This window comes from Peptoniphilus sp. HCN-40583 (assembly GCF_037892835.1).
Lineage (GTDB): Bacteria > Bacillota > Clostridia > Tissierellales > Peptoniphilaceae > Aedoeadaptatus > Aedoeadaptatus rachelemmaiella.
In genome coordinates, this window is sequence record NZ_JBBKBU010000004.1 from 1 (window position 1) to 57,671 (window position 57,671).

Annotated in this window: 57 protein-coding genes, 1 tRNA gene, 1 other RNA gene and 3 pseudogenes (1 of these 62 running past the window's edge); 53 read left to right on the plus strand and 9 right to left on the minus strand. The window is 40.7% G+C overall.

Going from position 1 to position 57,671, the window contains the following annotated elements; genetic code table 11:
• The 4 genes from WKT05_RS02160 to WKT05_RS02175 form a co-directional block, all read left to right on the plus strand.
• The coding region (locus tag WKT05_RS02160; RefSeq protein WP_340412729.1) for a FecCD family ABC transporter permease at window positions 1–506 on the plus strand (506 nt) is incomplete at its 5' end.
• On the plus strand, window positions 493–1,296 hold the full coding sequence (locus tag WKT05_RS02165; RefSeq protein ID WP_215508897.1) for an ABC transporter ATP-binding protein: 804 nt from the start codon (window positions 493–495) through the stop codon (window positions 1,294–1,296). The genes WKT05_RS02160 and WKT05_RS02165, both read left to right, overlap by 14 nt.
• 1 nt (window position 1,297) lies before the next feature.
• Window positions 1,298–1,945 carry a cupin domain-containing protein gene (locus WKT05_RS02170; protein ID WP_340412730.1) on the plus strand — a complete coding sequence of 216 codons (648 nt, stop codon included), beginning with the start codon at window positions 1,298–1,300 and terminating at the stop codon, window positions 1,943–1,945.
• Between the two features lie 264 nt (window positions 1,946–2,209).
• Window positions 2,210–2,464 (plus strand): hypothetical protein, encoded by a 255-nt coding sequence (locus WKT05_RS02175; RefSeq protein ID WP_340412731.1) that lies wholly within the window; start codon window positions 2,210–2,212, stop codon window positions 2,462–2,464.
• Between the two features lie 422 nt (window positions 2,465–2,886).
• Here WKT05_RS02175 and WKT05_RS02180 read toward each other — a convergent pair whose 3' ends face one another.
• The 4 genes from WKT05_RS02180 to WKT05_RS02195 form a co-directional block, all read right to left on the minus strand.
• Window positions 2,887–5,442 (minus strand): S8 family peptidase, encoded by a 2,556-nt coding sequence (locus tag WKT05_RS02180; RefSeq protein ID WP_340412732.1) that lies wholly within the window; start codon window positions 5,440–5,442, stop codon window positions 2,887–2,889.
• Window positions 5,424–6,449: an AAA family ATPase gene (locus tag WKT05_RS02185; protein WP_215508702.1), complete on the minus strand. Its 1,026-nt coding sequence runs from the start codon at window positions 6,447–6,449 to the stop codon at window positions 5,424–5,426. Before WKT05_RS02185 ends, WKT05_RS02180 begins: the two co-directional genes overlap by 19 nt.
• A 44-nt stretch (window positions 6,450–6,493) precedes the next feature.
• Window positions 6,494–6,694, minus strand: a complete 201-nt coding sequence (locus WKT05_RS02190) for a helix-turn-helix transcriptional regulator (RefSeq protein WP_008522391.1) — start codon at window positions 6,692–6,694, stop codon at window positions 6,494–6,496.
• Window positions 6,695–6,788: 94 nt separating this feature from the next.
• On the minus strand, window positions 6,789–6,959 hold the full coding sequence (locus WKT05_RS02195; RefSeq protein ID WP_432765680.1) for a plasmid mobilization protein: 171 nt from the start codon (window positions 6,957–6,959) through the stop codon (window positions 6,789–6,791).
• A 438-nt stretch (window positions 6,960–7,397) separates the two neighbouring features.
• Between WKT05_RS02195 and WKT05_RS02200 the strand changes: the two genes are divergently transcribed.
• The 12 genes from WKT05_RS02200 (at window position 7,398) to WKT05_RS02255 (ending at window position 17,755) form a co-directional block, all read left to right on the plus strand.
• Window positions 7,398–8,003, plus strand: coding sequence for a TetR/AcrR family transcriptional regulator (locus WKT05_RS02200; protein ID WP_009644426.1), 606 nt, complete (start codon window positions 7,398–7,400; stop codon window positions 8,001–8,003).
• Between the two features lie 52 nt (window positions 8,004–8,055).
• The gene (locus WKT05_RS02205; protein ID WP_009644439.1) at window positions 8,056–8,652 is read left to right on the plus strand and encodes an MptD family putative ECF transporter S component; all 597 of its coding nucleotides are present in this window, start codon (window positions 8,056–8,058) and stop codon (window positions 8,650–8,652) included.
• Window positions 8,652–9,365 (plus strand): energy-coupling factor transporter transmembrane component T, encoded by a 714-nt coding sequence (locus tag WKT05_RS02210; protein ID WP_215508704.1) that lies wholly within the window; start codon window positions 8,652–8,654, stop codon window positions 9,363–9,365. The genes WKT05_RS02205 and WKT05_RS02210 overlap by 1 nt, the downstream gene beginning before the upstream one ends.
• Window positions 9,358–10,740 (plus strand): ABC transporter ATP-binding protein, encoded by a 1,383-nt coding sequence (locus WKT05_RS02215; protein ID WP_215508705.1) that lies wholly within the window; start codon window positions 9,358–9,360, stop codon window positions 10,738–10,740. The genes WKT05_RS02210 and WKT05_RS02215 overlap by 8 nt, the downstream gene beginning before the upstream one ends.
• A gap of 158 nt (window positions 10,741–10,898) precedes the next feature.
• Entirely contained in the window at window positions 10,899–11,051 is a 153-nt protein-coding gene (locus tag WKT05_RS02220; RefSeq protein ID WP_340412733.1) for a hypothetical protein, read from the plus strand.
• Window positions 11,052–11,085: 34 nt separating this feature from the next.
• On the plus strand, window positions 11,086–12,447 hold the full coding sequence (locus WKT05_RS02225; RefSeq protein ID WP_215508707.1) for an MATE family efflux transporter: 1,362 nt from the start codon (window positions 11,086–11,088) through the stop codon (window positions 12,445–12,447).
• Window positions 12,448–12,456: 9 nt separating this feature from the next.
• Entirely contained in the window at window positions 12,457–12,657 is a 201-nt protein-coding gene (locus tag WKT05_RS02230) for a cysteine-rich KTR domain-containing protein (protein WP_215508708.1), read from the plus strand.
• 456 nt (window positions 12,658–13,113) lie between these two features.
• Window positions 13,114–14,259: an integrase DNA-binding domain-containing protein gene (locus tag WKT05_RS02235; protein ID WP_445323173.1), complete on the plus strand. Its 1,146-nt coding sequence runs from the start codon at window positions 13,114–13,116 to the stop codon at window positions 14,257–14,259.
• Window positions 14,260–14,551: 292 nt separating this feature from the next.
• Window positions 14,552–15,865, plus strand: coding sequence for a DUF2254 family protein (locus tag WKT05_RS02240; RefSeq protein ID WP_340412734.1), 1,314 nt, complete (start codon window positions 14,552–14,554; stop codon window positions 15,863–15,865).
• A gap of 111 nt (window positions 15,866–15,976) precedes the next feature.
• Entirely contained in the window at window positions 15,977–16,105 is a 129-nt protein-coding gene (locus WKT05_RS02245) for an LDCC motif putative metal-binding protein (protein ID WP_340412735.1), read from the plus strand.
• 127 nt (window positions 16,106–16,232) lie between these two features.
• Window positions 16,233–17,390, plus strand: a complete 1,158-nt coding sequence (locus tag WKT05_RS02250) for an MFS transporter (protein ID WP_340412736.1) — start codon at window positions 16,233–16,235, stop codon at window positions 17,388–17,390.
• A gap of 17 nt (window positions 17,391–17,407) precedes the next feature.
• Window positions 17,408–17,755 carry an arsenate reductase family protein gene (locus WKT05_RS02255; RefSeq protein ID WP_340412737.1) on the plus strand — a complete coding sequence of 116 codons (348 nt, stop codon included), beginning with the start codon at window positions 17,408–17,410 and terminating at the stop codon, window positions 17,753–17,755.
• 863 nt (window positions 17,756–18,618) lie between these two features.
• Here the strand turns inward: WKT05_RS02255 and WKT05_RS02260 are convergent.
• Window positions 18,619–20,064 (minus strand): nicotinate phosphoribosyltransferase, encoded by a 1,446-nt coding sequence (locus tag WKT05_RS02260; protein WP_340412738.1) that lies wholly within the window; start codon window positions 20,062–20,064, stop codon window positions 18,619–18,621.
• Between the two features lie 171 nt (window positions 20,065–20,235).
• Between WKT05_RS02260 and WKT05_RS02265 the strand changes: the two genes are divergently transcribed.
• The 6 genes from WKT05_RS02265 to WKT05_RS02290 all read left to right on the plus strand — a co-directional run bounded on the left by WKT05_RS02265 (window position 20,236) and on the right by WKT05_RS02290 (window position 27,333).
• Window positions 20,236–21,846, plus strand: coding sequence for an ABC-F family ATP-binding cassette domain-containing protein (locus WKT05_RS02265; protein ID WP_340412770.1), 1,611 nt, complete (start codon window positions 20,236–20,238; stop codon window positions 21,844–21,846).
• A 47-nt stretch (window positions 21,847–21,893) separates the two neighbouring features.
• Complete coding sequence (locus WKT05_RS02270) at window positions 21,894–22,799, plus strand: Ppx/GppA phosphatase family protein (protein ID WP_340412739.1); 906 nt, start codon at window positions 21,894–21,896, stop codon at window positions 22,797–22,799.
• A gap of 2 nt (window positions 22,800–22,801) precedes the next feature.
• Complete coding sequence (ppk1, locus tag WKT05_RS02275) at window positions 22,802–24,949, plus strand: polyphosphate kinase 1 (protein WP_340412740.1); 2,148 nt, start codon at window positions 22,802–22,804, stop codon at window positions 24,947–24,949.
• A gap of 119 nt (window positions 24,950–25,068) precedes the next feature.
• A complete protein-coding gene (locus tag WKT05_RS02280) occupies window positions 25,069–25,542 on the plus strand; it encodes a methylated-DNA--[protein]-cysteine S-methyltransferase (RefSeq protein WP_340412741.1) in 474 nt (157 codons plus the stop codon).
• Complete coding sequence (locus WKT05_RS02285) at window positions 25,539–27,182, plus strand: potassium/proton antiporter (protein ID WP_340412742.1); 1,644 nt, start codon at window positions 25,539–25,541, stop codon at window positions 27,180–27,182. The genes WKT05_RS02280 and WKT05_RS02285 overlap by 4 nt, the downstream gene beginning before the upstream one ends.
• Window positions 27,183–27,257: 75 nt before the next feature.
• Window positions 27,258–27,333 (plus strand) — tRNA-Thr (locus WKT05_RS02290).
• Window positions 27,334–27,431: 98 nt separating this feature from the next.
• Here the strand turns inward: WKT05_RS02290 and WKT05_RS02295 are convergent.
• On the minus strand, window positions 27,432–28,202 hold the full coding sequence (locus WKT05_RS02295) for an RDD family protein (RefSeq protein WP_340412743.1): 771 nt from the start codon (window positions 28,200–28,202) through the stop codon (window positions 27,432–27,434).
• The gene (sppA, locus tag WKT05_RS02300; protein ID WP_340412744.1) at window positions 28,202–29,215 is read right to left on the minus strand and encodes a signal peptide peptidase SppA; all 1,014 of its coding nucleotides are present in this window, start codon (window positions 29,213–29,215) and stop codon (window positions 28,202–28,204) included. The genes WKT05_RS02295 and sppA overlap by 1 nt, the downstream gene beginning before the upstream one ends.
• A 93-nt stretch (window positions 29,216–29,308) precedes the next feature.
• Here sppA and WKT05_RS02305 point away from each other — a divergent pair, with 93 nt between their 5' ends.
• The 6 genes from WKT05_RS02305 to ssrA all read left to right on the plus strand — a co-directional run bounded on the left by WKT05_RS02305 (window position 29,309) and on the right by ssrA (window position 35,327).
• The gene (locus tag WKT05_RS02305; protein ID WP_340412745.1) at window positions 29,309–29,866 is read left to right on the plus strand and encodes a DUF2140 family protein; all 558 of its coding nucleotides are present in this window, start codon (window positions 29,309–29,311) and stop codon (window positions 29,864–29,866) included.
• Window positions 29,867–31,126: a hemolysin family protein gene (locus WKT05_RS02310; protein WP_340412746.1), complete on the plus strand. Its 1,260-nt coding sequence runs from the start codon at window positions 29,867–29,869 to the stop codon at window positions 31,124–31,126.
• Window positions 31,127–31,138: 12 nt separating this feature from the next.
• Entirely contained in the window at window positions 31,139–32,320 is a 1,182-nt protein-coding gene (locus tag WKT05_RS02315) for a cation diffusion facilitator family transporter (RefSeq protein WP_340412747.1), read from the plus strand.
• Complete coding sequence (locus WKT05_RS02320) at window positions 32,313–33,107, plus strand: TraX family protein (protein WP_340412748.1); 795 nt, start codon at window positions 32,313–32,315, stop codon at window positions 33,105–33,107. Before WKT05_RS02315 ends, WKT05_RS02320 begins: the two co-directional genes overlap by 8 nt.
• A gap of 20 nt (window positions 33,108–33,127) precedes the next feature.
• Window positions 33,128–34,894: an ABC transporter ATP-binding protein gene (locus WKT05_RS02325; protein WP_340412749.1), complete on the plus strand. Its 1,767-nt coding sequence runs from the start codon at window positions 33,128–33,130 to the stop codon at window positions 34,892–34,894.
• A gap of 82 nt (window positions 34,895–34,976) precedes the next feature.
• Window positions 34,977–35,327, plus strand: a transfer-messenger RNA (tmRNA) gene (ssrA, locus tag WKT05_RS02330).
• 139 nt (window positions 35,328–35,466) lie between these two features.
• On the opposite strand, the gene WKT05_RS02335 is transcribed toward ssrA, so the two are convergent.
• A complete protein-coding gene (locus WKT05_RS02335; RefSeq protein WP_340412750.1) occupies window positions 35,467–36,633 on the minus strand; it encodes a tyrosine-type recombinase/integrase in 1,167 nt (388 codons plus the stop codon).
• 153 nt (window positions 36,634–36,786) lie between these two features.
• Window positions 36,787–37,419 (minus strand): LexA family protein, encoded by a 633-nt coding sequence (locus WKT05_RS02340; protein WP_340412751.1) that lies wholly within the window; start codon window positions 37,417–37,419, stop codon window positions 36,787–36,789.
• 163 nt (window positions 37,420–37,582) lie between these two features.
• On the opposite strand from WKT05_RS02340, the gene WKT05_RS02345 reads away from it, so the two are divergent.
• The 25 genes and pseudogenes from WKT05_RS02345 to WKT05_RS02465 form a co-directional block, all read left to right on the plus strand.
• Window positions 37,583–37,798 (plus strand): helix-turn-helix domain-containing protein, encoded by a 216-nt coding sequence (locus tag WKT05_RS02345; protein ID WP_159082042.1) that lies wholly within the window; start codon window positions 37,583–37,585, stop codon window positions 37,796–37,798.
• A 119-nt stretch (window positions 37,799–37,917) separates the two neighbouring features.
• Window positions 37,918–38,163 (plus strand): helix-turn-helix domain-containing protein, encoded by a 246-nt coding sequence (locus WKT05_RS02350; RefSeq protein WP_108831232.1) that lies wholly within the window; start codon window positions 37,918–37,920, stop codon window positions 38,161–38,163.
• 191 nt (window positions 38,164–38,354) lie between these two features.
• A complete protein-coding gene (locus WKT05_RS02355; RefSeq protein WP_108831233.1) occupies window positions 38,355–38,675 on the plus strand; it encodes a hypothetical protein in 321 nt (106 codons plus the stop codon).
• A gap of 14 nt (window positions 38,676–38,689) precedes the next feature.
• Window positions 38,690–39,682: a hypothetical protein gene (locus WKT05_RS02360; RefSeq protein ID WP_108831234.1), complete on the plus strand. Its 993-nt coding sequence runs from the start codon at window positions 38,690–38,692 to the stop codon at window positions 39,680–39,682.
• The gene (locus WKT05_RS02365; RefSeq protein WP_159082043.1) at window positions 39,679–40,260 is read left to right on the plus strand and encodes a replicative helicase loader/inhibitor; all 582 of its coding nucleotides are present in this window, start codon (window positions 39,679–39,681) and stop codon (window positions 40,258–40,260) included. The genes WKT05_RS02360 and WKT05_RS02365 overlap by 4 nt, the downstream gene beginning before the upstream one ends.
• A gap of 466 nt (window positions 40,261–40,726) precedes the next feature.
• Window positions 40,727–41,038, plus strand: a complete 312-nt coding sequence (locus WKT05_RS02370; protein ID WP_108831236.1) for a hypothetical protein — start codon at window positions 40,727–40,729, stop codon at window positions 41,036–41,038.
• 8 nt (window positions 41,039–41,046) lie between these two features.
• Window positions 41,047–41,544 (plus strand): hypothetical protein, encoded by a 498-nt coding sequence (locus tag WKT05_RS02375; RefSeq protein WP_108831237.1) that lies wholly within the window; start codon window positions 41,047–41,049, stop codon window positions 41,542–41,544.
• A gap of 59 nt (window positions 41,545–41,603) precedes the next feature.
• On the plus strand, window positions 41,604–45,080 hold the full coding sequence (locus WKT05_RS02380) for a stalk domain-containing protein (RefSeq protein ID WP_108831238.1): 3,477 nt from the start codon (window positions 41,604–41,606) through the stop codon (window positions 45,078–45,080).
• A 65-nt stretch (window positions 45,081–45,145) separates the two neighbouring features.
• Window positions 45,146–46,984, plus strand: a pseudogene (locus WKT05_RS02385) (VirD4-like conjugal transfer protein, CD1115 family); the annotation flags it as partial.
• 52 nt (window positions 46,985–47,036) lie between these two features.
• Window positions 47,037–47,285, plus strand: coding sequence for a hypothetical protein (locus WKT05_RS02390; protein WP_340412752.1), 249 nt, complete (start codon window positions 47,037–47,039; stop codon window positions 47,283–47,285).
• A gap of 15 nt (window positions 47,286–47,300) precedes the next feature.
• Window positions 47,301–47,459, plus strand: coding sequence for a Maff2 family mobile element protein (locus WKT05_RS02395; RefSeq protein ID WP_445323174.1), 159 nt, complete (start codon window positions 47,301–47,303; stop codon window positions 47,457–47,459).
• A 117-nt stretch (window positions 47,460–47,576) separates the two neighbouring features.
• Window positions 47,577–47,795 (plus strand): helix-turn-helix domain-containing protein, encoded by a 219-nt coding sequence (locus WKT05_RS02400; RefSeq protein ID WP_340412753.1) that lies wholly within the window; start codon window positions 47,577–47,579, stop codon window positions 47,793–47,795.
• Window positions 47,796–47,798: 3 nt separating this feature from the next.
• Window positions 47,799–48,179 (plus strand): helix-turn-helix domain-containing protein, encoded by a 381-nt coding sequence (locus WKT05_RS02405; protein ID WP_340412754.1) that lies wholly within the window; start codon window positions 47,799–47,801, stop codon window positions 48,177–48,179.
• Between the two features lie 54 nt (window positions 48,180–48,233).
• A pseudogene (locus tag WKT05_RS02410) lies at window positions 48,234–48,353 on the plus strand (adenine-specific methyltransferase EcoRI family protein); the annotation flags it as partial.
• 228 nt (window positions 48,354–48,581) lie between these two features.
• Window positions 48,582–49,292, plus strand: a complete 711-nt coding sequence (locus tag WKT05_RS02415) for a lantibiotic protection ABC transporter ATP-binding protein (RefSeq protein ID WP_072469671.1) — start codon at window positions 48,582–48,584, stop codon at window positions 49,290–49,292.
• A complete protein-coding gene (locus tag WKT05_RS02420) occupies window positions 49,285–50,034 on the plus strand; it encodes a lantibiotic immunity ABC transporter MutE/EpiE family permease subunit (RefSeq protein ID WP_340412755.1) in 750 nt (249 codons plus the stop codon). The genes WKT05_RS02415 and WKT05_RS02420 overlap by 8 nt, the downstream gene beginning before the upstream one ends.
• A gap of 5 nt (window positions 50,035–50,039) precedes the next feature.
• Window positions 50,040–50,780, plus strand: coding sequence for a lantibiotic immunity ABC transporter MutG family permease subunit (locus WKT05_RS02425; protein WP_016648566.1), 741 nt, complete (start codon window positions 50,040–50,042; stop codon window positions 50,778–50,780).
• 124 nt (window positions 50,781–50,904) lie between these two features.
• Entirely contained in the window at window positions 50,905–51,567 is a 663-nt protein-coding gene (locus tag WKT05_RS02430) for a response regulator transcription factor (protein ID WP_340412756.1), read from the plus strand.
• Complete coding sequence (locus tag WKT05_RS02435) at window positions 51,558–52,988, plus strand: HAMP domain-containing sensor histidine kinase (protein ID WP_340412757.1); 1,431 nt, start codon at window positions 51,558–51,560, stop codon at window positions 52,986–52,988. Before WKT05_RS02430 ends, WKT05_RS02435 begins: the two co-directional genes overlap by 10 nt.
• A gap of 331 nt (window positions 52,989–53,319) precedes the next feature.
• Window positions 53,320–53,610 carry a DUF3847 domain-containing protein gene (locus tag WKT05_RS02440; protein ID WP_340412758.1) on the plus strand — a complete coding sequence of 97 codons (291 nt, stop codon included), beginning with the start codon at window positions 53,320–53,322 and terminating at the stop codon, window positions 53,608–53,610.
• 332 nt (window positions 53,611–53,942) lie between these two features.
• The gene (gene mobQ, locus WKT05_RS02445) at window positions 53,943–55,583 is read left to right on the plus strand and encodes a MobQ family relaxase (protein WP_340412759.1); all 1,641 of its coding nucleotides are present in this window, start codon (window positions 53,943–53,945) and stop codon (window positions 55,581–55,583) included.
• 73 nt (window positions 55,584–55,656) lie between these two features.
• Complete coding sequence (locus WKT05_RS02450; protein WP_340412760.1) at window positions 55,657–55,830, plus strand: hypothetical protein; 174 nt, start codon at window positions 55,657–55,659, stop codon at window positions 55,828–55,830.
• A 185-nt stretch (window positions 55,831–56,015) separates the two neighbouring features.
• Window positions 56,016–56,543, plus strand: coding sequence for a PcfB family protein (locus WKT05_RS02455; RefSeq protein WP_340412761.1), 528 nt, complete (start codon window positions 56,016–56,018; stop codon window positions 56,541–56,543).
• A gap of 102 nt (window positions 56,544–56,645) precedes the next feature.
• Window positions 56,646–56,985: pseudogene (locus WKT05_RS02460) on the plus strand (phage replisome organizer N-terminal domain-containing protein); the annotation flags it as partial.
• Window positions 56,986–57,257: 272 nt separating this feature from the next.
• Window positions 57,258–57,671: the beginning of an ORF6N domain-containing protein gene (locus WKT05_RS02465; RefSeq protein WP_340412762.1), read on the plus strand. The gene runs 582 nt beyond the window's last position; only the first 414 of its 996 coding nucleotides appear in the window; the start codon lies at window positions 57,258–57,260; the stop codon falls past the right edge of the window.

Sequence of the window (57,671 nt, forward strand, 5' to 3'; positions counted from 1 at the left end):
TAAAATATACAGCAGACCCGACAGATAAGTTGCCAGCCATCAGTTATTGGCTTATGGGCTCTTTTGCAAGATCATCTTATAAAAATTTGATGCTTTCAGCACCCCTAATAATTTTGGGAATCATCATAATAAGACTCTTGATATTTAGGCTAAATATTATGAGCCTATCAGAAGATGAAGCAAAAAGTCTCGGGGTTAATGTCAAAAAAACCAGACTTATTTTTATATTTGCATCAACACTTATCACAGCTTCATCTATATCAATGTGTGGTCAAGTCGGATGGATTGGCTTGATAATTCCTCACATGGCAAGGATGATGGTAGGAGCCAACAACACTCATACCCTACCTTTTAGCATATCTTTAGGATCAAGTCTTATGGTATTAATAGAAGCTTTATCAAGAACAGTTTCTGTAATAGAACTACCAATATCAGTTCTTACAGCAATAATAGGAGCTCCAATTTTTATAAGTCTAATTAGAAAAACTGGGGGTGGTTTCAATTAAATTAGAAATAAAAGATGCAGGATTTTATTATGATAAAAATCATGTATTATTTAAGAATTTATCTTTTTGTCTGGATCAAGGTCAGGTTTTATCTATTTTAGGACCCAATGGAGTTGGTAAGACTAGCCTTATAAGATGTATATGTGATTTTGAAAAATGGAAACTAGGAAATAGTTTTATGGATGGAAAAGATATTTCAAGTTTTAACAGAAGAGACTTATGGTCTAACATATCCTATGTTCCACAAAAAAGGTCATTTTCTTTTGAATATTCTGGAATTGACATGGTAGTGTTAGGGCTTTCTAGTAAAATTGGACCATTTGCAAAACCAAGCGCAAGAGAATATAAGAAGGCAAATAATATTATGAAAAGTTTAGCTATAGAGAATCTTAAAGATAAGTCGTGTTCTGTGATGAGTGGGGGAGAACTTCAGATGGTTCTAATAGCTAGAGCTTTAATATCAGATCCAAGTTTAATCATATTAGATGAGCCAGAAAGTGGTCTTGATTTTAAAAATCAACTTAAAATAATTTCATTAATCAAAAAACTATCCAAGATAGATAATATTAGTGTTATTATAAATACTCATTACCCAGCCCATGCTCTTGAAATAGCGGATAAATGCTTGATGTTAATGGAAAATGCTAGACATAAAATAGGCAAAACATCTGATATTATCTGTAAGGAAAATATGAAAGATGCCTTTGGGGTAGAGGTTATACTCGAAAAAATAAAAAAATATGAAAAAGAATATGAGGCTGTAATACCAATTAGAATTGTAGGAGATTAAAATGAAAAATATTAGCAAGGGAAAAATATTGACACCAGAAGAGGTCATACCTATAAAAGACCAGCAAACCATAAGTAAGAAATTTGTAGACTTATCTGAGCTTCACATCCTACTTATGAGTCTGGACCAAGATACCAGCATTTCCCCTGAATTTTATGAAGAAGAAAGAATATATCTCGTCTTAAAAGGGGACCTTAAATTTAATAATGAAAGACTTACCAGCCAGGACCTAATACTTTTTGAAAAAGACAAGCTTTTTGGCATAGGAGCAAGGAAAAAAAGTATATTTTTAGAAATCGCTATTGACTTAAAGGAGGAAGAAATGAAAAACATTGACAAGGGAAAGAAAATTAAATTAGTTGACTATTTAGATTATGTAGAAGGAGGAATCGCAAACATTGACCTTGTATCAAAAGATGGGTTTAGGCTTGTTTTAATGGCCTTTGATGCAGGTGAGGGGCTAAAACCACACAAGGCTCCTGGAGATGCTCTGGTCCTAGCACTTGAGGGTAAGGCAAGGCTTCTTGTTGGAGACAAGGAAGTGGAGATAGAATCTGGAGACCAAATAGTATTTCCAGCAAATGTAACTCACAATGTAACTGCAATTAAAAGATTTAAAATGTTATTAATCTTATCTGTAGATAAATAAAAAAGATCTTGAATGATTTTTCAATCATAAATCTGAAATCTAAAAATTAGACCAATACCAGAGTTGAAATTAAAGCTTACTCTGGTATTTATTTGTTATAAACATGGGTTTGTTTGCACATTAGATTCTTGAAAGTATTTGAAAATGTAACTTGCAAGTACAACTTTTGATTTTAATAAAGAAAACAATGTTTATTACCATGATACTGGCAGAGGCTATAGCCCATATGCTTATTTAGGACTTTATAAACAAAAGAGCTTAAGATTGATAGGCAAGGTGTGTGCAATAATTGCCGCTGTAGAAAAAGATGGAGAAATTGAATATGAGGCTGAATTAGGTGATGTAACAAACGAACATAAGGATACTATTGTTAAAGCAATGGAAGATGCTCTTTCCTATGGTTATGCTTTAAAAAACTACAAGCATAAATATTTCTTCGTTGATAAATTTTATGAAACAGACTTTAGAAAGGTGTCAAAGAGAGCACCAATGGGAGTAAAGATATTTGATTTAAAATAAATTTAATAACTAACCCTCAAACCCCTTAAAATACAAGGATATTTGCAAGAGTACAAGTTGAATTTACTACCAATTTACTACTTTTGAGGGAAGAGCCTTGATGTGCTGTAAAAACTCTTGCAGATAGAAACGTTTTACCACAGATAACACAAGGTATAAAGAAAGTGCAAAATTAAATAGGAAATCATAAAAGCGGTGATCTTTCGTTTCTGTTAAAGGAAACATAGGAATACCACTTTTTTCATGTCCATGTTACGAGGTAGAAGTAAGCAAGGGCTTGAAATATAAGGCTTTCAAAGGGCGATTTTGAGAAAGTAAGGGTAATATACATTTTCTTTCAAAATCGCCTTTTACTGCGTAACAAATAAAAATAAAAGGAGTATCAGTATGGCAGTTTTTGGAACAGAAAAAGACAAAACTTTTTAGTTGCTTGAAATCTGGACATGATGGCGAATTCTTATTGAAACATCAGCATATAAATCCACATCAAACCCCTCTGCCACTTCAAAACTTACAAATATACAATATGGTATTTCATCTTTTTTAAGTTTAATTGCTTCCTCTCTACAATTTACTTTTATAATAAGATCATCATCATTCCAGACGATTGGGTTTTCTCCAGTAAAAATCTCATGTTGTAATGACCCCTTACGAACTGCCTGCCATTCTGTATTTTGCCTCTCTGGAACAAGACCCTTTCCACCATCATCAATATTAAACCATAGTTGTGCACCTCGATATGTTTGCTTATTTGGTACAACAGGAGAAAGATAAGCTAAGGTAACAGTTAGCTTCCGTTTCATTAGGCGAGACGAAAAGTCTACAGGAAGCGGGAGTCTAAAGATATCCCCTTCATCTTTCTTTAATGCTCCAAGTCCAATAAGAGTTATGCGTTCTTTAGTGCACTCTATAACACGACTTATATTAGGAATACCGTTTCCAAGCCATTTACTTAATTTTTTTGGGGAAGTTTCCATTGATGAAGCAATTTTATCAGCAATAGATTCCCATGATGCACCATGTGTGAGCATAGCCTTCAAAAGGATTGCCGTAGAATCTGCTGGCATCTTGGTACCTGTTTCGTCAAGAAATATCTGATTAAGTACATCATGGCATTTTGCTGCTTCATGTGTTATTTGTGCGGCAGCATCGCTAGTTCCAAAAGAAAAAGCACATCCATCTGTGGCGCCCGTTCCATATGGAGCAGCAGATAAGCATCCTGGCTCATGCGAAGATTCTACCCAATTGATTTTACCATCAAATCTTCCTCTGACAAATTCTCTACCACCATAATAAAACAAGTCCGGAGTAATGATAGAACGATACCCTTTTCCAATTGCAGATATAGGGGATGGTAGTCCCCTGTCAACGGCCCAAATAAAACGATCGGTTTCATTTACATTAGTGAAATCATCATACAAAGCGCCGATTGTAAGTCCATTCAAACTTTCTGCGGGTGACAATATTTTAAGATTGCGTTGATTATCTTTTATGATCTCAGCAAAAATGTTATTTCTCTGTGTTATGTCAAGAGATTTTAGTTCGTCGAACGGTTTATCTATAAAGTTTACAATCTCTGGGTGGTTGCCGGCACTTATGATAAACAAAATCTTATATTTATAGGCAAGAAAATCGAGCAGTCGCGCGGTCGGGCTCATTGTGACAGCCAACTGTCGCACAGGGTCTCCAATAGACAAATTAATTACTTTAGTATTGGGGGCCGTTGCGCTCTCTTGACCCTCTCCCTCCATCATTCTCTTTACAGCTCGGTGAAGAACATCAATAAACATACTGTCATCCGGAACACCTTCTGTAATCTTATCGAAGCCGCTTTGTTTCGGTCGTAAAATAGGTCTCACATATACGGGACTACTAATAGGAGAGTCATTCCTTTTAATATCACCATAAATTGCAAGGGAGACCATCGAAGTACCATGAACACGATATTTGCTTTCATATCCCGTAGCATAGTCATCAGGATCATCAATGATAACTCGTCCACGAAGCAGACGGTGATTTTGCATTGGCATACCGTCAAAAACGGCAACCACAGCATCACCTGTCGGTAATGATGCTTCTTCAGTAGAAGTGTATACTTCTGAGTCCGTTGTAGAAACAAATGCAGATTGACAAACAGGACGGAAGAACATGATATCGTCAACTTGCGATAATTCAATTTCTTCATATTGATTAACTAATCTCTCAATAGAAGTTCTTGGTAGTTCAACTAACATACCATGGTAAAATATTTCATCTATTATACATTCCTGAATTACATGTCCTTCTAACAATTGAATTTCGCGGTGAATCGTTTCAGCAGAATTACTTCTTTTTGCCGCATCACTTCTAAAGAACAGTTCGATTTCAAACGGAACGGGAGAATCCCCATCAAATTCCAGCGATTCACGCCAATATTCTAAAGCGTGTGTTTCTTCAATTCTATCTCTTGCGTCCCACTTCCTTAAGTCTTTTATTTGGGTAAAAACATCACGGAGTCCTGCAAATCCCCGTTTGAATACATCTGTTTCTCCATTTTGATATCTTTGCCACAATGATAATAATTGCGACATCGCCTGTTGATTAGACATTACACAATATAGTTTCCCGTTTAGTGAATTTTCAATCTTTTCACCAGATTTACTGTCTACTTGGTAAAAATCATCATCCGGATCAAATGGTCCAGTCTCGCTGTCAAATATCCATTCAAGACCATCTGTATTTTTCACTGCCGTATAGAAACTATCAACAGTTCCAATTATTTCAAAAACCAAAGCAAATTCAGGGTTAATCCCAGTGGGAGATTGCTGAATTTTTAATGCCTTCTGTTCAAAAGCAGTTTTTAGTAAAGTAAAAGATGGTTGTAGCCGAGTGAACTGCTTTCCAAAAGACGGACTTACTGTCTTTGTAAATACGGGAGGTTTGTGTTCACGATCTGCTCTTTCTGGAGACGGAAATAATATTAAAGGTCTGTCTGGCATATTTCCAATCCTCCTTTATTTTTATTTGCAATAATTACCTGAGACTGCCAACTACGAATGGCCTTCTCGGTAATTTCCTTCACATTATCATTCGGCAGACTTAAAATATACTGTCTATAAACTGATAATGCAAATTCCTCCGCTTCTGCATAGCTTATGCCTAATGTTTTTTTCGCAAGTGTGCTGGGCTGCAAACCGAACTTAAAATCTTTTTCTTTTTCAAAAAAAAGATAGTATTCCTCCAAATTATTTCGGGTTGGTTTTGGTATTTCTAGCCGGACTTGAAACCTACGCCATGCTGCTTTATCAAGTAAAGTATCATGATTTGTAGCAGCAATAACAATGACATAACTTGGAAGTGCATCAATTTGCATCAATAAAGAGCTTACTACACGTTTAATTTCACCAGTTTCATGCGTGTCCCCACGTTCTTTCCCTAGTGTTTCAAACTCGTCAAAAAACAAAACACACTCTCTGGTTTTCACATAATCAAATAGTCTTGATAATCGAGATGCGGTTTCACCGAGATAGGAACCTATAATATTTTCATACCTAACTGTAAGAAGTGGTATCATCAATGCTTCGGATATTGCTTCTGCCAATGAAGTTTTTCCGTTTCCGGGAGGACCAATTAAAAGAATTTTATTTCGTGGTTCTATGCCGTATGACTGCAGTAAATCGGAACGGTTTTGTTCTGTTATTAAATCTTGACAGGTTAATTTAATATGATTTGGAAGAATCAAATGATCTAGTCTTTTTTTAGGAATCTTTTCCAAGAAAAGATTTTGTTCATTTGTCCCACCACGGATAGTCGTTGGTGAAAACAATTTATCTTTCGCGGTATCTTTTTTTGATTTTTTTAATAATTCATCAATTTTTGCTGCAAGTACTGTATGCTGCTTTGAACGTTCTTCGGCGCATAACGCCTCAGTAGCTTTCCTAAAGTTTGTATAGTCATTTATTAAACCATATTTTATTAACTCACATATCAAATCTGCTCTTGCCATAATTTTTTACCTCCTAAATTTTCAACGATAAATGGCAAGCGATTCTATAATAACCCATCCGGAATATCGATGAAATTATTCTCACAAAAATCAAAAAAACTTTTCACTGCTAGATTGCTTGGTGTAACATGACAGTTCTCCCAGCGGTTAATAGTCGAATAACTTACATTTATTGCACTAGCAAGCTGCTCTTGGCTTAAATCAAGGTTCTTTCGCACAAAAATAACAAACTCTGAAAATGTCATTATCATACCTCTTTCTTAATATAGCATATGCCATTATTTTTTTATTTTATTATAGCATATGCCATATTTTTTCCAAGAAGTCTCTTAAATAATCTTATTCTATATCGCTGTGATCGATCTGAATAATATATCCGTCTATTGCCATTTTCCGAAGGTACGCTTCCATGTTGCTTGTAGGCACCTGTTTCATCTTTTCTTCTATCAAAGTGCGTTCTTCTTCCGTAACACGAAATTTAATCTGCACATTTCTTTTTCTGTTATTCATAGGTGAATTTCCTTTCTGCTTTTATAGAGGGTTTGGGACACTTCCCAAGAGTCTACCCCAGCAGACTTTAGCCTGCGAGGGTACAAGCAAAATCTCTATCGCCGAAACTGCGGAAAATAGAGATTTTTTACGGAAAGGGTACCCCTTTCCTATGCTTGCTATTCTTCTTATCCCTTAATCTCTATAACAACGGTAATTTGCCTTTTGCCAAAGCACAGAAAGAAAAAACGCTACAATTTTTTATAACTGCAACGTTTATTTCATATAACCTTTTCAATTGGTTTTTGACACACTATGCGTTTGATTCTTCTGGTTTCTTTGCAATAAATAATATATATATTAGCAATAATATTTGTTAGTTGACTCTAACTGTACATGGTGTTATAATAAAAACCGACACGATGTCGGAATTGGTAGAAATGAAACGGGGTCTTTATTTTGAAAGAAGAGAAACAAAAAGTTGGACAAATCAGAAAGAAAGAAATTCGGGAAGTCGCAAAGAAAATTTTTTTAACGAAAGGCTTTCAAAGTACAACTATGGAAGATGTCATTACAGAGATAGGGATGAGTAGAGGAGGTGTATATTATCATTACAGAAGCAAGGTAGAGATATTACATGATTTAATGAGAGAAGGCATGGCTTATCGTATGGCTAAAATGAATAGTTTTATGGCGGATTATTCTAGTGAGCTTGGTAAAGAAGCTATCGCAGAAATGCTTGTCGACAGGATGCTTGATGAAAATGAGTTAATGAGTATATATGTAATGTATCTACAAGCTATAAAAGACAATGATGAATTAAAAGAATTGTATTCCATATTGAAAGAAGAAACACTCCATTCGGCTTATGGCGGAGATATAAATGGTGTAAAACTGGGTGATTTTAGATGGAATACTACAGATTTTATACTTTATTTTATGAATGCAATTATTTTAGGTTGCGAGATTCTTGAGGCAAGAAATAATTTCCGGAAAAATAGAGACTTTTTAATTAAAGTGATGATGCTTTATTTTGACTACTACGATGAAGGGAAAATAAAGTAAGAATCAGCACAGAGGCAATAATAAAGTAAAAGAATTAAATTAGGAGGGAAAAATGGATAAGAAAGAAAACAAATTACAGGTCAAGGATTTAATAATGATTGGTGTATTTTCTGCATTATATTTTGTGCTTAATATGGTTGGAGGAATGCCTTTTGCCATGAATCCTATATTAACATTCTATCAACCAATTGGAAGTGCATTTTTATCAGGAATTATATTTATGTTTTTAATTGCAAAGTCGCCTAAAAGAGGAACTATTACTATTTTGGCAGTTATCATGTGTATTTTAAGATTTGCTACTGGTATGCATTGGGCTATGGGAGTAGGAACTTTGATAGCCGGAATAATTGCTGAAATTATAGCAGGAAGCAAGAACTATAAAAACAAAACAATGAATATGCTATCTTTTGGAATATTTGCACTTGGTGACATTGGTACATTTTTAGTATACTTCATCAATCCAGAATCTTGGTCAAACGCAATGATTAAAAAAGGTACAGATATTTCATATATTGAATCCATGAATGCTGCAGCTGCTAATTGGATGATTTATGTAATCGTAATCGGGACTTTCTTGGTTGCTTTGCTTAGTGCTTGGATTGGCATGAAACTTTTGAAAAAGCAATTTGAGAAGGCCGGGATAGTGTAATGAAGAAAAAATCAAATTTACACTTTAACCCATGCACAAAAATAGTTTTACTATTTTTGTGCATAGTTATCTCTAGCCTATTGCCTTCGATAGAATATGAATTGATTTTTGTGTCTATAATTGCACTTTTTAGCGTTATTAACAAAAAAATCAAATTTGCTTGTGGAGGCATACTCATATATTTAGTAGTGTTTATTGTTAGCGTTTTAACTGTTAAGTATGGGAGTAACACTGTCAGGAGTTTGCTAATGCCATTTTTAGGTTTGGTTCACAAGGTTTATCCAGTGTGTATGCTTTCTACGCTTATACTAAGTACTACAAAAGTAGGAGAGTTTTTATCTGCCATGAGTTATGCGAGAATTTCTAAAAAAATAACTATCCCTCTGGCAGTAATGCTTCGATATATACCTACTGTACGAGAAGATTGGATGTATATAAAAGATTCAATGTGTTTAAGAGGTATTACACCATCTTTTTTTGGATTTATAAAAAATCCGGCTTTGACGATAGAATGTATTTATTCACCCATGATAATCATGGCTTCAAAGGCAGCGGATGAATTAACTATTGCATCTATAACAAGAGGGATAGAATCTCCTAAAAAGAGAACATCCATTATTGAAATTCGTTTTGATATTCAGGATGTTATTGCTTTAATAATCGGTGTTGTAATTACTGCCTTTATAATTTATAGGAGTATTTTTTATGATTGAATTAACAGGAATTAGCTTTAACTATAAGAGTACCCCAAGCAACAGCTTGAGTAATATAGATTTAAAAATAAAAAAAGGAGAATTTATCCTCGTTTGTGGAGCTTCAGGTTCAGGGAAAACATCTATTACAAGAGTAATAAATAAGCTAATTCCAGACTATTATGAAGGGCAGATAGAAGGTAATGCAAAAATAAATAATGATTTATTATCGAACTATCAAATGTTTGAAATTTCAGAAATAGTTGGTAGTGTTTTTCAAAATCCAAGAACTCAGTTTTTTAATGTGGACACAAATAGCGAAATAGTGTTTGGTTTAGAAAATCAAGGTATAGAAAGAGATATTTTAGAAAAAAGATTAACTGAAACTTGCCAGACATTAGATATAAGAAAATTGCAGAATAGAAATATTTTTCATTTATCCGGAGGAGAAAAACAAAAAATTGCTTTTGCATCAGTTTATGCGATGAATCCGGACATTTATTTGTTGGATGAACCATCTTCCAATTTGGATATACCGACGATAGAGGTGTTAAAAAGGCACTTATCTGTTTTGAAAAATAGCGGTAAAACAGTTATTATTTCCGAACATCGAATTTACTATTTGATGGATTTGGTTGACAAAATCATATATATGGAAAATGGACAAATTCAAAAGAGTTATTCAAAAAAAGATTTTTTGAATTTACCCGAACAAGAAATTAAAGCGATGGGGTTAAGATCCAGAAGTGAAACAGGACTTGATATAAAAGAAGATATGAGTACTGCAGAACAAGCATATTTACAAGTTGAAAATCTTTCTATACATAGAAAAGATAAGTGTATTATAAGCAATCTTAACTTTTTTGCAAAAAAAGGAGATATTGTTGCGGTGTTAGGTTCTAATGGTATTGGCAAAACCACTTTTTTAAGAACTCTTTGTGGTTTGCATAACGATTACGAGGGAGACATTCTATTTGATTCTAAAAAGATAAATGTTAAAAAGAGAAAGCAAAAAACCTATATGGTTATGCAGGATGTGAATTATCAATTATTTGCTGAAAGTGTATTTTCTGAATGCAAATTAGGAATAAAAAATTCAAACGATGATCTTATTGATGAAATCCTAACTGATTTTGACTTATATAAATACAAAAGCAACCATCCGAATACCTTATCTGGAGGTCAAAAACAGAGATTGGCTATAGCTGTAGGGTTAATATGTAATAAAGAAATTTTAATTTTAGATGAACCGACAAGTGGACTTGATTATAGAAATATGCTTAAGACTGCAGAATTATTAAAGCGTTATTCCAAAGAAAAAGTTATTTTTATTGCTACGCATGATAATGAATTTGCTAATCTAATTTGCAATCGTGTATTGAATTTAGAGAAATAAATGGAGATGTATAAATTTGGGATATTTTAAGAAGGCTATATAAGTATGCACCTGAAAAAAGAGGGTATTCCTATGCTTCGATGATTTTATTGGCGATAACAACTATTCTTTCAGTGATTCCATATCTTTATTTATGGAAGTTTTTGAATGAGCTTTTAGTGGTTAAATCCATTGAAAATACAAATAAAATTGTGGTTGTTGAAAATGACAAAATAGAAAGTGCCGGAGAGCATAAGTATTTATTAAAAAATTCCACAAGATATAGAACTTTAGTACAGTATCCCCAATTAACAAGTGAGGATGAATACTAATGTGGTTCAAAAAACAAGATAAGGATAATAATTTATGGAACAGGATATAAAAACGCAATTACTAACAAAAAGACCAATAGATTTACTCTTTCAGTTATCTATTCCTGCGGTCATTGGAATGATAGTGATTGGTCTATATCCTTTAATGGATGGAATATTTGCAGGGAAAATTATAGGACAGATAGCAATGACTGCCTGTGGTGTTGCCATGACATTGACAATATTTAATAATGGTGTTGCTACTTTAGTAGGAATAGGATCGGCATCTGTTCTTTCTCGTGCTTTAGGGAAAGGCGATCTGAAAACCGTAGATAAAATCATGGGCAACCTAATATTTTGGGTGATCTTGTTTTCGGGAATAATAACGGTTGGAGGAATACTACTTGCACCGTATTTTTTAGATATGGTAGGTGCGACAGGCGAAATCAAAGCTTATGGCATCAGATACCTAAGAGTGATTTTTATCGGCTCTCTCTTTGTGAACTTTACACAGTCTGCAAACATGGTTATGCGTGGCGAAGGTCTGATGAAAAAAGCCATGATGATTATGGGGCTTGGTGCATTACTCAATATTATTCTTGATCCTATTTTAATGATCGTTATGGGTGAATATGCTATTGAAGGGGCTGCACTTGCAACTATTACAGCGCAGTTTGTTCAAGCTGCTGTAACACTTAATTATTTCTTGAGAAAGAGCAAGGTTGTAAAAATTCATAAGATACAGCCTGATGCAGAAATTAAAAAGGAAATGTTCGGAATAGGTTCATCAGCTATGATGATGCAGCTTCTGTTTATGATTCAGCATACTATACTTTACAAAATGGCTTTCAAGTATGGTGGAGATCCGAACGGAATTTTAATGTCTGTTGCACTTCGTGTATATGCCTTTTCGTTCATTCCGCTTTGGGGAATGAGCCAAGGATTACAGCCTGTTGTAGGAACAAACTTCGGAGCAAGGCAATTTGACAGAGTAAGGCAAGCTATGAAAGTATTTTCTATCGGAGGAGTTTTGCTTGCAGCAATTTTTTGGATTCCATCATTGCTATTCTCAAGTCAGATACTTTCCATGTTTGGCATAGAAGCAAATATTATTGTAAAAGGAGTTGGAAATTTCAGACTGTTCTATTCTGTATTTATTTTGTACGGAGTAATGGTCATGAGCATTACCTTTTTTCAATCTATCGGAAACGGGAAGAAAGCGGGAGTTATTGTTATGTTCAGGCAGCTATTCCTGTTTGCTCCTGCAATGATTTTATTACCAATGATATTTGGAATTAAAGCAGTTTGGTTTACGCAGCCCCTTGTAGATTTCATCATGATTGCAATAGGCGTTGTAATGACAATAACTGAACTAAAAAACATGGAAAAATCAGGTTCGACACAAAATAACAGGTAGTTTTATGAGATGAATTATATAAACAACGAACGACAATGGTTACTATGCCCCGTTTGCAAAAACAAAACACGAGTGAAAATCAGAAAAGATACGGAGCTAAAGAACTTCCCACTGTTCTGTCCGAAATGTAAACAGGAAACTTTAATCAACGTCAAACAATTTAATGTATCAGTCATCAAAGAGCCAGATGCAAAGACACAGAGCCGGTGATTCACAGTTATAAAACTGTAATTACCAGCTCTTTTTATTTTAAGGAGAAACCTACTTATGCAAAAGTCTCAATACACAAGTTATATATGACCGTCGTTTTTATCCTGCTTGAATAAAGAAGCGGAAGCTTAAAATCAATCATAGGTTATGAAACACGGCGGCTCTAAAGGAGGTATCGCCGTGTTCATTTTTTATTATCTTAAAATCTTGTTAAAAGGGATATATTCTATTTCCGGGTTTTCGTGCTTTTACGGATGACCTGTTAAATCATATCCATAACCTTATTTTTTCATGTCCGATCCCGGCTGCCCTGCGCAGTCGAGATTTTTTGTGCCTGCAAAAAATTTTTTCAAAAAATATTCGCTTTTCTTTGGCAGTTTTTAGCTCTTCGTTGTTGAGGGTTTACGAAAGGGAAAATTCTACCCGCTTTCGCGGCTGCGAAAGGAGGTGAATACCATGAATGAACCTGAAAGAACCGAATGGCAGATACGCTGCGCATTTAACGGCTTCTGCAAGCGGACATTGAAAAACGAAAGTATCAATGCCCATAAGGAGCTTAAGGAGCGGCAGGCACACGAAATTAACTTTTCCGACCTGACACCGAAAGAGGAAAACCAGCTTTATACCTGTGAAGATTTCTTTGCAGAAGATAAAGAAGAACAAACCTTTTTCGCAGGCGGAAAAGAATTGAGTGCAAAGCTCATCGCTGACGCGATCCACAGCTTGCCGGAAGAAAAAAGAAGAGCTGTCCTGCTCTACTACTTCTTTGATATGAGATATGCTTACAAATATACAGATACCTTTGGAAAACCGCAGTTTGTGTACGCATGGAAATTAGTTCCTACGGATAAGACCCCTAAGGGCAAGTGTGAGGATAAATCCCTGCGTGAAAAAGTCAAGGAGATACAAAAAGACCTTGATGACGGGATTGCCCCTGTAGGAAAGAAAATGACCGTGTGCCAGCTTTACGAAAAGCACATACGAAATCATGCAAATGTAAGGCACGGTACAAAGCAAGGTAGGCAGCAGCTCATGAGAATACTTGAGGAAGATACGATTGGAGCCTACAGCATCGAGAATGTAAAAATGTCTGATGCAAAGGAATGGGCTTTGCGAATGAAAGAAAAAGGCTATTCTTTCAAAACCATCGGCAACCATAAGCGTTCTCTAAAGACAGCCTTTTATTCTGCCATTCAGGATGACTGTATCAAGAAAAATCCCTTTGACTTTCATATCAATACAGTCATTGAGGATGACACCGAGCCGAAAATTCCTCTTTCGCCCACGCAGGAAGAAAGCCTGCTTTCCTTTGTGAAAAGCGATAAGGTCTATTACAAGTATTATGATGAGCCTATCATTCTGCTTGGAACAGGGCTTCGTATCTCCGAGTTGTGCGGACTGACGGTCAGAGATATTGATTTTGAGAATCGTACAATCAATGTGGATCATCAACTTCAATACTCCGGTAAAAAATCGTACCGCATTGAAATTCCGAAAACGGACAACGGCATTCGTAAAATTCCGATGAGTGACCGCGTGCTTGAAGCCTTGCAGAGAGTACTGCAAAACAGCGAATCCGCGTCATTCTTCTTTCCGCAATAGCGACAAAACATGCCTCGTTCTCCGCCGGCTTGATTGGTTGCCATCTTCTCCCTTCCTTTCTTTTGTCATAAAACAAAATACTTCATTATTTTATGTAATGTTTCAGTATATTAGAAAATTCAAGGTCATACAATACGAAGGTGCGGACGGTGAAGGAGTGAAAACTAATTTTTCTTTTTCTGGCCTTTTTCGTTTACAAAAAAGCTTTTATTTTACGGAGTATCCCCGTCCCTCGATAAAACATGTTAAACTATTGAGTATGTAGGTCGATGATGTTGAGAAAGGAAAGTCCATGGGAGCGAAAATCAAATTATGGTTTATTAACGAAAAAAACTTGTTTAAGATGTTGAAATATGTGGCATTGACGATGGTACTCCTCCTTTTGACGTGGGTTTTCGACCATGGATACCCCGAGCTAAAGGCCCGTGTGCCGGATCAATTGCTTTTGTCCGTGGACGTATCCATGGATTTTCTCTCGAATATGTCCGGGGTCTTTTTGACGATCAGTATATTTTCTTTTACGACGATCGTTACGGTGCTAAATAAATACAGCAGCAGCGTGTCGCCTCGTATGCTTCAGACGTTTATCGACCGCACCGATGTCTTGGGGCTTTTCGGCATTTTCATCAGCGGCTTTTTCTATTCTGTTATCAGCATTCTCATGCTGCAAAATGTAGGGGCCGACGACGATGTCATGGCGGGGAGTTTTGCCATCGCCTACGCCATTGTGGCCATGATCGGTTTTGTGGTTTTTGCCAAACAGGTGCTTAAAAACATTAAAATTTCAAATATTATTGAAGGGGTCTATGCCGATTGCGACGCCTTGATCGATGGGGAGGTGGCCCGTCGTGAAAAGGCGAAGCGCTACGAGGACGACAAGGACGCGAAGGAGTTTCCCGTGTTGGCCACGACGACGGGGTATTTTTTCGAGGTTCAGTCCGAGACGATTTTAAAGGCCCTGGAAGGGATCAAGGCGGAATTTACCATTAAAAAACGAATCGGTGAATACACCACGGAAGGGGAATCCCTGGGGGTGTTGAAGCTTTTCGGCGGGAAAAATCTCAGCGGAGAAGAAATTGAAGAACTGATCGATACCATCGCTCGCGCCCTGGTGATCAATATGTTTAAAAATATTCAAGACGACTACCATCACGGCCTGGTGATTCTCACGGAGATTTCCGTCTTGGCCCTGAGTCCGGGAACCAAGGACCCGAACACGGCGGTCATGTGTGTGAATAAAATTTCTTCTCTCTTAGGGAAATTGCTCTCCACGGCCAATCAATTTGTCGTTTTGGAAGAGGACGGGGATACAAAAATCATCTACCAAAGCTATTCTGTGGAAGATGAGCTCTATTTGGTATTCAGCCAGATCATCACCTATTCCGGCGGCGATCCATTGGTCACGCGGGCCATTTTGCAGGGGCTCTATATGATTTACATGTTGGCGGGAGCGTGCGCAAAGCCCGGCGTGAAAGATTTCTTCGACTCCGCCTACGAGCTGCTTATGGCGAATTTCACCCACGAGGTGCACCTGATGCGATTCGAGCGCATCCGCAAGAATATGGAAGAGCGGGTAAGCATCAAAGAAGGTCGGCACTTGGCTTAGGTTGTGCCGAAAAAAGTGACAGGAATCACGGGCAGGTGATTGAAATCCCCATTCGATCGGTATGTATGAAATGAACGAACGAAACAGTGGATTCGTCGAGGAGGCGAAACAATGAAGTTGACTGAAACGATGAAGAGCAAATGGAAACACTTTTTAGATAAATTGGCCGGTGAAAACAAGAAAGCCTTTGGGGACGCGCCTTTGGATTGCTGCTCCCTGAATAAAAAGGAAAATCATTGAAACGAGCCCTTCGGGGCTTTTTTTCATGGCTTTTTTTCCGGCGGGAACAGAATTTTCGCGGCGAAAAGTCCACCTTTCCGGGAATCTTTTGGTAGAATAAGACAGACAATAATTTTTGGAGGTCGTTTTGGAAAATACAAGAAACAGTAAAAAGAACGCGCCTTTGCTGCTCCTCATGGCCACGGTGACGCTTTTGGCCATTCTCTGTGAGCTCGTGCCTTCCGGGGTCTTGCCGCAAATGAGCGAAGCTTTCGGCGTGAGCACGGCAAAGGCCGGGGGCTTGGTAGGGTCTTACGCCATCGCCTCGGCGATTTTCGGTTTGCCCCTGGTGGCCTTTACGGTGACTTTTGAGCGGCGGCGCCTCTTGGTGATTCTCTTAATGGGCTTTGCCGTGGCCAACGGCTTGGTGGCCGTGGCGCCGAGTTATGAGGCGGCCATGGCCGGACGCTTTTTAGGCGGCATTTGTGCCGGTACCCTTTGGCCCATGATCACGGCTTACGGCATGGCCTTGGTCGACGAAAAAGATCAGGGGCGGGCGGTGGCCATTATCATGTCGGGCATTACCGTGGGCATGAGCTTGGGGCTGCCCTTCATGACCTGGATCGGCACCACCTTCAACTACCACGTGTCCTTTGTCGTCTTGGCGGCGGCGCCTGTGGCCATTGCGGCGGCGTCGCGGGCGTTGCTTCCGAAAGTGGAAGGGGAGGCGCGGAGCAGGGGCAATTCGCCTCTCGCCATGCTTCAAAACCGCGGCGTCCTTTTAATGATTACCCTCACCTTTTTGGCCGTGGGCGCCAATTACGGCGTCTACACCTACGTCACAAACTTGGTGGCCGACGTGCATTACCCCGGCGTGGCCGTGGCCCAACTTTTCTTCGGCGCGGGATCCGTTTTGGCGGTGATTCTTTCCATGCTCTTCATCGACCGCCATTTGTACGGCATGTTCGTGGCCCTTTACCTCTCCGGCGCAGCCACCATGGCCGCCTTCTGCTTCGGCGGATCTGTGATTCTCTTTCACGCCGCCTTCGTCCTCTGGGGTCTGGGCTTCGGCGCCATGAGCAGCATGTTTCAAACGGCGACGGCCCGGCAGGTCACAGAAGGCGTGGCCGTGGCCAATGCCGTGCAGTCCATGGCATTTAACTTCGCCATTATGGTGGGCACCACGACGGGCGGCCTATTATTGGAAAAAGAAGGCACGAAACCCATTCTACTCGCCGCCATGGCCGTGTTGCTCGCGGGCCTCGCCTTGGCGGCAATGAACAGCAAGCGATTTGAACGACAGTAATGATGAAAGGAGCGACTATGTTATTTATCCACTATCCTAAATGCACCACCTGCAAGAGAGCAAAAAAATGGCTGGACGAGAAAGGCGTCGAATACACAGAACGCCACATCGTGGAAGACAATCCCACGGCGGAGGAACTGAAAACCTGGCACGAAAAAAGCGGCCTGCCCCTGAAGCGATTCTTCAATACCAGCGGCATGAAGTATCGGGAGCTCGGGCTGAAAGATAAGTTGAAAGATATGAGCGAAGAAGAACAATATGCACTTTTGTCTTCCGACGGGATGTTGGTGAAGAGACCCCTTATTATTTATGATGACGGGGTGCTCGTCGGGTTTAAAGAAAAAGAATGGGAAGAAGCATTATAAAATTTTTTCTTTCGTTTTCTCACACACTGTACTTGTAATCGTTCCTTCCGAGGATATAGAACCACCTCGAACTCCGATTAAATGCGTAGCGGACGGAGTTTCGTGGTGTTTTTCTATTTCGTTCGTTTTTTCTAACGTTCATGGAACTTACATTTGTGTGTCGCGATCCTTATTGTTTTATTATAATTTTATCTTCGCGATTTTCTCCAGGGGAGGGAAAAAGGGCGTTAATTGTGTGGCGTTAAGTTTTTATATGCGTAGCTAACTTTATTCAAGTCAAGTTACTTCTTTGCTTGGAGATTCATTCTTACATGGTTTTGAAACCCGGGGAAGGGGCCAGGGCGTTGCGATTCGCCCTCTGCCCCTTCCCCGGGGCCCCATCCCCCTCCACCCTAACGCTTTTTATATGTGTGAAGCCCTGCGGGCTTCGATTTGTATTGGGCTGCGTCGATGAAAGAAGATTTTGAGTCGGACGAAGTTTCTTTTTCGCTAATAAGAATTCTTCGCCCAATTCACATTCTCTCGTTGGCGAAGAAGCCCAACAGGAATCGGAACCCGTTAGGGTTCCGCACTTTATGAAAGCGTTAGGGATAAAGGGTGGGGGTCCGGGGGAGGGATAAGGGCGAATCGCAACGCCCTTTTTCCCTCCCCCGGGATCGAAAGTAGAAGATGGAATGTGTAAGAATAAAAAGTTTAAGCGAATCATCTTCATTTTGAACACAAAAACAAGTCTCTTATTAAAACACCGAATTAAAGAATATTAGTCGTAAAGAAGCACAACAGAAATCAGAGGTCTCCCTCCATCTGTTTCGAAAAGCGGCGCTTTTCCCAATTAAAAAGAAGGCACATCGGTGCCTTCTTTTTTAATTGGAGTTGTGCTTCTTTAAAAGCTCATCCTTCATCTTCCAAAGCTCGGGACTCAAGTCCACCACGTATTCCTGCGGGGTGTTGAGTCGCTTGACTTCGTCCCAAAGGCTGTTCAGTTCGCGCTGTACTTTTTCGCGAATGGCCTCCAGGGAGGGGCTTTCGTAAACCAGTTTGCCTCCGATGTAAATGTCTTCCAAAAGGGAGCGCACTTCGTAGTTTCTCAGTGTCTTGCGCTTCCAGGTAAAGAGGGGATGGAAGATTTCGTAGCCGTCCTCGGGGATCTCTTCGCCTTTTACGGTCAAGACGTCGGCGATTGCCTTGCCCTGATCTTTGTCGTAGAAGCGGTAGATATCTTTGACGCCGGGGGTGGTGATTTTTGTCACGTTTTCGGAGATTTTAATGGTGGGCTTGATGACGCCGTTATCTTCCGTGGCCACGAGTTTGTACACGCCGCCGAAGACGGGGTGGCTCTTGGATGTAATCAGTCGCTCGCCGACGCCGAAGGAATCCACTTGGGCGCCTTGCTTCAGCAGGTCTTCGATGACGTATTCGTCCAGGGAGTTGGATGCCATAATGGTGACATCGGGAAAGCCTGCGTCGTCTAAAATTTTTCGGCACTGTTTGCTCAAGTAGGCGATGTCACCGGAGTCGATGCGAACGCCGCGGCCTTCGTGGCCGGCTTCGCGGAGTTCTTTAAAGACTTGAATGGCGTTTGGAAGGCCTTGATCCAGCACATCGTAGGTGTCGATTAAGAGGAAGCAACTGTCGGGATAGACTTTGGCGTAGGCGCGGAAGGCGTCGATTTCTTCGTCAAACATTTGAACCCAGCTGTGGGCCATGGTGCCCAATGCGGGGACGCCGTAGAGTTGTTCGGCCAAAGTGTTGGCGCTGCCGTTGCATCCGCCGATGTAGGCGGCACGGGCCCCTAAATTGGCGCCGCTATAGCCTTGGGCGCGGCGGGAGCCGAATTCGGTGACGGATCGTCCGCCGGCGGCCTTACAGATGCGATTGGCCTTGGTGGTGATTAAGGTTTGGTGGTTGATGGTGAGAAGCACCATGGTTTCCACCAATTGGGCCTGAATGGCCGGGCCCCTTACGGTGACCAAGGGTTCCGAGGGGAAGACCACGGTGCCTTCGGGGATGGCTCGCACGTCGCAGGCAAATTCGAAATGGGCCAGGTAATCTAAAAATTCCTCGCTGAAGATGCCTTTGGAGCGTAAAAAGGCGATGTCTTCGTCGTCGAAGCTTAAGTTTTCCAAGTATTCGATGAGTTGTTCCAGCCCGCTTAAAATAACGTAGCTGGCATCGTCCGGCGCAGAGCGGAAAAACATGTCGAAGTGCACGATTTCGTCTTGCATACCGTTTTCAAAGTAACCGTTGCCCATGGTGAATTCATAGAAATCCGCCAAAAGGGTGTAGTTGTTCTGATCTGTAAATTTCATAGTGCTCTCTTTCTTGTCATTCAATAGACCTTTTTTATCATTATAGCACAATTAGGTATTGCGGGAGGTGGCAAACATTTTCAATCCCGAGAATTGGATCCATGAAGCCTCAGGCGGCGCCGTTTCGTGGTACAATATGTGCAACTATAATGAAGAATGAGAAGGTGAATGATGTTACAAGTCAATGATGTAAGTGTAATTTTTCCCGATAAGAAATTGTTCGACGACGTGAATTTGCTCTTTCAACGGGGCAATTGCTACGGCGTCATCGGCGCCAACGGCGCGGGGAAATCCACGTTTTTAAAAATTCTCTCCGGAGAAAAGGAGCCCTCCACGGGTCATGTGTCCAAAGACAAAAATGAACGGCTATCGAAGTTAAAGCAAGACCACTTTGCCTATGAAGATTTCACGGTGATGGACACGGTGATTCAAGGCAATGAGGAGCTTTACGCCATTCAAAAGGAGAAGGACGCCATTTACATGAAGCCGGATTTCTCCGACGAAGACGGCATTCGCGCCGGGGAGCTGGAGGCCCGCTTTGCGGAAATGAACGGCTACGAGGCGGAAGCCGATGCCTCTCGCCTCTTGCAGGGGCTGGGGATCGAGCTGGAAAAACACAGCCAGATGATGTATGAGCTTCGGGAATCGGAAAAGGTGAAGGTGCTTTTGGCCCAGGCCCTCTTCGGCAATCCGGAGATTCTTTTGCTGGACGAACCCACCAACGGCCTGGACGTGCGTGCGGTGATGTGGCTCGAGGTTTTTTTGGCGGAGTTTGAAGGCATCGTCATTATCGTGAGCCACGACCGCTATTTCCTGAACAATGTCTGCACCCATATGGTGGACATCGACTTCGGAAAGATCAACATGGTGACGGGGAACTACGATTTCTGGTACGAATCCGGTCAGTTGGCGGCGAAGCTCATTAAGGAGCAGAACAAGAAGAAGGAAGAAAAGATCAAGGAGCTGCAAAGCTTTATCGCACGATTCAGCGCCAACAAATCCAAATCCCGTCAAGCCACGAGCCGCAAAAAGCTCTTGGATAAAATCGATTTAACGGAAATTCGCCCTTCTTCGCGGCGTTATCCCTTTGTGGGCTTTACTTTGTCTCGGGAAGTGGGCAATGAAATTCTCACCGTGGAAAATCTCACTGCGGAACTGGACGGCAGCCTCCTCTTTAAGGACCTTTCCTTCCGCCTGGACAGGGACGACAAGGTGGCCTTTATCGGAAACGAAGTGGCCATTACTCGCCTCTTTGAAATTTTGACGGAGCATGTCACCGATTACAGCGGCGAATTTAAATGGGGCCAAACCATTACCATGCGCTATTTCCCCAGAGATAACAATGCCTTTTTCGACGGCGTGGACAAAAATTTAATCGACTGGCTCAGAGACTACAGCGAAGACCAGTCGGAAATCGTCATGCGCTCCCTTTTGGGCCGCATGCTCTTTTCCGGCGACGAGGCCCTGAAAAAAGCGGAGGTTCTTTCCGGGGGCGAGCGGGTACGGATGATGTTTTCCAAAATGATGATCGACCCCGCCAATGTATTGATCTTCGATCAACCCACCAATCACCTGGATCTGGAAAGCATCGAAGCAGTGAACAACGGGCTTATCGACTTTAAGGGGAATTTGCTTTTCACCTCCCACGACCATCAATTTATCTCCTCCATTGCCAATCGCATCATCGAAATTAAAGACGACGGCAGCTTCAGAGACGCCAAGATGAATTACGAAGATTACATCGCCCGCTACATCGCCGATTCGAACACAGGCTTAAATTAAATTTTACAAAGACAAAACAATTCACCGTTACAATGAAAAGGGGGTGCATGATGCACGGCGTCATCGACATCGGTTCAAATACCGTGCGCCTGTCGGTCTTCCGCGTGGAAGACGGCGTGGCGCAAAATCTATTCAATGAAAAGCAAACGGTGGGCCTGGCCGGCTACCGAAAAGACGGATGCCTCACGGAAGAGGGGATCCGCGCGCTTATCGAGACTTTGGGCCACTTCGCCTTTATCTTGGATCAGCTGGGGGACATTCACTACACCCACGCCATCGCCACGGCGTCCATACGAAACATCAACAATTCCGACGAGGTGCTTCGTCGGGTGAAAAAGGCCCTGGACATGGACATCGAAATACTAAGCGGCGAGGAGGAAGCCCATCTGGCTTTCGTCGGCGCCGAAGGGACGATTTCGGGCCACGAAGACGGCGTCCTCACAGACATCGGCGGCGGCTCTACGGAAATCGTCCTCTTTCGCGAGGGGCGGGTGGTGGATTCGGCTTCCCTGGACATCGGGTCCTTATCCGTGTTTCGCGACTACGTGGACGGCTTGTTTTTAACCAACGACGAGCGCAAGGCCATGGACGAGCGGCTGAAATTTCTCTTAAACGCTCAGGCCATCGAACGGGGAAAATATCCCATCCTCTGCGCCGTCGGCGGCAGTGCCCGGGCGACGCTGAAGATGTACAACACCCTTTTCGACGAGCATCCGGACAACGACGAGATGAACATCGACGATTTGAAGACCCTGATGAAGCATTTGCTGGACATTGAAGAGAAAGAAAAAATGGAAATTATATTAAAAGTAAAAGCAGACCGTATCCATACATTGCTGCCCGGTCTTTCGGTTCTTTATCGAATCGCCAAGTATTTCCACGTGGAAAAAATCGCCGTCGCCCAGACGGGGATCCGGGAGGGCTACGTCATCAGCCGAATCATAGGAGGCTAATAATGCACGACATTTCTTTCACTCAAAATCGCGAACTATCATGGCTGCGCTTTAACGAGCGGGTCTTGGACGAAGCACAGGACGGGCAGGTGCCCCTTTTGGAGCGGATGAAATTTCTGTCCATCTTCGATTCCAATTTAGACGAATTTTTTATGGTGCGGGTAGGCTCCCTCACCGACCTTTCCATGCTCCACAAGCGGGTCATCGACAATAAATCCGACATGGATCAGGACGAGCAGCTCGCCGCCATTATGGAGCAGGTGCGGATGTTGTACCAAAAAAAGGATTACGTCTACGAAGAGCTTCGGGATCAGTGCCGCGCCCGGGGCTATTACGCCATCGAAAGTGAAGAAATGACGGAGCGCGAGGAAAAAATCCTCTTGCCTTACTTCGAAAACACCATTAGTCCCTATTTAAATTACCAAATCGTGGACTTAACCCATCCCTTTCCCCACATTCCCAATTTAGGCATCGTCATCGTCTATCGCTTGCGGAAAAAAGGCGACGACAGCGTGAGCTCCATCGGCGTGATTCAGGTGCCGCCTAATTTAAATCGAATCATTCGGTTGGATAAAAATAAATACATTCTCCTGGAAAAGGTCATCGAAAAATACGGGGCCATGCTCTTTGAATCCTATAGCGTCGAAGACAGCTACCTGATGAGCGTGACGCGAAACGCGGACATCGAATGGGACGACGAGGATTACGAATTCGCCGAAGACTATCGTTCCCATATGAAGAAGATGCTGAAAAAAAGAAAGCGCCTCATGCCCGTGCGCGTGGAGCTCGACCGCATGCCGCCGAAAGAGGTGCTGAATAAGCTTTTAAACAAGCTCGCCCTCGACGAAAGCCGGGTCTTCGTCACGGCGAGCCCGGTGCGCTTGGGCTATCTCTTCGGCGTCGTGGAGGAACTGGCGCCCTCTATGGGGCCGGAGAGCGTGGATCCGCCCTTCGAGCCGAAAAACAGCCGCTACGTGGACGAAAAGAAACCCATGATGGCGCAGATCGAAGACAGAGACATTTTGCTTTCTTATCCCTACGAATCCATGGATCCCATCATTCGCCTCTTGGACGAGGCGGCCAAGGATCCCACGGTGGTCTCCATAAAAATCACCTTGTACCGCATCGCAAAAAATTCCATGGTGGCGGAAAAACTCATAGAGGCGGCGGAAAACGGCAAAGATGTCTTGGTTCTTATGGAACTCAGGGCCCGATTCGACGAAGAAAACAATATTCTCTGGTCGGCGAATCTGGAAAATGCCGGCTGTCGGGTGATCTACGGCTTCAACAAATTTAAATGCCACTCGAAAGTGCTCTTAATCACCCGCGTCGTGGACAACAAGCCCGTCTACATGGCGCAAATCGCCACGGGCAATTACAACGAAAAGACGGCGAAGCTCTACACGGATTTCGCCCTAATGACCGCCCATCAGGGCATCGGCCGAGACGTGAATCGCCTCTTTGACAATTTCCTCATCGGGGAATTAGAGGGAAGCTACGATTATTTGTGGGTGAGCCCGAAAACCTTGCCTGAAGGGGTGGAGGCGGCCATCGACAAAGAAATCGACAAGGTGAAGGCCGGCGGCGAAGGCTATGTGCGGTTGAAGATGAATTCCATCTCCGACAGAGAAATGATCGACAAGATCTCCGAAGCTTCCAATGCCGGGGTCACTGTGGAGATGATGGTTCGGGGAATCAGCTGCATCGTGCCGAAAATTCCCGAGCGCACGGAAAACCTCTCCGTCTATTCCCTGGTGGGCCGCTTTTTGGAACACCACCGCATCTACCAATTCGGTCGCGGCGAGGCGGCGGAGGTGTATATTTCCTCGGCGGATTTCATGACGCGGAATCTGAGAAAGCGCGTGGAAGTGGCGGCGCCCATCCTGGATCCGGACATTAAAAAGCGGATTCTGGACTTTATGGACATTATGTTTAAAGACGATGTGAAGCGCAGGGAGCTTTTGCCTTCGAAGCGCTACGCCCATGTGGAAAACAAGGAAAACTTTATTGCGCAAAACTACTTAATCGAAGAAGCCGATCGCTTCGCAAAGGACGCAGGGTCGAAGGAGAAGGACAGCGTCGTGATAAAAAGCGAAGAGAAAAAGGCGCCGGGATTTTTCGCCCGACTGAAGAAAAAGCTCTTCGGCTAAAAAAATGAAGGGAATCGACAGGGAGACCTGTCGATTTTTTTTGTGGGACAAAAGGAAAGCTTCCATCGCCGACCTTATGGAAAATCTTTGATATAATAGGGGCAGAAAGGGGGAGAAGGATGAAAGCGAATAACGAGACGATGTATTATGCCTTCGTCGAGACGCCGGCGGGCGTCATAAAAATCGAAGCCACAGATCGCACCATTCTCTCTCTGACATTTGTGGAGGATATGGGCGCTTCCCATCCAAATGTTTTGTGTGAAAAGGCCGCCGCGGCCCTTCATGATTATTTTTCAGGCAAGGGAAGAGCCTTCGATTTGCCCCTCGAAAAAGGTGCCTCGCCCTTTGCGGAAAAAGTCTACGAAGCGACGAAAAACATCCCCTTCGGCGAGGTGCTCAGCTACGGAGAAATCGCTCGGGCCGTGGGATCTCCCGGTGCCGCCCGGGCCGTGGGCCGCGCCCTATCGAAAAATCCCTATATTATTGTCGTTCCCTGTCACCGCGTCGTTTATGCGAGCGGCGAAGCGGGCCACTACGCCGGCGGCGACGAGAAAAAACGCGCCTTATTGGCCTTTGAAATAGGTGTGTCGTGAATCAGCTCCTGCTATTTGTCTCCGTGGTATTTATTTTGGCCCTCATGGCCATTCGCTTTTCTCATAAATACGGCATCCCCGCCCTCTTATTGTTTTTCGTCTTAGGGATCGGAGCGAGCCGCACGGGGCTTCATTTCGAAAATTACGACTTTATGGAGCAATACGCCTCCTTCGCTTTGTTTATCATTATGTTTTACGGGGGGTACGGCACGAAACTTGAAATGGGCTTGCCCGTCTTAAAGCCCGCCGTCTTTTTAAGTGCCTTGGGCGTCGTGATAACGGCGGCGGTAACGGGGCTTTTCGTCCACTACGTGCTGAAATTTCCCATGATCGAATCCATGCTCTTTGGCTCCGTGGTGGGCTCCACCGACTACGCCTCCGTCTCCTCTGTCTTGCAGAGTAAAAATCTGAATCTGAAGTACCGCTCGGCGCCCCTTTTGGAACTGGAAAGCGGCTCCAACGACCCGACGGCCTACACCATGACCATGATCTTTTTGAGCATCCTTCTGGGTTCGGATCTTTCCATTCCCCTGTTGGTTGCCAAGCAAATCGGCTTCGCCCTTCTCATCGGCTTTCTCATGACGCGGGTGTTTTTCTTTATTACGGAGCACGTGAATTTCAGAAAAGAAGGGCTCTTTACAATCTACGTCTTCGCCATGGCCATGGGTACTTACGCCCTCACCGGCGTCCTCGACGGCAACGGCTACCTGGCCGTGTACCTCTTCGGCATCATCGTGGGCAATCAGGAATACATGGGCAAGCGGGAGCTGGTCTTTTTCTTCGACGGCCTCACGGAAATTATGCAGATCAGCCTCTTCTTTCTCATCGGCTTTCTTTCCCATCTGCCGGCCCTCATCCACTGGCTGCCCATGGGCATCGTCGTCACCCTCTTTATGCTCTTTGTGGCCCGCCCCGTGGCCGTCTTCGGCATTATGGGCTTTTTTGAATCCACGGTGAAGCAAAAAGTGGTGCTTTGCTGGGCGGGGCTTCGCGGCGCGGCGGCCATTGCCTTTGCCATCATGGTCATTAACAGCGGCGCGCCCCTGGAAGGGGATCTCTTTCACATCGTCTTTGCCGTGTGCATCGCCTCCAGCTTGATCCAGGGCTCCCTACTGCCTTGGGTGGTGAAGAAAATGGACATGCTGGATCCCAACGACACGGTGCTTAAAACATTTAACTACTATCAAGACCGAAGCGACGTGGGCTTTTTGGAAACCCGTGTCTACGACGAGGCCTTAATCGGCACGCCGGTAAAGGATTTAAACCTGACCTTCGACTTTATCGTGGCGAAACTGGTAAGGGGCGGCAAGACCATCGTCCCCCGCGGCGACACGATTCTCGAAAAGGGCGATGTGGTGGTCATCGGCGGCAAGAGCCACTTCGACGAAGTGGGAGGCAATTTGGAAGAATTCACCATTCGCAAGAACCACCCCTGGCAAGGCAAGCGCATTATGGACATCCACTTTAAGCCGACGGAGCTCATCCTCATCGTGCAGCGGGATCAAAACATTCTCGTTCCCACGGGCCAAACCGTGCTTTGTGCCGGGGATACGGTAATCTTTACAGACAACGAAGATGAATTTTACGACGACGAAAAGGAGGCGGGAGAAAATGCCTCTGCGGAAAGTGAAGGGAAGTAAGGGCGCCATAAAAAGAATGTAAATAGCCCTTGACAGAAATGCCAACCTCACCTATAATTAGATAGGTATTGAGGTGCTATCGTAGCTCAGCCGGTAGAGCACTACATTGGTAATGTAGAGGTCGCAGGTTCAAGTCCCGTCGATAGCTCCATTAAAAAGAAGGTCGCCAATAGGCGGTCTTTTTTGTGCCCTTTTTCGGGCAAATAAAAAACTGCGGCGTGCCTGACCGCAGTTTTTTTATGGGAACAATTAATTTTCGTAGGCGTAAAAGAGGTCGCCTTCCTTTTTTTCCACAAGGTAAAGGGCGTCTTTCACCACATAGGTGTCCGAGAGGTAGTCGCCGAGGTTGCGCTTTCTTTCGGAAAAGGCGGTGATGACGTAGAGGAGGACGAAGGTGGTTTGAATCAATCGGCAGAAGCCTTCTCGAATCACCACGGTGGTCAAGGAGAGGCGATCCTCTTCGGGATGAATGACGCGAATGGCGGTGATGATTTTGCCCAGGCTTTGGCCGTTGGTGAAATAGGTGGAGAGAATAAAGTAGAGGTAGAAGAAGAAGCCGCTGATGGCCTTGGCCGCCAAGCCACCCTCCGTCAAAAGAAGGGCGTTAATCGGCGATGCGAAAATGGCGGCAAAGGCGCTCGCCACGGCGGCATCGATTAAAAAGGCCACGGTGCGAATCCAAAAGCCCGCAACCACCATGGCGGAGACGGGATGGCTGTAGCGACGTCTTGAAGGCTTGGGATATTGCGGCTGCGTCGCCTCAAAGCCTTGAGCGGCACCTTCGGTGGCAGTTTTGCTTTCCTCGCCCATAGAAAGGGCTTCAGCCTTAGGTGCTTCTTCGACTTCCCTTTGGGTGTTCGCTTCATGAGCGTGCACATCCGAAGTTTCGTTCTGTAAGTTTTCGTTTAGCGCCTCGGCCATGGCTTTGGCGTTGTTTTCTTTCGTTTCTGCGGCCTCTTCATTTCGGTGAAAGAGGCCTTTTTTCTTTTCGGTGAAGGGATCGTAGTGTTGATCGTTCATTATTCACCTCCGTAGAGGTACATGGGGCGGTCATTGTCTGCCAAAGCGCCGAGAACGAGTTTGGCGGCCACTTCTTTATCCGATGCTTTTTGGCTGAAAAGGGAGGAGAAGAAGCCGTCGCCCAGCCCCTTGGTGTAGTTAAAGACTTCGGGGTTGTCACATTTAATGGCCTTTTTTAAGGCGGCAAGGGCGTCTTCCGAATAGCCCAATGCGTCCACCAGGCCCTTTTGCTTGGCTTGCTTGCCCGTAAAGACAGATCCGTCGGCCAAGGGGCGCAGGGTGCCCATGTCCATGTGGCGGCCCTGGGAGACCACGTTCAGAAATTCGCCGTAGAGATCATCGACGACGCCTTGTAAAATGGCCCGTTCTTCTTCGGTCATGGGGCGGGTGTTGCTGCCGATGTCTTTGTGGGCGGCGCTTTTTATGGTTTGATTGGCGATGCCTAATTTATCCATGAGGCCCGAGAGATTGGTGCCACCCATAATGACGCCGATGGAGCCGGTGAGGGTGGAGGGGGCGGCGTAAATTTTCGTCGCCGGTGCGGAGATGTAATAGCCGCCGCTGGCCGCCGTGTTGCCCATGGCCACGTAAACGGGCTTTTTCCCATCGACAATGGCTTTGATCCGCTTGTGCAGCTCGGCGCTTTCGTAGACGCCGCCGCCGGGGGAATTGACCTTCAGAAGCACGCCCTTAATGGTGTCGTCTTTTAACACCTCGTCCAGCGCGTTTAATGTGGCCTGATGATCGTAGCCTTTGGTGAGAAAAGAGGCTTGGGGCGTATTCATAATGGCGCCTTCCACAGTGATGACGGCAATACGATTTTGCGCGTCGCCTTCTTCTACCACTTCCTCGTTCATGCCGTTGACGGTGTTCATAAAGGACGCTTCCATTTTTTTCATGCGGGCTTCGCTGTTGATCTTGTCGCTGATTCCGCTTGAGATGGCGCTGATGCCTAAGATCAACACGGCGACACCGACGGCGATCCACCGGCGCGTGTTCATTTTTTCTAGCATAATTCCTCCTTATTGCTACAATTGTTTTTCGTATTATAGTATGATATGCGTAGTACGATTGCGTACAAAAAAATAATATCACAGGAGCGTAGTATGCACAATTGTCCGTGGAAAATTGCGTTTCTCCTGCTTTTGGCGATCAATCTTATCCTTCTCATCGGCCTGTTTATTTTGTCTCGGCCCGAGGATATGCCGGAAGAGGAAGAAACGGCGAATATAGAAAAATCCAATTACGAAATCACCCTGACGAAAGAGGCGTTGGAAAATGTCCTGCGCCGGGGATTGAAAGAAAGCGGAAGCGACGCCCGCTTTTCCATTGCCGACGGCTTTTATTTCCGCATTCCCGTGGATGCTTACGGCATCCGGAGCGAGCTGGTATTAAAGACGCGGCCCTTGGCCTATAAAGACGGCACCGTGCACATGAAGCTCGAGCGTTTAAATTTCGGGCACCTGCCTTTGCCCGAAGGGGCAGCCCTTTCCATGGCGGCGCCGGCCGTGGATGTTCGCGGGCTCACGCTTGTGCCGTCGCAGAGAGAAATCGTCTTGGATCCCAATGCCTTTATGCCGGAGCATGTGGGCACCTTTCGGGCCAAGTTGCTGGATGTAGACAATCACCGCTATGTATTTGAAGGAAATTTGGGAGCAAATTAAATGGATGATGTTTGGTTTTATATACCGATTGTGGTGATTCTCATTGCCCTCTCCGGCTTTTTCTCCTCGTCGGAGACGGCGCTGACCTCGGTGAATCAAATTCGCCTGAGGCGGCGGGCCGCGGAGGGGGATAAAAAGAGCATGACCGTCTTGAAGCTTCTCGAAAAGCCCCAAGATGTCATCTCCAGTATTTTAATCGGAAACAACATTGTGAACATCGCCTCCTCGGCGGTGGCCACGGTGTTTTTTACGCAACTTTTCGGCGCCAGCGGCCCGGTGGTGGCCACGGTGGTCATGACGATTTTTGTCTTGATCTTCGGGGAAGTGTTGCCGAAAACCGCCGCCCAACAACAGCCGGAAATGATCAGCCGCAAAGTGGCGAAGCCCATTTCCGGGATCACGAAGCTCTTTAAGCCCGTGGTCTTTTTCCTCACGGCTCTGTCGGGTTTGGTGACGAAATGGCTTTTCTCTCACGTAGACGAAGCCCCCACCATCACTGAAGAAGAATTTAAAGCCTTGGTGGAAGTAGGAGAAGAAGAAGGGGTGTTGCAGCGGGAAGAGCGGGCCTACATCGACAATGTGCTGGACTTTTCTTCGGCCACGGCCTCCGACATGATGAAGCCCCGCACCTCCGTGGTGGCCTTGGATGTGGAGGCCACGGAAGAGGGAATTTTTGATCTCTTAAAAGACAATCGCTACAGCCGCATCCCCGTTTACGAAGATTCCATCGACCACATTATCGGCATCTTGTACATGAAAGATGTGGTGCGCCTTTTGGCGCAAGGGGAGACCATTCGCCTGAGAGAAATCCTGCGGGATCCTTATTTTATCGGGGAAAGTGCCGTGGCGGATCGCATTTTCCGCGAGCTTAAGGCGAGAAATCTCTCCATCGCCGTGGTGGTGGACGAGTACGCCGGCACCAGCGGCATCATTACCATGGAAGATATTTTGGAAGAGCTCGTAGGCAATATCGACGACGAGTACGATTTGGAAAACACCGCCGTGATTTTTTTGGAAAGCGGCGTGTACTTAGTGGATCCGGAACTTCGGATCGACGAGATCAACGATTACTTCCACATGAATTTGGAAAGCGAAAAGTCCGATTCCATCGGCGGCTTTGTCATCGAGCTTTTGGACCGCATTCCCAAGCAGGGCGATGTGGTGCGCTACGGCGACATTCTCTTTACGGTCAATGAAATGCAGGGCCTGAAGATGACGAAGCTGAAAATGGATCTGAGACCGGAGGCGCAGCCCCTTTAATGTGAGGAAATTATGCTGGATAAAATGATTCAAAAAAAATTGCCGGATCCGAAAGATCCTGCCGGGCGCAGCGCCATGGGCAGAGAAGCGGCGGTAATGGGCATTGTGCTGAACTTTATTTTCGCTCTGTCGAAAATCGTCATCGGCACCTTGGCCGGCGCCATTTCCATGATCGCCGACGGTTTAAACAACACCATGGACTTAATGAGCTCGGTCATCGCCCTCGGAGGCTTTCACTTCGCCGCCAGGCCGGCGGACAGGCGCCACCCTTACGGCCACGCCCGCATGGAGTATTTGGCCTCTTTTCTCGTGAGCCTGATTATTATTTGGACCGGGCTCAGCCTTTTGTGGGAATCGGCAAAGACCATTATCCATCCCGATGCCATGGAAACATCGGCCCTGGCCGTCGGCGTCCTCATCGCTTCCATGGCGGGGAAGGTATTTTTGTATCGCTACGATGTGGTTCTCGGTGAGGCCATGGATTCGGAGCTTTTAATCGCCACGGGCTACGACGCCAGAGGCGACGTGTTCGCCACGGCGGCGGTTCTTTTTTCCCTCCTGGTCAACCAACTCTTTTCCCTGAACATCGACGGATGGATGGGCCTCGTTGTGGCGGGAATCATTTTAAAAAGCGGCTGGGAAAGCTTAATGGAGACGGTAGATTCCCTTTTGGGCGTAAAAACCGATCCGGAGCTGGTCCGCGCCATTATGAAAGACATTAAAAGCTACCCGGTGGCTTTAGGCGTGCACGACATGATGTATCACGATTACGGCGCCAACAAACAATTCCTCACCCTTCACGTGGAGGTCAACAGCGAAGATGATGTGATGAAAATTCATCAGGACATCGACGAAATCGAGCGGAACATTGCGGCGAAATACCACATGGATACGACGATCCACATCGATCCCATTCGCATCGACGATCCGAGGAGCAACGCCCTTTACGATTACGTGAAGAAAAAGCTAAAGGAAGTGGATCCCCGTTTGGATATGCACGATTTTCGCATCGTCAATCGAAAAGACGGGCTGAAATTAATTTTCGACGTGCTTTTGCCCATGGATTTAGAGGGCAAGGCCAAGGACATCGATGCCGAATTAAAGTGGAAGGTGGAAAAGGACCACCCGGAATACGCCCTGATTACGACCTACGATATCGATTTTCAGAATTTATTGGGAGCGAAAGATGAATAGGCTTTTATCGCCGGAGGCAAAAGAAAGCCTTCTGGCTGCATGGCACAAAGAACAGGGCCTTTCCGGCAACGCCCTGAAGATGATCGCCTGCGTGTTTATGTTTTTCGACCACATGAGCCAGGGCGTGGCATTAAACAGCCTGGGCTTTACGCCGGCCTATGTGGTGAACGATTGGGGGATTCCCGTCCTCTCGGGCCTTTCCACGGCGGGGCTTCTCGCCATGGTGGCCACCCTGGCAGGCCGCATCGCCTTTCCAATTTTTTGCTTCTTCCTCGTTCAGGGCATTTTGCTTAGCGGGGACTGGAAAAAACAAATTCAGCGGCTGGTGATCTTCGCCTTCATCGCCGAAGTGCCCTTCGATTTGGGCCTCTTCGGTCAAGCTTTTTATTGGGATCACCAAAATGTGCTCTTTGAATTGGCCGTGGGGGCTGTGACCATCGTCGGGATGAAGAAAATCCTCGACGGAGACAAAAAGGGGAAGAAAGCCTACGCCGTCTTCCTTTTCATCGCCACGGCCCTCATCGCGGAATTTTTGAAATTCGACTACGGCTCCGTGGGCATCATCGCCATGGTCTTATTTTATTTGGCGTGCAACGACCGCCGCCGCACCATGCTCATGGGCCTCTTCGGCTTTTTCTTCGAAGCGCCCCTTTACGGCACGGTGTATTTGTCCCTGCCCTTGATTTATCAGTACAATGGCAAGCGGGGCAGGGGCGGCCGCTGGTTCTTCTACATCTTCTATCCCGCCCACTTACTGGCCCTCTATTTTATTTCTCTGATTATTTAAAACCGACAGAAAGGCGTGTTATGACATTTTCCTCGAAAGTGAACTCCATCAAACCCTACTTTGCCTCCTACCGAGGCATTTTATTTACCGATCTTCTTTGCGCCGGACTCACCACCGTATCGGAAATTATTTTGCCGGTGATCCTGCGCTACTTAACCAATCTCGGCGTGAAAGACATTCGTCTCATTACACCCCATGTCATCGCCCGACTGGCCCTTTTGTTTTTCGTCATTAAGGCCGTGGAAATCCTTGCCGCCTACTACATGACCAACATCGGCCACATGATGGGGGCAAATATCGAAAAAGACATGCGCCGGGACGTGTACAATCACCTGCAGACCTTAAGCGCCTCTTTCTACAACGACACCCAAGTTGGCCAGATCATGAGCCGCATTACCAACGACCTCTTCGACATTACGGAATTTTCCCACCACGCGCCGGAAGAATACTTTATCTTCGTGGTGAAAGTCATCACCACCTTCGTGATCCTCGTGTCCATTCACGTGAAGCTCACCTTGGTGCTCTATTTGATGATTCCCATTATGCTTGTGGCGGCGCGGAAATTTCGCTTGCGCATGCTCGTGGCCCAGCGGAAACAGCGGGCCATGATGGGGGATTTAAACGCCACCATCGAAGATTCCATCTCCGGCATTCGCGTCACGAAATCCTTCGCCAACGAAGACATGGAAAAGGCCCGCTTCGACGACGAAAACACCCGCTTTTTGGAAACCAAGCGGGAATACTACAAGGCCATGGCGGGCTTTAATGCCGTCACCAGAAACTTCGATGGAATCATGTATCTTATCGTCATCATCGCCGGAGGCGGCTACATGATGGCGGGAGACATTCTTCCCGGGGATATGGTGGCCTACATTATGTACGTCACCACCATGGTGGCCACGGTGCGGCGCATCATCGACTTCACCGAAACCTTCCAAAAAGGCCTTACCGGCATCGAGCGCTTCAACGAAATCATGGCCACAGAAAGCGACATTCGGGAAAAAGAAGACGCCGTGGATCTCGTAAATGCCGAGGGCGCCATCGCCTTCGACCACGTGGACTTTTCCTACGAAGGCAAATACAAGGTGCTGGATGATTTTCATCTGACCATTCGCCCGGGAGAGAAAGTGGCCCTGGTGGGGCCCTCCGGCGCGGGAAAGACCACCATCTGCAACCTCATTCCCCGCTTTTGGGATGTGGATCGCGGCGCCGTCATGATAGACGGCCACGACGTGCGGGACCTCACCTTGGAGAGCTTGAGAAAAACCATCGGCATGGTGCAACAAGATGTGTACCTTTTTAACACCAATGTCATGGAAAACATTCGCTACGGCCGCCCGGAAGCCACCGACGAGGAAGTCATGTACGCGGCGAAATTGGCCAATGCTTACGACTTCATCATGGATCTGGAAGAAGGCTTTAAAACCCACGTAGGTGAGCGGGGCGTGAAGCTATCCGGCGGACAGAAACAGCGGATCTCCATCGCCCGGGTCTTTTTGAAAAACCCTGCCATTTTAATTTTAGACGAAGCCACCTCGGCCCTGGACAACGAAAGCGAAATGATTATCCAACACTCCCTGGAAGCCCTCACCGAAGGCCGCACCTCCATTACCATCGCCCACCGGCTCTCCACCGTGGAAAATGCCGACACGATTTTGGTTATGGAAAAAGACAAGGGCATTGTGGAGCGGGGCAATCACAAAGCGCTCATGGCCAAGGGCGGTTTGTACTACCACCTCTACACCAAAGGCGGCGACTTGGTGGAAAACTTCGATACGACAAACTGACGAGAGACTCGGCATGTGCCGGGTCTTTTTTCACAAGCGATTGACAGAATGAGAAAAACACGATAGGCTAGAAGATACCCATGGGGACGAAATGGCTTCGACGGGGATTCGGAACCCGGGGTAGCAAGCCGTTGATGAGTCAGGCAACGTAAAAATGGCTCAAAAAATTAAATGCTAACGAAAACAACGTAGCACTGGCAGCGTAAATTACGCTACCCACGGAACTAAGAGGACCACGGCTTAGGGAAGTGTCAAATCAGTGGTGAAACGTCATCGGTCAAGCTTTGCCCCGATGCCGGAACTTATGAAGCTACCTTAATGCGACCTTTTGTTTTTCTTTTCGCCTTAAGGGAAATCTAAAGAAAAACTGAGCTTGGAGAAACCTCGGTGGAAGAATTTTCGGACGCGGGTTCGACCCCCGCCGTCTCCACCATACAATTTCAAAGGGTTTCAAATAATCTTGAAACCGCATGTTTAAGCCATTTGTTATTTTTGAAATAGCAAGTGGCTTTCATTTTATCTCAAATAATCTCGAACGGTTGCACACTCCGTTGCACACTGAAAGCATAGTTTCATATAATGCCGTCTAATAAATCGACTGCCGATTTTTTAGAATCATCTAATACTGTTACATAAATTTCCGTTGTTCGTATATCATAATGTCCCAACAGCAATTGAATAGTTCGAACAGGAACGCCTTGTTCATAAAGCCTAGTAGCATAACTATGGCGAAGCTCATGGAATGTAAAAGTAGGTAGATTGATACTTTCGCAAATTGTTTTAACTCTTCTTGTGGGACGCTTACTTTCAATATAATTTCCCTTATCGTCTGGGAAGATTAAATTCCGGTCTATAAAATGGTCAGAGTCTCGTTTTAAATTTAAGGTAATTTCCTTTTGGCGATTCAACATTTTTATAGTAGTATCTGTAACCGGTATTTCTCGTATACTGGTGTCGCTTTTGGGAACGCTTATTTCTCTGTGCCAGGTTTTTTCTCCATTTTCCTTAATCTCAGCACTTTTTCTATATTGTTTATTGATTATAATAGAGTGTCCAGTATAGTCTTCCCAAGTTAGTGCTGTAATTTCGGCAAGACGACCACCAGTGGCAAGCGACATATATATGAAATTATCTAGAGAAGTGTTTTTTAAATTGGAAACAAATTTTTGTTGTTGTTCTGCCGTCATAGGCATAGATCGTTTTTTTATTTTCGAATTGCGTTTGGGTATCGTGACTGAGGCAATGGGATTTTTATAAATATCTTCATGATTCATTGCGAAGTCAAGACAATGCTTTATAATTCTATAGTTTTTTTGTATTGTGGGGAGTGGATATTCTTTTTGTAAATCATCAAAGTGGTATTGTAGGTGAGTTGCTTTTAAGTCTTTCATTTTGATTTTAGCAAGTGTAGAATTTTTAATTCGTAATCTATATTCCGTTTCATATTTTTGAAAACTTGTTGGCATAATTTTTTCTTTTTTGGAAGAAAAGATCCAGTGTTTAAAATAGTCTGCGAAAACTTCATCTGAAGGTTCGATAAGAATATTTTTATCTGCTAAGACCTGAAATTCTCGTAGCTTTTTAACGACTGTTTGGCGATCATACCCGCCGACGGTTTTTCTAATTGCTTTGCCATTATTATCTACTTCAATTGTGACAGCTCCACGATAATAAACTCGTCCATTGCGTATTTCTGTCCAGATACTTCCGTCACCATTGGCTCTTTTGATTTTTTTCATAATGTCACCTCATATCTAGAAAGTAAAGTCTTACAAATCTTGATATAGGCACTTTCGCATGATAAGATAAATGTGTCACCAGTACCTTCATGCGAAGGTGCTTGCCTCCAGTCAGTCGACTGGAGGCTTTTTTATTTACTTACTATAAATCAGTTATATCTTACTTAATTTATAAACAGCTTTACCAATAATTGAAATGTTTGAGTGGTTATCAAAAAGCACAGGTTTATACTTTGGGTTTTCTGCTCGAAGTTCAACTACATCATTTCCATGCTTGTAGACCTTCTTCAATGTCGCAGAGTCATCGATAAGAACAGCAGCGATTTCGCCATTTTCGACGTCAGGTTGCTGCCTAATAAAGACTATATCACCATCAAAAATGTAAGAAAGCACCATTGAGTCACCAGAGACTCTAAGACAAAAATCAGCGTTGATTTTTTTATCTAGGCTAATATATTCTTCTATATTCTCTTCAGCTAAAACTGGTACACCTGCAGCAATGGTTCCTATTAAAGGGTATTGCTTCGTGGAAGGTGGATTTATGGCATTAGTAATATTATTAAAGTCTTCATTGCCATAGAAGAGCCAGTTTATAGAAACATTTAATTTCTCGGCTATTTTAAGTGCCATAGAGTATGCTGGATCATTACGTCCAGACTCATATCCGGAGATAACACTTTTACTAGTACCAAGTTTATTAGCGAGTTCTTCCTGAGACCAGTCTTTGGAGAGCCTAGCCTTTTTAACTCTGGCACCAAAGTTTTTTAGATTTTCTTGTTTTTTCATCTAACAACCTCCTGTACATATAGTCTATCAAAGGGTGTTCGAAATTTCAATCGTTGCACGTAATAAAAAGAAAAAAGTTCGAAATATAGGTTGACATTTAATTATAGCATTGCTAATATAAATGTATGTTCGAGATATAGAACTGTCCAAAGGAGGAAATATTATGGAAGTATCCTACAATAAATTAAAAGGACTAATGGCTGAAAAGGGATTTACCATTCGTTCGTTGTCTAAAAATACAGGAATTCCTGTAAGTACACTGTCCAATAAATTAAATGGTTTAACAGAGTTTAAAACAAGTGAAATCCTAAAGATATCCTACATTTTAGGTATTTCTGATGTGACAGAATATTTCTTACTGCAAAAGTTCGAGATATAGAACGGATTGCAAAATAAGATGTACATTTTTCTTAATTCTTTTTTGGCGTTACCGAGTTGAAATTATTGTTAAATCACTATGTTGTTTTATGCTAAACAACGACAAATAAGGAGTTAAATATGGAAGCAGTTGCATTGAATGACGTTGGATTTAATGAAGTTAAAAAGCAATTACAAAATATAGAAAATCTATTAGTTGAAAATAACAAATATGGTTTGTCCGTAAAAGAAGCTGCTAGATATAGCGGTATCGGAAGGACTCAGCTATACCGCCTCATGGAAAGTGGAGAACTTGATTATAAGCAAGTGACACCACAAAAGAGAATTATCACGAAAAAAGCTCTAAATGACTACTTGGAAAGATAGTGGTTGGCTATGGTAGTAACCTCAAAAGAAAGAGCGAACTATATAAGACTAAAACTGGTTAGCGTTATTTTCGCTGTCGATCTCGCCCTTAACGACAAGTGCAAATGCAATTGGAATGAAGATATTATAAAGAGCCTTATTGAGACACGTGACATGTGCCGGAGGACTTTGAATGAATTGGAGGAAGTCATATGAAAGCATATTGTTTAAATGACTTAATAAACTGGGATTCAATCGATTATGATGACGTTACTATTGAGAGACTAATAATTGATGATTCGGTCGAAAAGATTATGATGCCCGGAGAAAGTAAAACGTGGTTTTATACAGATGACTATAACGTTTATAAGTGGTACGAAAGCTATTCAGATGCTTTAGCCACGATAAATGAAGCTGTTGAATACGGATTGATTTCAACAAAGGAATTTCGAGAGTGGAGATTCTTGCACTGTAAACAGCCTGATGATCTTATAGAGTTTGCGGAAGAATTAGAAAGATCTTTCGTTTTTTAAGGAGGATCTTGTATATGCAAAATAGCCTAAAACAACTTCTTCTTGGGTGGTCAGGATTTATTGCGATTAATCGTAAAGTTTTGAAAGTTCTCGGATTAGACAGAGCCTATCTTCTTAGCATTCTTGCTGAAGGAGAAGAGATGTTTTCTAAAAAAGGCGACGATGAGGGTTGGTTTTATCAAACAGTCAGCTCAATAGAAAACATGTCCGGTTTCTCGCAATCGAAGCAATACAGGCTACTTAAAGAATTTGAAGATATGGGAATACTTTCAGTCAAGTTCGACGGTTTTCCACAAAGGAGATATTTAAAGCTTCACTACGACGCAATCGAAAAAATAGTTTTTGGTGAAAATGAACAAGCTCCAGAGGATCCAGTGCCACAAAATGATGAAGTCAAAATGAATGAACAGGGTCTTCAAAATGACTGCTCAGAGGATTCATACAGTCAAGATGAATTACCAGATCAGTCAAAAGGAATTACCAGATCAGTCAAAGCGAATGACCAGATCAGTCAAACTGAATTACCAAATCAGTTAAACGGAATGACCAGATCAGTCAAAAAGACTGCTTTATATAATAAAGAAAGTAGAGATAAAGAAAGTATTAATCTAAAACATAGTATAAATAACCCCAATAAAGAAATCGCCGGGGGAAGTCAAAAATTTAATTCAGTCGAAAAAAACGAGGAATCAGATGAGAATGAAATTACGAATCTCGTATTTTTCTTTACCTCAAACTTTGAACTTCAGGACGCATTATTTAACTTTATTGCTTATCGAAAAGAGTTAGGTGCTGCTATAACTCCGTCTATATTGCCAATGTTTCTTGACGAATTAAAGGAGATAGGTTCGACGGAAAAAGAAATGATCGATGTCCTCAAGCAGTCCATGGTGAACGGTTGGAAAAGAATATTACCGGTTCATCAGCAAAATACTATGAATCATACACCTAAAACTGTTGTCGATGAAGTGGCGGACTTTTATGAATGGCGTGGAGGTGTGTCATGACAATTAGTGATGACGACAGGGCTGTAGCGGAATGTTTAAGTGTGCTAAAAGCGGCTTATCCACAATATAAATTTTTAACTGATCACGCAATGATGGAGTTGTGGCATCGCAAATTGTCGGTACTGGATCCTGAAAAAAGAAGACTCGCTATTGAGTTTTGGATTAATACCGAGAGGTTCCCTCCGGCTATATCCGACATTTACGAGTTGTGCAGTCCCAAATCTTTGCCGAATAAAGATTGGTCTGAGGCATGGCAACTAGTCCAGAGAGCAATACAACGGTTTGGTGCGTCTCGTGAAATTGAAGCTATGAATTGGCTACAATCTGAAGATTCTATGACGGCAGAAGCTGCTAGAAGATTAGGATTTCAAAATTGCTGCCTATCACAAAATATCGCTCAGGAAAGAGCGAACTTTAGAATGATCTATCAGAGCATGGAAGAAAAACAAAAAGCAGACGAACGCTTTATGCGTTTACCGGTCGGCTTACGTTATGAGGAAAGGAGCAAGGATTTTGCCGAACTTAACATTAACGAAAGATCAATTAAGCCAGTATCACTGTTTAAAGCGGGAAATTAAATTACTTTCTGAACGACTAGATAATCTCGACGCAGAGGTTACAGATACTGTCGTCGGTTCGAATAGCTCGTTTCCTTTTCAGAAAATGCACATAACAATTCGTGGTAGGGAAACTCAATCAGACTACACGACTGCTTTGAAGAAGCTATTAACACAAAGGCTGAATAAATCAGTCGAATCTCTTTATAAAATTGAGTCATTTATATCGACAATCGAGGACGATCGAGTCCGCTATGTTTTTACAAGACGATATATCGACAAATCTAGTTGGAAGCGGATATCCGGAGAAATGGGGAGTAATGATGAAAGCTATGCCCGTAAAATACACGACCGTTACATTAAAAGGTATTTTTAAATTTGTCCGTTTTGTCCGTTTTTTGTCCGTTTTGGGCGTTTTGTCCGTATAGCATAGATAGTGAGGGAAGCTAATACTTCTCGTTGTACGACGTAAGAAGGGTGAATTTAGATGATTAATGATTTTTTGTTAGACCGTGTTTTTAAGAGTGCGAAAGACCCAAAGGAGTGGTGCGTATCGTTTAAAGGAATGGACTATGATGAGTGGCAACCTCTTTCCGCAAATGAGTTTATTCGTGAAGTTGAATTAAAGAACTCGTGGAATGATGTTGATCCTGAAATTTACGAAAAAGCATTAGGAACCGTCGGTATAGACTTTGCTTCATATGACGATCCTGATGAAATGTGGGAAGATTTCCTACTTGCAGTCAAAAGAACAATCGATAGTTGGCAGCAAGAAAATCAAATTATAACTCGTAGGTAGGTGATCTCATGGGAATGGGCATACAAGAAGGCTTAGCTGATAGTGTGCATGATAGACGTAAAGTAATGTTTTTTCTGGATTTATCCAGAAAGCTTTTTACAAATATCAACTCATCGCCAGTACAAAAAGCCACGTATGACGACATGAAAATATGGGAGGAACGACAGAAAATGAATGGTCAACTTGATCAAGAACAGGTTATATCTACTGATCTGCAAGAAGAATTAGTAAAAGCCTGTGATAAGGAAGGTATTCAATTTGCCGTTGCACCTATTGATGATGAAAAGTTTCGACTGTACTTTCACGCTAAAGACACTAAACAAGTAGATCAGGTTTTGAAAAGAACGTATCAAGGTTTAGAGGCAAAACGAGAGCGTGAAGGCGACAGGAAACCTTATAAAGAACGCTATAATGCTGCTAAAGAAATTCGTGATGAGTTACGAGAAAAAGCAGCTAATAGAGAAGATAAGTTAAAACAAAAAGACCGAGGAATGAATCGAAACTAAAATTCAGGCGAAAGCCTTTTATTATAAATATTAGTTAACTATCCAAGGAGGAAATAATAATGGTGAAAAAAATTACACGAAAGAAAGCACTTAGTTTGGCACTTGCGGGATTAATGCTTGCACCGAGCTTACCTATTCAAAGTTTTGCTCAAGGAACTAATCAAGGAGCAAAGGTAGAGTCAGGTACAAACAAGAACGTTCAATCAAAACAGTATATATGGGGAAAATATAATGTAAGTAAAACAGAGTCCGGAGAACCTAAACTGGGAGACATCCGATCATTTGCTACTAATGGAAACTATGGAGTATATAAAGGCATTGGGGAAATAGGAGGCGGTTTTCCGGGTATTAAAGTTGATGGATATTTAAAAGCCACTATTGTGCCTGGAAATATGGTAAAACTATCTCAACCATATCAAAAGTACTTTGAAGCAAGTTACGGTGGTCCAGTTAGTGGTGAACTGCCAAGTACACTTTATACAACTGGTGCAGATTATATTGTTGACAACGACGCTTATCCAAAGGGAGACTATTTTTCTCCAGAAATTAGAATGCATTCCTTTGTTTTAGCTGATATAAGTCAAGTTGAAGTTATAAAAAATGGAAGAGTAACAGTATCTAAGAGTAGTCCAAATGCTGAATATTTGGGAGATCTATATCGAATTGTAGGGGCAGAAGAGGTGTCTTCGAAATCTAACTATATCGAAGATGTTACTGCTCCTAAAGGAACCTATCCTAACAATGGTGAAAAAGATGGATTCTGGTATGTTTTAAAAGGTGAGGCACCGACTGATCCGACTGTTAATACAGCGAAATCAGAAAGCGACGACGATATTAAAGGTGCCATTGACAATCTGCCTGAAGGTGCAAAGGTAGACGTTGTATCTCGACCTGAGCGTACAGCATATACACCTGAAATCAAGGAATTAACAGTTAAGCCCGGCGAAAAGGCAGACTTAACCCAAGCGATTACCAATCCGAAAGAAGGAGTTAAAATCGAAGAAAAGACTCCTGTAGACACCAGTAAGGTTGGAAAGCAAACCGGAGCTATCACTGTAACTTTACCGGCGGAAAGGAAAAATGCGAAAGCAAAAATCACATTTAAAGATCAATCGACGAAAGAAGTAGACGTACCTGTCGAATTTAAAGAGTTAAGTAAAGACTATGACGTAACGGTTAATGTAAAAGAAGCAGCTGTTAAGGTTACTCTTAACTACGTTGACGAATCCGGTAAAACTGTAGCTACAAAAGAAATGTCCGTTGAATCCGGAAGTAAAATTAAATTGACGGAAATTCCTGAACTCTTTGGTTACAAGTTACTCTCTACTGATGACATTACTGTTAGCGAAGACGGTCAAGCTGTTACTGTAAAAGTAAAAGATCTGAATGCCGAAATTAAAAGCCTGGAAGATCAATTGAACGCCAAAAAAGGCGAACTTAGCAAACTTGAAGAACAACTGGCTGCTGAAAAAGCGAAAGGCGAACAAGACAGGGCTAAAATTGCTGAGCTTGAAAAAGCAATTAATGACAAAAAGGCTGAGATTGACAAACTCAATAAGCAAATTGGCGATCTCGACGAAGTCATTAAGCAACTTCAAGAAAAGCTCAATGGGCTGAAAGGTAATCTAGAAGAAGCAAACAAAGAGCTTGCTAAATCTAAAAACGACTTAGAAAATCTTAAAAAAGAATTAGAAGCCAAGATCACTAATCTTAACGGTCAAATTGCAGATAAAGATGCTAAAGGCAAAGACCTTGAAAAACAATTAGCTACTGAAAAAGCAAAAGGCGATCAAGACGCCACGAAGATTGCTGAACTTGAAAAAGCGATCAAAGATAACAATGACGCAAAAGACGCCTTGAATAAGGAAAAAGAAGGTTTAGCAAAAGAACTCGCCGACAAAGAAGCTAAAATTGCTGAACTTGAAGCAAACGCTAAAAAGCTAGAAGGTAATGTAAAAGACCTTGAAGCAAAAATTAAAGATCTAATTAGTGGTAAAGCTGTTGATGCCGAAACTATGAAAGCTCTCCAAGATCAATTAGAAAAGGCAAAAGCAGAAAATCAAAAGCTTGCAGATAACCTTAGCGCATTAAAAAAAGCAATTGCAGAAAAAGAAGCCGAAATCGGTAAATTGAATGATAAAGTCGGAAGTCAATCCGAACTCATTAAAGCACTGCAAGCTAAGCTTGATGAAATGAAGAAGGATTTAGGAGAAGCTAACAAAAATCTGTTAGACTCCAAATCTGAACTTGATAACCTCAAGAAAGAACTTGCTGACAAAATTGCAGCACTGAATGATCAAATTGCCGGCAGAGATGCGAAAGGTAAAGACCTTGAAAAACAACTTGCCGACGAAAAAGCAAAAGGTAATCAAGACACCGCTAAGATCGCAGAGTTAGAAAAAGCAATTAAAGACAACAACGATGCAAAAGACGCCTTGAATAAAGAAAAAGAAGGTTTAGCGAAAGAACTCGCTGAAAAAGAAGCCAAGATTGCTGAACTTGAAGCAAACGCTAAAAAGCTAGAAGGTAATGTAAAAGACCTTGAAGCAAAAATTAAAGATTTGATCGACGGTAAGTCCGTTGACGCAAGCGCTTTAAAGAAAGCTGAAGAAGCATTAGCACAAGCAAAAGCTGATAATGCAAAACTTGCCGATGAAGTTAAAAAACTTCAAGACAGCCTGAAAGCTGAAAAAACAGCAAGTGCTGAAAAAGATAAAGAGCTATCTAAACTACGTGAAGAAGCAAAGGCAAACCACGATTCCAACCTTTCCGAACTGAAGAAGGAACTAAAGAAAGAACTCGATAGAGCGGATAAAGTTGATCGTAAACGTCTAAGCGAACAAGAAAACAAAAAACTCGATGAAGCAATTAAGAAGGCTAAAGATATTTTTGCCAAAAAAGATGCAAAAGATGATGAAGTAAAACAAGCGATTAAGGATTTAAAAGAAACCTTGAAACCTTACGAAAACTTTATTTTTGACGACAAGCATATCAATGGGTTGCTCGGCAAAAACATCAAGTCCTTAAAAGACTTTATCGATAAGGTAGAAAAAGCAATTGGCGGAACCTTGATTGAAGAGGAAACAATTAGTAAAGACGGCGAATACACTGCATTAAAATACGTCTTTATGATTGACTCCAACAAATATGCACAAGCAACGAATAAAGATACTAAGATCTACAAAATGGACGTTAGCCCCTTCATTCGCAACAGCAGAACTATGTTACCGCTCCGGTATGTAGCAAATGTACTAGGTGCTGATGTTAAGTGGGATCATGGAACAAGAACTGCTACCTTCACCAAAGACGGTATGGAAGCAATAATCAATATCGACGAAGGTAAGACCATTAAGGTAGGCGGAAAATCGGTAGAACTTTCTGCGAAACCTGAAATCGTACAAGACAGAATCTTTGTACCGCTAACAGATATTTCGAAGGTATTCGAAGTAACCAATGGCAATACCGATGACGGTATTAACCAAGACATTGAGTGGAACAAAGACAATAGAACGGTTACCGTTCACATTGCAAGATAGTACTTGATGGGAAGGGGGATATTCCCTCTTCCTATTCTTTTACTTAAAAAGGGCTATTTATGGATATTATCAATCAAATTTCAAAAGACATTCAGGATTATGTGGATTCTAAAATACAGGATTTGAGAGAAGTCAATAAGAAAACGCTGTTTGCGTTGATTTTCCCCTATATACTATTTTTCTTTTTCTTTAATCGACTTTTCTTTTTAATCGATCGTGTTTCCTTTGGGTTTGCATTTAAAAATCTGGCGATGTGTTTTAATACTGAAATTCCACTTATACCCTTGGGAAAATTTACACTCTATGCCTTAGCTGCAAGTGTACTCATTCGAATCATCGTATGGCAGAAAGCTAAAAATGCGAAGAAGTTTCGGAAAGGTGAAGAGTATGGCTCTGCGAAATGGGCAGATCATAAAGATATCAAGCCATACATTAATAGCAGCGATCCTGACGAGAATATTATTCTGACAAAGACAGAATCATTAACTATGGAAGAAAGAATGCCGGTGAGTAAAAAGAAGTTCGAGAGAAATAAAAATGTTCTGGTAATCGGCGGTTCTGGCTCAGGTAAAACACGCTTCTATGTAAAACCTAATATTATGCAACAGCATAGCTCCTACGTTATAACAGACCCGAAAGGCAGTCTTTTGACGGAGACGGGAAAAATGCTTGCTCGTGGCAAGATTGTGACTAAAAAAGATAAAAAAGGCAAGAAGAAAGCAGTGCGTGAAGCTTATCAAATTAGAGTGTTTAATACAATCAACTTTAAAAAGTCCATGCACTATAATCCTTTCGCCTATGTAAGAACAGAAAAAGACATCTTAAAGCTTGTAAATACTCTGATGATTAATACAAAAGGTGAAGGCAGTCACTCAGGAGAAGACTTTTGGGTTAAAGCAGAACGTCTACTTTACTGTGCATTAATTGCCTACATCGTATTTGAACTTGAAGAGAAAGATCGAAACTTTGGAACATTAGTGGATATGATCGACAATTCTCAGGTAAGTGAAGAGGACGAAAGCTATAAAAACATTATCGACATCATGTTTGAAGAACTTGAAGAGCGGAAAAAAGACTGCTTTGCAGTCCGTCAATATAAGAAGTATAAATTAGCAGCCGGAAAAACTGCTAAGTCCATTTTAATTTCTTGCGGTGCGCGATTAGCTCCTTTTGATATAGACGAATTAAAAGAAATTATGTCTTACGACGACCTTGAACTAGATAAAATCGGCGACCGTAAAACTGCTCTATTTATTATTGTTTCCGACACCGATACGACCTTTAACTTTGTTATAGCAATGCTTTATTCTCAGCTCTTTAACTTACTGTGTGAGCGAGCAGACGATAAGTTTGGTGGGAAACTTCCTGTCCACGTCCGTTGCTTACTCGATGAATTTGCCAACATTGGACAAATACCTAATTTCGAAAAATTAATTGCTACGATTCGTTCGAGAAGAATTTCTGCTAGTGTTATTCTTCAGACCCAATCGCAATTAAAAGACCTCTATAAAGAAAAAGCAGATACCATTGTTGGGAACTGCGATACTACTCTTTTCCTGGGTGGCAAGGAGAAAACAACTTCCAAAGAAATGGAAGAACTGTTAGGTAAGGAGACAATAGACTTATTTAATGACTCTGAAAATAGAGGAAGAGAAAAGAGTTATGGTATGTCGTATCAAAAGACAGGTCGCTCATTAATGACGCAAGATGAAGTAGCCGTCATGGACGGCGGTAAGTGCATTTTGCAGATTCGTGGTTCCAGACCTTTTTTTAGTGATAAATACGATCTACTAAGTCATAAACGTTATAAACAGTTATCCGATTATAACGACAAATATGCTTTTGATGTCGAAAAATATCTATATAGAAGAAGCATGAGCTATCTAAAAAAGAAAACAACGATTCCAAAACAAGTAATGAGTACGTATATTGACAGAATAAAGAAGGAAGAAGGTAATGATGAAAAGAAAACAGCGTGAGAAATTTTCTTATGGCGTTGCAGTAGGGGTAGTAGCATTCTCCTCTATAACAACAGTCGGCGCTATGGGCATTTTAGCTCTTGAAAAGCTAAAAAAGTTTGTTCAAAGAACGGCAGATACCACTGTTGAAATTAAGCTCTATGAAAGGGCATGGGAAGATTTATTGGACGAACTGGAAGATGAAGAATGCGAAGAGTACGAAGTTTGCTTTTATTATAAAGATTAAATAAAGGAGAATATTATGGGATTTTTTAGTAGTGCAGTTACAACCTTACAACAATTAGTAGTAGCTTTAGGTGCCGGTCTCGGTGCGTGGGGCGTAATCAATCTTTTGGAAGGCTATGGGAACGATAATCCCGGCGCAAAATCGCAAGGTATTAAGCAATTTATGGCAAAATAAGGACGGAATAACACAACAAATTCTCTAAAACAAATCACTAAATCAATGTAAGATTGAATGAAATCAATATTTATGCTATAATTAAATAAATCTAATAAAGAGAAAAAGAGGGATATTATGGCACTTAACTATAAACCATTATGGATACAGTTAGCAAAAAAAGGACTAAAGAAAACAGATGTAATAGCCATGGCAGGACTTACGACAAATGTTATGGCACAAATGGGCAAGGATAAACCAATTACATTTAAAAATTTAGAAAGAATATGTAAGGCTCTACAATGTACGCCTAATGATATTATTAGTTTTGAAGACAATTTTAGTGAAGAAGAATAGTAAATGACTTTAAGGACAGAAGACCAAGTTAGGGATTATGCGAAATTAGTATTAGGCTTTGATGAAGCTGAAGAAAATGTTGATCAAGGGACTGGTCAAATAACTACTTTTAATCAATTAGGCTTTAAAGGATATTCAGATAAGCCAGATGGTTGGTATTTAGCTAAAAACATGAATGATGTAGCAATAATTCTTGAAACAAAATCAGAAGAAAGAGAAATGAACAAAGAAGACTTAAAAAGAGCTGCAAACATAACAAGCAACATAGTTTCAAGAATGAGCAAAAACTCTTATGTGAACTTAGAGTCATTAGAAAAGATTTGCTTGGCATTGGATTGCAGAATTGAAGATGTTATAGAGATTAGTAAATCAAAACAAGTATAAGAGGATTAAAGAATGGGTAGACAAGCTAGCAATAAAAATTAAAAAAAAGCAAGTAAAAACAAAAATGACGAATTCTATACTCAACTTGTTGATATAGAAAGAGAGTTGAAATATTATAAGGCTCATTTTAGATATAAAGCGGTTTATTGTTATCATTATAATTTTGGCTCTTGATAGAACTATAAAACGTGGTAACGATTCAATTGAATTTTCCAATGATGATAAATGATTAATTGTATTTAATCTCGCCACTTTTGATCTATCATAGCTAAATTCACTAAAATGGCGAGATAAATCTTGACAATAACTACCTACTATGGAAATTCTTAAATCCTTATAATTTCCTTATTTTTTTCTCCTAAAATTACATACGTAAAGAAATGATAAGGAGGAAAATATACTATGGATGATTTTATATTACAAACTAGAAATCTATCAAAGCAGTTCGGGAAACAAAAAGCGGTGGACTGCGTTAATATCAATGTTCCAAGAGGAAAAATTTATGGATTATTGGGACCAAATGGAGCCGGAAAATCTACTCTTCTCAAGATGATTTGCGGTATGATTACACCTACATCTGGTGAAATCATATTCAATAATAATCCTTGGGATCGTTCAAATCTCTCTGAAATTGGTGCATTGATTGAAAATGCACCACTATATCCAAACTTAACTGCCTATGAAAATTGTCGTGTACGATCAATAGCTTTAGGGATTGAAGAAGAGCGAATTCAAGAAGTTTTACAAATTGTAGGTCTTACTAATACAGGTAAAAAACGTACTGGACAATTTTCAATGGGAATGAAGCAGAGACTAGGAATTGCTTTGGCTTTACTTAGTAATCCAAAACTTTTAATTCTAGATGAACCAACGAATGGTCTTGATCCCATTGCAATAAAGGAATTGAGAGAACTTATTAGAGGTTTTTCACAACAAGGAACTACTGTAATTCTGTCTTCTCATATTTTATCTGAAGTCGAACATATTGCAGATCATATTGGAATTATTGCATCAGGACATTTAGGTTATCAAGGTGCATTTGATTCTAAAATGGATTTGGAGCAACTTTTTATGAAAGTTGTTAGTAATCAGCAAGGAGGTTTCAATGAGTAATTCAAATATATTAATGGCCGAGTTCTTGAAAACAAAAAGAACTGCAACAAGAAGAATTGCTATTGCTAGTCCTCTTTGCTTAGCACTAATGGCTATTGTTCAACAAGGTTATTTTTCCTTGAATTTATTCAACTGGTACTATGTAGTTTTTTTACCTGCTACCTTCGCATTAATCAGTGCAACAGCTGTTAATATAGATAACGGAAAGCACGGACTTCGTGCAATCCGTTGTCTACCAGTTTCTCAAGGAAAAATATGGAGTTCTAAACTTTTGGTTGTATTAGGATATGCTCTTCTTTCATGTTTTCTATTAAGTGTTGCTGTGGTTTGTATACCATTTATTTTTAGTTTGTTTGGAATTAATCAGATTAAGCAATTAAGTATTGCTTCAATATTTTTAGGGATTATAGTCATGTTTATCACAACCATGTGGCAAATCCCTTTTAGCTTTATAATTTCAAAAAAATTAGGGGTGATCTTTTCGGTAGTGGTCAATTTAGCTATTTCTTTTTCAGGAGTGTTTTTAGCACTAAAACCATATTGGATATTTTGCCCATGGGCATGGGTAAATCGTTCCATGATTTCTATTTTAGGGCTTTTGCCTAATGGTTTGCCTGTTGAAGAAGATTTGATTTATACACAATCTTATGATGTTTTAATTGCAATTGTTGCATCTGTGGTACTGACTATGCTTTTGTCCATTGTTTCCACCACCCTTTATAAAAAATCAGAAGCGAGGTGATTTTGATGTTGAAATGTTTACATTCGCATATTTATAAAATAGTAAAAAGTCCGCTATTTTATATAACCATTCTTTGGCCAATTATTTGTGTAGGACTTTTTATCGCTTATTATTCCGTTTCTTCATGGAGCAATGAGCAAAATATATCTGGATTTTTTCAAGCCTTATCCTTATTTATGGATTGCTTGGTTGTCATGTTGTGTACTGGTATTGTTCAGCAGGAACAACGTGCGGGTTCTTCTTTTAATATTTTATGTGTTGGAAAATCAAGAATTCAAATGCTAATATCACTTGTTATTTTATTGGTTATTATGACAGGTCTTAGTTTAATCATTGCTGTTGCTGGGTTTGCTTTGCTGTATGGAAAGATGATTACCATATCCTACGTCTTGACTACTATTCTTATGCTTATTCCACTTATTTGCCTAGTTTTTATCCATCTATTTATCGCTTTTAAATTTGGTACGTCATGGTCAATAGGTTCTGGAGTCATTTTTATTCTGGTTGGGGCTTTGGGATGTACTGGACTTTTGGATAAGTTTTGGTATTACCTTCCGCCAACATGGGCAGCTAGATTTTCATCTCTAATGATTCTAGATACTTTTCATACAGATTATATTCTTAAGATTGCGGCTGAGCTGAGATATGGTCTATTGATATGTATCATAGTAACCATTGCACTTGTTACTTTAATTCCTATATGGTTTAATAAATGGGATGGTAGAGCCGATAATAGTGATGAATAATATTAAATTATTTAAAAGTTCAAGATTTCCATATCACACTATGATTTTGAATTATAAGAGTGCTCACATAATATGAGTACTCTTTTTGGCTCAGACTAAATTTAATGAAAGGAGAGGTGAATATATGGGTCAAAGAATACTTATAGTTGATGACGATGAGCAAATTAGATCTGTTATTGAAACAAGTTTAAAGCGTGCTCAATTCTCTGTTTATACTTGTGCCTCAGCAAAAGAAACTTTAAGTTTATCTCTCGATCAATTTGATTTGATGATTTTCGATGTGATGATGCCCGACATGGATGGCTTTGAACTTTGCAGAAATGTCCGTGAAAAAGTAGATTGTCCAATCTTATTTCTTACAGCCAAATCCACAGAAGCAGATGTCGCTGAGGGGTTAGCACTTGGCGGGGACGATTACATTCGCAAGCCTTTCACACCATTGGAATTAGTCAGTCGAGTAAAAGCACATCTAAGAAGGGAAGAGCGTGTTCATCATTCTTACCTATCTTTTGGAGATATTCGTTTTCTCTTGAATGCCAAAGAAATACAAATAAAGGGAGAAACTATCAAGTTCACAAAAATGGAATATGAAATTTGCGAACTCTTAGCTAGACATAAGGGACAAGTTTTTTCACGAGAACATATTCTCGAACAAGTCGGTGGATTTTGGACAGAATCTGAGTCTGCAGCTATAGTTGAACATATAAAAAATATCAGAAAAAAATTTTCAACTTATCAACTTGATCCAATTAAAACAATTTGGGGAGTCGGTTACAAATGGGAATAAAAAATATATATTCTAAGAAAAATACACTAAGGAAGATATTATCTATATATTCCTTAGTATTCATAGGTATAATTTGTTTTCTTTTTCTTTTATTGGTTATCGGTTTCAACTATGGAGTTAGACATGATTTATATACTTTTGCCAACCACGAAGAAAAACAAGTTGAAATCTTAAAAGAAAAAATCATTTCTAGCCAAAATTTCAACTCAACTTGGGTGCCTGATAATATTGGCTACATTCAGCTAAACAATGAAAATGAAGTTATTAATTCAAATATGAAGATAGAGGATCAAGAGAATGCTTTAGACTATTTAGATGGAAAACAAATACCTTTTTCTAAAGGTTATTTTTCAAAGGTTGTATACAATAATAGAGTCTGCGTCTTTAAATACAGAATAGGTGTATTGTATTCTTCAGATTGGGCAAATGCACATCTGCCAAGAGTAGAATCACTTTTTATTTTCATAATTGCTCTTACGCTTCTTATTCCAACCATGTGGTTTGCAAAGTCTGTTACCAGACATATTTATAAAGATGTATTACCTCTACAAAAAGCTCTTGTTTCCATAGGAAATGGAGATCTAAATATACCTGTCCCTTCCTCCCTATCAATATCAGAGTTTAGAGAGCTAGGGAAACTTATGGACCACATGCGTGTTGATCTAAAAGCAACATTAGAAGAACTTTGGAATAGCGAGCATAAAATAAGAGAACAAACAACCCAAATGCTGCATGATTATCGTTCTCCGTTGACCGTTGCTCGTGCAAATGCTGAGTTTATGAAAGAAGATCTTAGTCAATTAACTCTATTCCTATCTGACAATGATAAAGAAAAAATGAATGAAAATCTATTGAAATATACTGAATCCATTATTTTTAATTTGAATCGATTGGAAGAGGTAGCCGATAGATTGCAACTACAACTTAGTCATGAAGATAACGACCAACTAGTCAAGGAATCATTGCCATTAGATAGTTTAAATCTCAAAATAAATCAAGAAGGACATATATTAAGTGAGCAATATGGGAATGAGTGGAAAAGCCAATTTCAAGATACAGATGATTATACAATCACAGAGGAAAGTGCAATTCATCAAGCCTTAACTAATATTATTCTTAATGCCTGTGAGCATGGTCATTCACCCCAATCAATTCATCTAACATTTATCGTTTCAAATGGGAAAGCCGAATACAAAATCACAAATTCTGGATCGCATTTTTCAGATGCTGCCTTAGTCCACGCAACTGACAAAGGCTTTTCTGAAAAAAAGAATTACACACAAACTATAAAAGGTGTCGGATTGTATTTCACAGCAAGAGTAATACGAGAAAATGGTGGAGAACTATATCTATCTAACACTCCAGAGGGATATGCCTGTGTACAAGTTATAATTCCAGTAGTTAAAAAAATAAAGGTTTGAAATCCCAATAAAACGATACATTTTCCTGTTATAAAGAATAAATGGGATTAGGCGTATCAATAGTAAAAAAATACTTAATAATGTGGGAGGAAACATCGGAGTAAGAAGTGAGTTTGGACTATATACAGTATTTTTTATAGAGATACCGATAGCTTGCAAAATTGAAATGGGTGTAAAATAAAAATAAATAGAAACAGTTTGATTACTTTAAGGAGGTTATAAAGAAATATCAAATATTATTGTAAAGAGTATTTTATAAATTTTAATAATGAAATTTTGAAAGGGATAGCAGAGATGTTATCTCTTTTTTATTACAAGAAAGGAGATAAGTATGAAAAAATTAGAGCAAATAAGACAAGAGTCAAAAGAAATAAAAAATAAAATTGATGATACAGAAGAAAGATTAAGGCAACTAAAAAATCAAGAAAAGAAGATATTAAAACAAGACATAGTAAAAAGAAGAAAAGAAAGAACCCATAGGCTAATAACAAGAGGAGCAATCTTAGAAAGTCTTATAGAAAATGCAGAAGAACTAACAGATGAAGAAATAAAAATCCTACTAGAAGAAGCAACAAAGACAAAAGAATTTAAAGAAACAATAAGAATAATAAGAGGAAATTAATAAAAATAAAATAACAAAATCTCCCTTAGATTTTCTAAGGGCGCAATTATACACCCTAAAGGGTGCTTGCGTCTTGCGGAGCCAAACCCCTGAAGCGACCAACAACCATTCGCTTTTTAAAAGTCAAGGGTAAATAAACTCGCTAACGCTCGCCCTTGACTTTTAAAATTTGAAATGAAAGTAACAATTAAGCCGACATACTGAAACAACAAAAATTAATTCAGTAGTCGGCTTTTTCTATTTTATCATTTCAAAACGCTCATTCACAAAGAGGATATACAACTCTATTAAGCCTCCACCTAAAACAACAAAGAAAGAAAGGAAGTGATAAAATGGCAGACAGTTTTCATTTTTCAGTAAACATAATATCAAGAGGAAAAGGCAAAAGTGCAGTAGCAAGTGCAGCATATATAAGTGGAGAAAAAATAAAAAATGAATGGGACGGAGTAACCCATGACTATACAAGAAAAGAAAAAGTATTAGTAAAAAATATAATATTGCCTGATCATATACCAAAAGAATTTAATGATAGGTCTACCTTATGGAATAAAGTAGAAATGGCAGAAAAAAATTCTAATGCACAACTAGCAAGGCAATTCATAATAGGACTACCAAAAGAATTATCTTTAAGTGAAAATAAAAACCTAGTTGAAAGATTTATAAAAGAAAATCTAACATCACAAGGAATGATAGTAGATTATGCAATCCATGATGAGAGTCAAGATAAAAATGGAAATATCCATTGTCATATAATGACCATAATGCGACCCATAAACGAAAAAGGAGAGTTCTTAGCAAAGTCAAAAAAAGAATATATCCTAGATGAAAAAGGAGAAAAAGTATTAAACAAAAATGGAAAACCTAAGACAAGAAAAGTAGAACTAACAACTTGGAATGATAAGGGCAATGTAGAAAAATGGAGAGAAAACTTTTCAGACCTTTGCAATGAATATCTAGCAAAAAACAAGATAGAAAAAAGAGTAGACCATAGGAGTTTTAAAAGACAAAATTCAGATTATCTACCGACAATCCACTTAGGATCAGCAGCAAGTGCAATGGAAAGAAAGGGAATAGAAACTGACAAAGGAAACTACAATAGAGAAATAAGAAAATACAATCAACTTGTAAAAACAATAAAAGAAGAGATAAAAACATTAAAGGGTTGGATAGGAAATTTATTAGATAACTTATCTACTGCTTATGAAAAATTTAAGGATATAGAAAGAGATAAGGTAATAGACAACCCTAAACTTTTCAATCTAACAAATTATCTACTAACTTATTCAGAAATTCAAAAAGAAAAAAGTAAATATCTAAAAGGATATGCAAAAACTAATAAAGAAAAATATGACTTCAAAAAGCTAACAAGTGCATATAGTTATTTAAGAAAAAATAACATAGAAACCATAGGTCAGTTACAAACAAAGATAGAAAGTTTAAAGTCCAATAGTTATAGGCTAAATAAAAAAGCAAAGACAATCCATAAAGAAATGGAAGATGTAGAAAAGAAAATTTTATACTATGAAATCTACAAAGCCAAAATAGAAGTTTATGAAGAATATCAAAAGAAAAATATATTCACAAAAGACGCATTTTATAATAAACATAAGAAAGATATAGACCAATATAAGGTAGTAAGCGAGAAATTAAAAAAACTCCTATCAGATAAGGAAAAACTAAGTCCTAAAAAATGGAATGAAGAAAAAAATCTGTTAATGGGAAAGCTTGAAGAAATAAATAAAGAAAAAGACAAGATAAAAGATGAATACCAGGAAATTAATCATATAAAATATTCAGTAGATTTTGTAAACAAAGAACTTGGCATAGACTTATCAATAGAAATAGATAAGCTTATAAAACAAGGTGAAAAACCAAGTGTAATAGCACAGATTAAAAAATTCCAAGACCAAGTTATTAAAGATAATGAATACAGAGAAATGATGAAAAACAAGAAAATGGATCAAGAAAGATAAGACCTGGTAAAAATATCTTATCCAAGCTATAATATGACCAAGAAAATAAAGGCAGATCTAGGAGGTAATAGAGATGAATAAAAGGCAAGAGCTAATAGATGAACTCATAAAAGCAGATCAAGATGGAACATACAAAACATACAAAAGCACAGAAGAAATAAAAGTAATGAACAATGAAGAAATACAGATTATATATTCCAACATGAAAAACTATCTATCAGACAAAAGAACACACACAAACTACTAAAGGTGGAAAGGTATTGTAAGCTATTTGAAAGTATAAAAGGTACAAATACCTAAGAAATATATAAAAACATCAAAATAAAGTATTCCACCATCAACAACAATAAAATAAAAACAATCAAAGGGAAGTATAGAAAAATTAAAGCCTATACTTCCCTTTTTTTAATTCAAACAAAGGAGAAAGAAAACATGATAAACGAAGAAATAAGCAAAGAAGCAGGTCAAGCAGCACAAACTATAATAACATACACAATAAAGGCAGCAAAAGAATCAATCAACTTAGACAAAGAAATAAGAAAAAAGATGAATGATACTTTAGAAAAAGCAAATGGAAACATCAAAAGCCTTATGGGCGATGAAATGAAAATAAAAGATCTCTACAAAAGAGGACAACTAGAAAATATAAGCATAGATCAAAGCGACCTCAAAGACTTAAAAAAAGAACTAAATAAACTAGGAGTAAGTTTTTCAGTAATGAAAAATAAAGAAAGCAAAAATTATGAAGTATTCTTCCAAGCCAAAGACATAAAAGTAATGGAATATGCCTTTAAGCAAGTCATAGCCAAGGAAAATAAAAAAGAAAAAGAAAGTATCCTAAAACAAATAAAGAAATACAAAGACCTATCCAATAAAAAGGAAAAGACAAAAGAGAAAGTCAAAAGAAAAGTAAAAGAAAAAGTAAAACCAAGCAAAAAAGATATGACCAGAGAAATCTAAGGGAGTAACGAAAAGTTACACCCTTAAATAACCATAATAAAAAGACTTCCGAAAATCGGAAATCAAGAATTTCGATTATCGAAAATCAAGAAAGGAACAGATATGGCAACAAACAAAAGATATTATTGGATAAAATTGAAAGAAGAATTTTTCACAGACAAAAGGATAAAAAGATTAAGAAGAATATCGGGAGGAGATACCTACACGATAATCTACCTCAAACTTTTATTACTAAGTCTAAAAGATGAGGGCAAACTCTATTATGACGGAGTAGAAAGTGATTTTATAAAAGAGTTAGCACTAACCATAGATGAAACAGACGATGATGTAATGGTCACAGTTAATTATTTAATCAATCAAGGCTTACTAGAAGTTGTAACAGAAAATGATGAATACTATTTAACTGAAATACCAAACCTAATCGGATCAGAAACAGCCTGGGCAGAGAAAAAAAGAAGATACAGACAAAATAAACAGAGGACATTGTCCTTGATGAGTCCAACCAATGTCCGACAAGAGATAGAGATAGAGAAAGATATAGATATAGATAAAGAGAGAGAGGGAGAGATAGAAAAGATTTAACATTTTTGGTATAATTATAGAAATCGACTTTGAAAATATGATGGATAATTGGCTTAAGAGCTGTAAGCTAAATGAAATAAAGAGAAAATGGCTACAAGTTGTAGCCCCCAAAATATATAGGAGGTGAATTTTATGGCAGAGCAAAATAAGGAAATTGTAGTTATAGATGAAACTACAATTAAAAGTAAGATTTACTATATACGAAATCAAAAGGTTATGCTTGATTTTGAGTTGGCTGAAATCTATGGGTATACAACGACAAGATTTAACGAACAAGTAAAAAATAATTCGGAGAAATTTGATGATGATTTTATGTTTCAGTTGACGAAATCAGAGTTTGAAAACTTGATATCGAAAAAATCGACATCAAGTTGGGGTGGTCGTAGAAAACTACCTTATGCTTTTACAGAGCAGGGTATTTATATGCTTATGACTGTATTAAGGGGAGAACTTGCCGTTAAACAGAGCAAGGCTTTAATACGAATGTTTAAGCAGATGAAAGACTTCATCATTGAAAATCAAGATTTTATCAGCTCAAAGGAATTA

Excerpts from the sequence above, each read along its gene's own strand:
- WKT05_RS02430 (WP_340412756.1), top strand. The coding sequence starts at position 50,905 with ATGGGTCAAAGAATACTTATAGTTGATGACGATGAGCAAATTAGATCT.
- WKT05_RS02295 (WP_340412743.1), bottom strand. The coding sequence starts at position 28,202 with ATGAACGATCAACACTACGATCCCTTCACCGAAAAGAAAAAAGGCCTC.
- WKT05_RS02260 (WP_340412738.1), bottom strand. The coding sequence starts at position 20,064 with ATGAAATTTACAGATCAGAACAACTACACCCTTTTGGCGGATTTCTAT.
- ppk1 (WP_340412740.1), top strand. The coding sequence starts at position 22,802 with ATGCACGACATTTCTTTCACTCAAAATCGCGAACTATCATGGCTGCGC.
- mobQ (WP_340412759.1), top strand. The coding sequence starts at position 53,943 with ATGGCAGACAGTTTTCATTTTTCAGTAAACATAATATCAAGAGGAAAA.
- WKT05_RS02420 (WP_340412755.1), top strand. The coding sequence starts at position 49,285 with ATGAGTAATTCAAATATATTAATGGCCGAGTTCTTGAAAACAAAAAGA.
- WKT05_RS02340 (WP_340412751.1), bottom strand. The coding sequence starts at position 37,419 with ATGAAAAAACAAGAAAATCTAAAAAACTTTGGTGCCAGAGTTAAAAAG.
- WKT05_RS02225 (WP_215508707.1), top strand. The coding sequence starts at position 11,086 with ATGGAACAGGATATAAAAACGCAATTACTAACAAAAAGACCAATAGAT.
- WKT05_RS02360 (WP_108831234.1), top strand. The coding sequence starts at position 38,690 with ATGCAAAATAGCCTAAAACAACTTCTTCTTGGGTGGTCAGGATTTATT.
- WKT05_RS02170 (WP_340412730.1), top strand. The coding sequence starts at position 1,298 with ATGAAAAATATTAGCAAGGGAAAAATATTGACACCAGAAGAGGTCATA.
- WKT05_RS02345 (WP_159082042.1), top strand. The coding sequence starts at position 37,583 with ATGGAAGTATCCTACAATAAATTAAAAGGACTAATGGCTGAAAAGGGA.
- WKT05_RS02355 (WP_108831233.1), top strand. The coding sequence starts at position 38,355 with ATGAAAGCATATTGTTTAAATGACTTAATAAACTGGGATTCAATCGAT.
- WKT05_RS02455 (WP_340412761.1), top strand. The coding sequence starts at position 56,016 with ATGATAAACGAAGAAATAAGCAAAGAAGCAGGTCAAGCAGCACAAACT.
- sppA (WP_340412744.1), bottom strand. The coding sequence starts at position 29,215 with ATGCTAGAAAAAATGAACACGCGCCGGTGGATCGCCGTCGGTGTCGCC.
- WKT05_RS02305 (WP_340412745.1), top strand. The coding sequence starts at position 29,309 with ATGCACAATTGTCCGTGGAAAATTGCGTTTCTCCTGCTTTTGGCGATC.
- WKT05_RS02180 (WP_340412732.1), bottom strand. The coding sequence starts at position 5,442 with ATGCCAGACAGACCTTTAATATTATTTCCGTCTCCAGAAAGAGCAGAT.
- WKT05_RS02450 (WP_340412760.1), top strand. The coding sequence starts at position 55,657 with ATGAATAAAAGGCAAGAGCTAATAGATGAACTCATAAAAGCAGATCAA.
- WKT05_RS02280 (WP_340412741.1), top strand. The coding sequence starts at position 25,069 with ATGAAAGCGAATAACGAGACGATGTATTATGCCTTCGTCGAGACGCCG.
- WKT05_RS02370 (WP_108831236.1), top strand. The coding sequence starts at position 40,727 with ATGATTAATGATTTTTTGTTAGACCGTGTTTTTAAGAGTGCGAAAGAC.
- WKT05_RS02320 (WP_340412748.1), top strand. The coding sequence starts at position 32,313 with ATGAATAGGCTTTTATCGCCGGAGGCAAAAGAAAGCCTTCTGGCTGCA.
- WKT05_RS02375 (WP_108831237.1), top strand. The coding sequence starts at position 41,047 with ATGGGAATGGGCATACAAGAAGGCTTAGCTGATAGTGTGCATGATAGA.
- WKT05_RS02185 (WP_215508702.1), bottom strand. The coding sequence starts at position 6,449 with ATGGCAAGAGCAGATTTGATATGTGAGTTAATAAAATATGGTTTAATA.
- WKT05_RS02245 (WP_340412735.1), top strand. The coding sequence starts at position 15,977 with ATGAAGTTGACTGAAACGATGAAGAGCAAATGGAAACACTTTTTAGAT.
- WKT05_RS02235 (WP_445323173.1), top strand. The coding sequence starts at position 13,114 with ATGAATGAACCTGAAAGAACCGAATGGCAGATACGCTGCGCATTTAAC.
- WKT05_RS02380 (WP_108831238.1), top strand. The coding sequence starts at position 41,604 with ATGGTGAAAAAAATTACACGAAAGAAAGCACTTAGTTTGGCACTTGCG.
- WKT05_RS02270 (WP_340412739.1), top strand. The coding sequence starts at position 21,894 with ATGATGCACGGCGTCATCGACATCGGTTCAAATACCGTGCGCCTGTCG.
- WKT05_RS02390 (WP_340412752.1), top strand. The coding sequence starts at position 47,037 with ATGATGAAAAGAAAACAGCGTGAGAAATTTTCTTATGGCGTTGCAGTA.
- WKT05_RS02240 (WP_340412734.1), top strand. The coding sequence starts at position 14,552 with ATGGGAGCGAAAATCAAATTATGGTTTATTAACGAAAAAAACTTGTTT.
- WKT05_RS02440 (WP_340412758.1), top strand. The coding sequence starts at position 53,320 with ATGAAAAAATTAGAGCAAATAAGACAAGAGTCAAAAGAAATAAAAAAT.
- WKT05_RS02195 (WP_432765680.1), bottom strand. The coding sequence starts at position 6,959 with ATGAATAACAGAAAAAGAAATGTGCAGATTAAATTTCGTGTTACGGAA.
- WKT05_RS02365 (WP_159082043.1), top strand. The coding sequence starts at position 39,679 with ATGACAATTAGTGATGACGACAGGGCTGTAGCGGAATGTTTAAGTGTG.
- WKT05_RS02265 (WP_340412770.1), top strand. The coding sequence starts at position 20,236 with ATGTTACAAGTCAATGATGTAAGTGTAATTTTTCCCGATAAGAAATTG.
- WKT05_RS02315 (WP_340412747.1), top strand. The coding sequence starts at position 31,139 with ATGCTGGATAAAATGATTCAAAAAAAATTGCCGGATCCGAAAGATCCT.
- WKT05_RS02435 (WP_340412757.1), top strand. The coding sequence starts at position 51,558 with ATGGGAATAAAAAATATATATTCTAAGAAAAATACACTAAGGAAGATA.
- WKT05_RS02205 (WP_009644439.1), top strand. The coding sequence starts at position 8,056 with ATGGATAAGAAAGAAAACAAATTACAGGTCAAGGATTTAATAATGATT.
- WKT05_RS02310 (WP_340412746.1), top strand. The coding sequence starts at position 29,867 with ATGGATGATGTTTGGTTTTATATACCGATTGTGGTGATTCTCATTGCC.
- WKT05_RS02255 (WP_340412737.1), top strand. The coding sequence starts at position 17,408 with ATGTTATTTATCCACTATCCTAAATGCACCACCTGCAAGAGAGCAAAA.
- WKT05_RS02405 (WP_340412754.1), top strand. The coding sequence starts at position 47,799 with ATGACTTTAAGGACAGAAGACCAAGTTAGGGATTATGCGAAATTAGTA.
- WKT05_RS02230 (WP_215508708.1), top strand. The coding sequence starts at position 12,457 with ATGAATTATATAAACAACGAACGACAATGGTTACTATGCCCCGTTTGC.
- WKT05_RS02425 (WP_016648566.1), top strand. The coding sequence starts at position 50,040 with ATGTTGAAATGTTTACATTCGCATATTTATAAAATAGTAAAAAGTCCG.
- WKT05_RS02325 (WP_340412749.1), top strand. The coding sequence starts at position 33,128 with ATGACATTTTCCTCGAAAGTGAACTCCATCAAACCCTACTTTGCCTCC.
- WKT05_RS02215 (WP_215508705.1), top strand. The coding sequence starts at position 9,358 with ATGATTGAATTAACAGGAATTAGCTTTAACTATAAGAGTACCCCAAGC.
- WKT05_RS02400 (WP_340412753.1), top strand. The coding sequence starts at position 47,577 with ATGGCACTTAACTATAAACCATTATGGATACAGTTAGCAAAAAAAGGA.
- WKT05_RS02415 (WP_072469671.1), top strand. The coding sequence starts at position 48,582 with ATGGATGATTTTATATTACAAACTAGAAATCTATCAAAGCAGTTCGGG.
- WKT05_RS02350 (WP_108831232.1), top strand. The coding sequence starts at position 37,918 with ATGGAAGCAGTTGCATTGAATGACGTTGGATTTAATGAAGTTAAAAAG.
- WKT05_RS02395 (WP_445323174.1), top strand. The coding sequence starts at position 47,301 with ATGGGATTTTTTAGTAGTGCAGTTACAACCTTACAACAATTAGTAGTA.
- WKT05_RS02190 (WP_008522391.1), bottom strand. The coding sequence starts at position 6,694 with ATGACATTTTCAGAGTTTGTTATTTTTGTGCGAAAGAACCTTGATTTA.
- WKT05_RS02335 (WP_340412750.1), bottom strand. The coding sequence starts at position 36,633 with ATGAAAAAAATCAAAAGAGCCAATGGTGACGGAAGTATCTGGACAGAA.
- WKT05_RS02210 (WP_215508704.1), top strand. The coding sequence starts at position 8,652 with ATGAAGAAAAAATCAAATTTACACTTTAACCCATGCACAAAAATAGTT.